This is a genomic window from Gottfriedia luciferensis (assembly GCF_002156865.1).
GTDB classification, from domain to species: domain Bacteria; phylum Bacillota; class Bacilli; order Bacillales; family Bacillaceae_G; genus Gottfriedia; species Gottfriedia luciferensis.
In genome coordinates this window covers 115,344-173,014 of sequence record NZ_NCTA01000005.1, presented here as the reverse complement: position 1 = coordinate 173,014, position 57,671 = coordinate 115,344, and the positions used below count along the sequence as shown (strand labels likewise).

The 57,671-nt window shown below is 33.3% G+C and carries 49 protein-coding genes and 3 other annotated features (2 of these 52 cut by a window edge); of the genes, 39 read left to right on the top strand and 10 right to left on the bottom strand.

Translation table 11 applies throughout. The features are described from left to right. Both B7R67_RS06260 and B7R67_RS06255 read right to left on the bottom strand, forming a co-directional pair. Nucleotides 1-976, bottom strand: the 5' portion of a protein-coding gene (locus B7R67_RS06260; protein ID WP_088068598.1) for a hypothetical protein. The gene continues 38 nt to the left of window position 1, outside the view; the window shows 976 of its 1,014 coding nt (coding positions 1-976); its start codon is at nucleotides 974-976; its stop codon lies beyond the left edge, outside the window. 32 nt (nucleotides 977-1,008) lie between these two features. Further along, nucleotides 1,009-1,299: a YtpI family protein gene (locus tag B7R67_RS06255; protein WP_088068595.1), complete on the bottom strand. Its 291-nt coding sequence runs from the start codon at nucleotides 1,297-1,299 to the stop codon at nucleotides 1,009-1,011. A 93-nt stretch (nucleotides 1,300-1,392) separates the two neighbouring features. Here B7R67_RS06255 and B7R67_RS06250 point away from each other — a divergent pair, with 93 nt between their 5' ends. Beyond that, nucleotides 1,393-2,331, top strand: coding sequence for a DHH family phosphoesterase (locus tag B7R67_RS06250; protein ID WP_088068593.1), 939 nt, complete (start codon nucleotides 1,393-1,395; stop codon nucleotides 2,329-2,331). Between the two features lie 52 nt (nucleotides 2,332-2,383). On the opposite strand, the gene ytrI is transcribed toward B7R67_RS06250, so the two are convergent. Further along, complete coding sequence (gene ytrI / locus B7R67_RS06245; protein WP_088068591.1) at nucleotides 2,384-2,887, bottom strand: sporulation membrane protein YtrI; 504 nt, start codon at nucleotides 2,885-2,887, stop codon at nucleotides 2,384-2,386. Next, nucleotides 2,887-3,222, bottom strand: a complete 336-nt coding sequence (locus tag B7R67_RS06240; protein ID WP_088068589.1) for a YtrH family sporulation protein — start codon at nucleotides 3,220-3,222, stop codon at nucleotides 2,887-2,889. Before B7R67_RS06240 ends, ytrI begins: the two co-directional genes overlap by 1 nt. A gap of 172 nt (nucleotides 3,223-3,394) precedes the next feature. Between B7R67_RS06240 and dnaE the strand changes: the two genes are divergently transcribed. The 7 genes from dnaE to B7R67_RS06205 all read left to right on the top strand — a co-directional run bounded on the left by dnaE (nucleotide 3,395) and on the right by B7R67_RS06205 (nucleotide 13,735). Continuing rightward, the gene (dnaE, locus tag B7R67_RS06235; protein ID WP_088068587.1) at nucleotides 3,395-6,739 is read left to right on the top strand and encodes a DNA polymerase III subunit alpha; all 3,345 of its coding nucleotides are present in this window, start codon (nucleotides 3,395-3,397) and stop codon (nucleotides 6,737-6,739) included. A gap of 142 nt (nucleotides 6,740-6,881) precedes the next feature. After that, nucleotides 6,882-8,114, top strand: coding sequence for an NAD(P)-dependent malic enzyme (locus B7R67_RS06230; RefSeq protein ID WP_088068585.1), 1,233 nt, complete (start codon nucleotides 6,882-6,884; stop codon nucleotides 8,112-8,114). A gap of 359 nt (nucleotides 8,115-8,473) precedes the next feature. Further along, on the top strand, nucleotides 8,474-9,274 hold the full coding sequence (accD, locus tag B7R67_RS06225) for an acetyl-CoA carboxylase, carboxyltransferase subunit beta (RefSeq protein WP_088068763.1): 801 nt from the start codon (nucleotides 8,474-8,476) through the stop codon (nucleotides 9,272-9,274). Continuing rightward, nucleotides 9,274-10,236, top strand: coding sequence for an acetyl-CoA carboxylase carboxyl transferase subunit alpha (gene accA / locus B7R67_RS06220; protein ID WP_407920380.1), 963 nt, complete (start codon nucleotides 9,274-9,276; stop codon nucleotides 10,234-10,236). The genes accD and accA overlap by 1 nt, the downstream gene beginning before the upstream one ends. Nucleotides 10,237-10,474: 238 nt before the next feature. After that, on the top strand, nucleotides 10,475-11,434 hold the full coding sequence (gene pfkA / locus B7R67_RS06215; protein ID WP_088068581.1) for a 6-phosphofructokinase: 960 nt from the start codon (nucleotides 10,475-10,477) through the stop codon (nucleotides 11,432-11,434). Between the two features lie 81 nt (nucleotides 11,435-11,515). Beyond that, nucleotides 11,516-13,270, top strand: coding sequence for a pyruvate kinase (gene pyk, locus B7R67_RS06210; RefSeq protein ID WP_088068579.1), 1,755 nt, complete (start codon nucleotides 11,516-11,518; stop codon nucleotides 13,268-13,270). Nucleotides 13,271-13,339: 69 nt separating this feature from the next. Continuing rightward, complete coding sequence (locus B7R67_RS06205; protein WP_088068577.1) at nucleotides 13,340-13,735, top strand: FxsA family protein; 396 nt, start codon at nucleotides 13,340-13,342, stop codon at nucleotides 13,733-13,735. Nucleotides 13,736-14,009: 274 nt separating this feature from the next. On the opposite strand, the gene ytvI is transcribed toward B7R67_RS06205, so the two are convergent. Further along, nucleotides 14,010-15,122, bottom strand: coding sequence for a sporulation integral membrane protein YtvI (gene ytvI / locus B7R67_RS06200; protein WP_088068575.1), 1,113 nt, complete (start codon nucleotides 15,120-15,122; stop codon nucleotides 14,010-14,012). A gap of 124 nt (nucleotides 15,123-15,246) precedes the next feature. On the opposite strand from ytvI, the gene B7R67_RS06195 reads away from it, so the two are divergent. The 22 genes from B7R67_RS06195 (at nucleotide 15,247) to B7R67_RS06090 (ending at nucleotide 39,020) form a co-directional block, all read left to right on the top strand. Then, nucleotides 15,247-15,705: a DUF441 domain-containing protein gene (locus B7R67_RS06195; RefSeq protein ID WP_088068573.1), complete on the top strand. Its 459-nt coding sequence runs from the start codon at nucleotides 15,247-15,249 to the stop codon at nucleotides 15,703-15,705. Between the two features lie 176 nt (nucleotides 15,706-15,881). Next, complete coding sequence (gene citZ, locus B7R67_RS06190; protein ID WP_088068571.1) at nucleotides 15,882-17,000, top strand: citrate synthase; 1,119 nt, start codon at nucleotides 15,882-15,884, stop codon at nucleotides 16,998-17,000. Between the two features lie 123 nt (nucleotides 17,001-17,123). Next, nucleotides 17,124-18,404, top strand: a complete 1,281-nt coding sequence (gene icd, locus B7R67_RS06185; RefSeq protein WP_088068569.1) for an NADP-dependent isocitrate dehydrogenase — start codon at nucleotides 17,124-17,126, stop codon at nucleotides 18,402-18,404. 32 nt (nucleotides 18,405-18,436) lie between these two features. Then, the gene (gene mdh, locus B7R67_RS06180) at nucleotides 18,437-19,375 is read left to right on the top strand and encodes a malate dehydrogenase (protein ID WP_088068567.1); all 939 of its coding nucleotides are present in this window, start codon (nucleotides 18,437-18,439) and stop codon (nucleotides 19,373-19,375) included. 148 nt (nucleotides 19,376-19,523) lie between these two features. Continuing rightward, nucleotides 19,524-19,994 carry a MaoC/PaaZ C-terminal domain-containing protein gene (locus B7R67_RS06175; RefSeq protein WP_088068566.1) on the top strand — a complete coding sequence of 157 codons (471 nt, stop codon included), beginning with the start codon at nucleotides 19,524-19,526 and terminating at the stop codon, nucleotides 19,992-19,994. A 219-nt stretch (nucleotides 19,995-20,213) separates the two neighbouring features. Beyond that, a complete protein-coding gene (locus B7R67_RS06170) occupies nucleotides 20,214-20,933 on the top strand; it encodes a response regulator transcription factor (RefSeq protein ID WP_088068564.1) in 720 nt (239 codons plus the stop codon). Further along, nucleotides 20,926-22,701, top strand: a complete 1,776-nt coding sequence (pnpS, locus tag B7R67_RS06165) for a two-component system histidine kinase PnpS (RefSeq protein ID WP_088068562.1) — start codon at nucleotides 20,926-20,928, stop codon at nucleotides 22,699-22,701. Before B7R67_RS06170 ends, pnpS begins: the two co-directional genes overlap by 8 nt. A 656-nt stretch (nucleotides 22,702-23,357) precedes the next feature. Continuing rightward, complete coding sequence (locus tag B7R67_RS22830) at nucleotides 23,358-23,537, top strand: DUF4177 domain-containing protein (protein WP_088068561.1); 180 nt, start codon at nucleotides 23,358-23,360, stop codon at nucleotides 23,535-23,537. 247 nt (nucleotides 23,538-23,784) lie between these two features. After that, entirely contained in the window at nucleotides 23,785-26,409 is a 2,625-nt protein-coding gene (polA, locus tag B7R67_RS06155; protein ID WP_088068559.1) for a DNA polymerase I, read from the top strand. Nucleotides 26,410-26,428: 19 nt separating this feature from the next. Next, a complete protein-coding gene (gene mutM, locus B7R67_RS06150; protein WP_088068557.1) occupies nucleotides 26,429-27,262 on the top strand; it encodes a DNA-formamidopyrimidine glycosylase in 834 nt (277 codons plus the stop codon). A gap of 58 nt (nucleotides 27,263-27,320) precedes the next feature. Next, nucleotides 27,321-27,971 (top strand): sporulation membrane protein YtaF, encoded by a 651-nt coding sequence (ytaF, locus tag B7R67_RS06145; RefSeq protein WP_088068555.1) that lies wholly within the window; start codon nucleotides 27,321-27,323, stop codon nucleotides 27,969-27,971. Nucleotides 27,972-28,051: 80 nt separating this feature from the next. Further along, complete coding sequence (coaE, locus tag B7R67_RS06140) at nucleotides 28,052-28,648, top strand: dephospho-CoA kinase (RefSeq protein ID WP_088068553.1); 597 nt, start codon at nucleotides 28,052-28,054, stop codon at nucleotides 28,646-28,648. 92 nt (nucleotides 28,649-28,740) lie between these two features. Continuing rightward, nucleotides 28,741-29,760: a glyceraldehyde-3-phosphate dehydrogenase gene (locus B7R67_RS06135; RefSeq protein WP_088068551.1), complete on the top strand. Its 1,020-nt coding sequence runs from the start codon at nucleotides 28,741-28,743 to the stop codon at nucleotides 29,758-29,760. A gap of 662 nt (nucleotides 29,761-30,422) precedes the next feature. Beyond that, nucleotides 30,423-30,809, top strand: coding sequence for an adenosylmethionine decarboxylase (speD, locus tag B7R67_RS06130; RefSeq protein ID WP_088068549.1), 387 nt, complete (start codon nucleotides 30,423-30,425; stop codon nucleotides 30,807-30,809). Between the two features lie 273 nt (nucleotides 30,810-31,082). After that, nucleotides 31,083-31,553 carry a transcriptional regulator NrdR gene (gene nrdR, locus B7R67_RS06125; RefSeq protein WP_088068547.1) on the top strand — a complete coding sequence of 157 codons (471 nt, stop codon included), beginning with the start codon at nucleotides 31,083-31,085 and terminating at the stop codon, nucleotides 31,551-31,553. Nucleotides 31,554-31,590: 37 nt separating this feature from the next. Beyond that, a complete protein-coding gene (locus B7R67_RS06120) occupies nucleotides 31,591-33,021 on the top strand; it encodes a replication initiation and membrane attachment family protein (protein ID WP_088068546.1) in 1,431 nt (476 codons plus the stop codon). A 14-nt stretch (nucleotides 33,022-33,035) separates the two neighbouring features. Then, nucleotides 33,036-33,971 carry a primosomal protein DnaI gene (gene dnaI, locus B7R67_RS06115; protein WP_088068544.1) on the top strand — a complete coding sequence of 312 codons (936 nt, stop codon included), beginning with the start codon at nucleotides 33,036-33,038 and terminating at the stop codon, nucleotides 33,969-33,971. A gap of 111 nt (nucleotides 33,972-34,082) precedes the next feature. Continuing rightward, nucleotides 34,083-34,916, top strand: coding sequence for a sporulation protein YtxC (ytxC, locus tag B7R67_RS06110; RefSeq protein WP_088068542.1), 834 nt, complete (start codon nucleotides 34,083-34,085; stop codon nucleotides 34,914-34,916). A 132-nt stretch (nucleotides 34,917-35,048) separates the two neighbouring features. After that, nucleotides 35,049-35,175, top strand: a sequence feature (ribosomal protein L20 leader region). 77 nt (nucleotides 35,176-35,252) lie between these two features. After that, the gene (gene infC / locus B7R67_RS06105; protein ID WP_142289526.1) at nucleotides 35,253-35,753 is read left to right on the top strand and encodes a translation initiation factor IF-3; all 501 of its coding nucleotides are present in this window, start codon (nucleotides 35,253-35,255) and stop codon (nucleotides 35,751-35,753) included. A gap of 26 nt (nucleotides 35,754-35,779) precedes the next feature. Further along, nucleotides 35,780-35,980: a 50S ribosomal protein L35 gene (gene rpmI / locus B7R67_RS06100; RefSeq protein ID WP_025568429.1), complete on the top strand. Its 201-nt coding sequence runs from the start codon at nucleotides 35,780-35,782 to the stop codon at nucleotides 35,978-35,980. Nucleotides 35,981-36,021: 41 nt separating this feature from the next. Beyond that, nucleotides 36,022-36,378, top strand: coding sequence for a 50S ribosomal protein L20 (gene rplT / locus B7R67_RS06095; RefSeq protein ID WP_025568430.1), 357 nt, complete (start codon nucleotides 36,022-36,024; stop codon nucleotides 36,376-36,378). Nucleotides 36,379-36,707: 329 nt separating this feature from the next. Further along, nucleotides 36,708-39,020, top strand: a complete 2,313-nt coding sequence (locus B7R67_RS06090) for an L-type lectin-domain containing protein (protein WP_088068539.1) — start codon at nucleotides 36,708-36,710, stop codon at nucleotides 39,018-39,020. A 181-nt stretch (nucleotides 39,021-39,201) separates the two neighbouring features. Here B7R67_RS06090 and B7R67_RS06085 read toward each other — a convergent pair whose 3' ends face one another. Both B7R67_RS06085 and B7R67_RS06080 read right to left on the bottom strand, forming a co-directional pair. Continuing rightward, nucleotides 39,202-40,017: an MBL fold metallo-hydrolase gene (locus tag B7R67_RS06085; RefSeq protein WP_088068537.1), complete on the bottom strand. Its 816-nt coding sequence runs from the start codon at nucleotides 40,015-40,017 to the stop codon at nucleotides 39,202-39,204. Nucleotides 40,018-40,140: 123 nt separating this feature from the next. Continuing rightward, the gene (locus B7R67_RS06080) at nucleotides 40,141-41,211 is read right to left on the bottom strand and encodes a nitric oxide synthase oxygenase (RefSeq protein WP_088068536.1); all 1,071 of its coding nucleotides are present in this window, start codon (nucleotides 41,209-41,211) and stop codon (nucleotides 40,141-40,143) included. A 206-nt stretch (nucleotides 41,212-41,417) separates the two neighbouring features. Here B7R67_RS06080 and B7R67_RS06075 point away from each other — a divergent pair, with 206 nt between their 5' ends. The 3 genes from B7R67_RS06075 (at nucleotide 41,418) to B7R67_RS22730 (ending at nucleotide 45,837) form a co-directional block, all read left to right on the top strand. Beyond that, nucleotides 41,418-42,509 carry a M42 family metallopeptidase gene (locus B7R67_RS06075; protein WP_407920379.1) on the top strand — a complete coding sequence of 364 codons (1,092 nt, stop codon included), beginning with the start codon at nucleotides 41,418-41,420 and terminating at the stop codon, nucleotides 42,507-42,509. 393 nt (nucleotides 42,510-42,902) lie between these two features. Then, nucleotides 42,903-44,105: a quaternary amine ABC transporter ATP-binding protein gene (locus B7R67_RS06070; protein WP_088068532.1), complete on the top strand. Its 1,203-nt coding sequence runs from the start codon at nucleotides 42,903-42,905 to the stop codon at nucleotides 44,103-44,105. Between the two features lie 4 nt (nucleotides 44,106-44,109). Next, on the top strand, nucleotides 44,110-45,837 hold the full coding sequence (locus tag B7R67_RS22730) for a glycine betaine ABC transporter substrate-binding protein (RefSeq protein WP_088068530.1): 1,728 nt from the start codon (nucleotides 44,110-44,112) through the stop codon (nucleotides 45,835-45,837). 87 nt (nucleotides 45,838-45,924) lie between these two features. On the opposite strand, the gene sspI is transcribed toward B7R67_RS22730, so the two are convergent. Next, nucleotides 45,925-46,134 carry a small acid-soluble spore protein SspI gene (sspI, locus tag B7R67_RS06060; protein WP_088068527.1) on the bottom strand — a complete coding sequence of 70 codons (210 nt, stop codon included), beginning with the start codon at nucleotides 46,132-46,134 and terminating at the stop codon, nucleotides 45,925-45,927. Nucleotides 46,135-46,238: 104 nt separating this feature from the next. On the opposite strand from sspI, the gene B7R67_RS06055 reads away from it, so the two are divergent. From B7R67_RS06055 to B7R67_RS06035, 5 genes are all read left to right on the top strand, one after another. After that, the gene (locus B7R67_RS06055) at nucleotides 46,239-46,988 is read left to right on the top strand and encodes a TrmH family RNA methyltransferase (RefSeq protein WP_088068525.1); all 750 of its coding nucleotides are present in this window, start codon (nucleotides 46,239-46,241) and stop codon (nucleotides 46,986-46,988) included. Nucleotides 46,989-47,160: 172 nt separating this feature from the next. Further along, nucleotides 47,161-47,407: a binding site (T-box leader), on the top strand. 61 nt (nucleotides 47,408-47,468) lie between these two features. Next, nucleotides 47,469-48,503, top strand: a complete 1,035-nt coding sequence (gene pheS, locus B7R67_RS06050) for a phenylalanine--tRNA ligase subunit alpha (RefSeq protein ID WP_088068523.1) — start codon at nucleotides 47,469-47,471, stop codon at nucleotides 48,501-48,503. A gap of 18 nt (nucleotides 48,504-48,521) precedes the next feature. Beyond that, nucleotides 48,522-50,936, top strand: coding sequence for a phenylalanine--tRNA ligase subunit beta (gene pheT / locus B7R67_RS06045; RefSeq protein WP_088068521.1), 2,415 nt, complete (start codon nucleotides 48,522-48,524; stop codon nucleotides 50,934-50,936). A gap of 450 nt (nucleotides 50,937-51,386) precedes the next feature. Further along, nucleotides 51,387-52,286, top strand: a complete 900-nt coding sequence (locus B7R67_RS06040; protein WP_213084057.1) for a collagen-like domain-containing protein — start codon at nucleotides 51,387-51,389, stop codon at nucleotides 52,284-52,286. Between the two features lie 316 nt (nucleotides 52,287-52,602). Beyond that, on the top strand, nucleotides 52,603-53,979 hold the full coding sequence (locus B7R67_RS06035) for a glycosyltransferase (protein ID WP_088068519.1): 1,377 nt from the start codon (nucleotides 52,603-52,605) through the stop codon (nucleotides 53,977-53,979). 20 nt (nucleotides 53,980-53,999) lie between these two features. Here the strand turns inward: B7R67_RS06035 and B7R67_RS06030 are convergent, their stop codons facing one another. Both B7R67_RS06030 and B7R67_RS06025 read right to left on the bottom strand, forming a co-directional pair. Continuing rightward, on the bottom strand, nucleotides 54,000-55,064 hold the full coding sequence (locus tag B7R67_RS06030; protein ID WP_088068517.1) for a glycosyltransferase: 1,065 nt from the start codon (nucleotides 55,062-55,064) through the stop codon (nucleotides 54,000-54,002). 81 nt (nucleotides 55,065-55,145) lie between these two features. Further along, nucleotides 55,146-56,228: a tetratricopeptide repeat-containing glycosyltransferase family 2 protein gene (locus B7R67_RS06025; RefSeq protein WP_235822102.1), complete on the bottom strand. Its 1,083-nt coding sequence runs from the start codon at nucleotides 56,226-56,228 to the stop codon at nucleotides 55,146-55,148. 117 nt (nucleotides 56,229-56,345) lie between these two features. Continuing rightward, nucleotides 56,346-56,565: a binding site (T-box leader), on the top strand. 54 nt (nucleotides 56,566-56,619) lie between these two features. Here B7R67_RS06025 and argS point away from each other — a divergent pair. Then, on the top strand, nucleotides 56,620-57,671 hold the 5' portion of the coding sequence (gene argS, locus B7R67_RS06020; RefSeq protein ID WP_088068515.1) for an arginine--tRNA ligase. 637 nt of this gene lie beyond the right edge of the window; 1,052 of the gene's 1,689 nt are visible here — the first part of the coding sequence; its start codon is at nucleotides 56,620-56,622; its stop codon lies beyond the right edge, outside the window.

The following is a 57,671-nucleotide window of genomic DNA, read 5'->3' as shown; positions in this document are numbered from 1 at the left end:
CAGTATTTTCGTTTCGAGAGTCAAAATCATTCGCTAAATCATACACAATTTTCTCTAGTTTTTTAAGATCATAAATAAAATCATGCTCATTTATTTCTAATTTTTTTGCCATAAACAATGCAGCCAACCAGTAGTCAAACTTATATGATAGATTAGAAAAATTATCACATAAATCCACATGCTTATAAAACAATTCGAGTGCTCTATCCTGATCTACAAAAGTTAAAAAGATTATTTGCTCAGCTAATTCTGGAATGTATTTTGTTCGATCATACGTAACAAAATAAGCTTTTTGTTGAATGATTAAAGCATTCTCTATTTTACCATCTTCGTATAGTGGAAGAAGTAATTTTGAGTAGGATTTATGAATGGCATCATCGCATTCAATCGAACTACTAATAATTTCGTTTTGAATTGTTAGTGCTTGTTTTAGATTATTTAACTTTAAGAAAAAATTCATTTCATCGTACATTTCACACTTTTCACAATTACTAAAGTCATCTCTTGGAGAGTCTTTAAATAATTGATAGTTCTGTTTCGCATGCTCTAGTTTATTTAAATACAACTCATTTACAAATAGTGCTTGATAATATGGCCTTAAAGAATAGTTCGCTAGCAATAAACGATTCTTAAAATCCTCAAAATAGCCATAGATGTCCTCTAATGTAAATCGTAAAGATTGTGGTATTATTTCTAATAACCACTTGTATTGCCATAAAAGATTGTCTAATTCTAGCCTATCTTTATTTTGGTCATATAAATCTAAGCACCAAAAAAAAGTATCGATAAACAAATCTGCTTCGCCGATCGAACAAGCAGTTTCTGCTAATTCCATATTGACGTAATATAAATAGCTCCATTCCTCTTGATTCTCTAATTCTTCTGCAAAAGTTAGAAGTTTTTCAAGTTTATTACTAGAATGTGATAATTCTATCAGTTCATCAAATTTTGATGAGAATAGCTCTTCTGTCATCATGTTGTTTTCTCACCTTCTAGAATGATAATTTATTAAACTGTTTGTTTACTTTCGATTGCTTTGTAATGTTTATTTTGTAAGTATCCACGGTAAAGATTTGCAATACCAAATATGATGAATACGATTCCAACACAAATTGTTAATAATTCAACGTTTGCGACAATCTGATTTACACCATATAACAATAAAAATAGACCAAAAGTTAATCTAGCACGAGAGCCTGCAATTTTTTTTGTTAAAAGTTCGCTTGTAAAGAAAAATTTGGTAACATAAAATAAGAAGAATAGAAAAGATATAATGACAATAGTTGCAATGCTATTCACTTAGCTTCCACCTTTCAAGTACTAATACATACTTCTATTTTAACGTGATAGAAACTATATTTCAAAAGTTTTCATTTAAAGGAGAGTTTAATGATGAAGGAACAAATTTTAAAAGATATACATATGTTTGAAACGATTATTATCCATCGTCATGTTCGTCCAGATCCAGATGCAATTGGTTCTCAATGTGGTTTAGCGGAAATGATAAAAGCTAGTTATCCCGGTAAAAGTGTATATGTAGTTGGTCATTTACCACAGTCACTAGAGTATTTATATAAAATGGATGAGATTGCGGATGAGGTATATAAAGAAGCTCTAGTGATTGTATGTGACACTGCAAATACAGAGCGTGTGGATGATGCTAGATATACTACTGGTAAAAAAATAATTAAAATTGATCACCATCCGAATGTTGATCCATACGGAGATATTATGCACGTAGATACAACTGCTAGCTCAACAAGCGAATTGATTTTTGAGCTTGCAGAAAGCAGTAACGAACAATTAATTCTTACTGATCAAGCCGCAAGATTAATTTACGCAGGGATTATTGGAGATACTGGAAGATTTTTATTCCCAAGTACAACTGAAAGAACGTTCCATGCAGCTAGTAAATTAATTAAAAAAGATTTTTCAATTAATGAAATTTATGACAATATGTATGAAACATCAATTGAAATGGCTCATTTAAATGGATATGTTCTTCAAAATTTTAAACTTACTGAAGAAGGAGTCGGTCATATAAACATGACAAAGGCTCTAATGGAACAATATAATGTGAACTCTGAGCAAGCTTCATTGGCAGTAAGCTCACTTGGTCATATTAAAGGTGTAAAAGCATGGGTAATATTTTTAGAAGAAGATGATTTAATTCGAGTTCGTCTGCGCTCAAAGGGGCCAGTTATTAATGGGGTAGCTGCTATGTTTAACGGTGGCGGCCATCCACTTGCATCTGGTGCTAAAATCTTCTCATGGGAAGAAGCGGATCAAGTTGTTGAAGAGTTAAAAAAGGTGTGTAGAGAAGAAGCATAAGTTTTTAATCATAAGTAAGAGAGGCTTTTATTTACTAGAAAAAGCCTCTCATTTATTTTGTGCTTTTAATTTTTAATGTTATTTCTAATACCGTATCGAAGTATATTGTATCGATTTCAAGTTTAAAGCGTCGATCATCTTTTATATAAACCTTGTTTTCAACGGCTCTTCTTAATAATTCACGATTTTGAGATACACTTTTTATATCTTGTGTTAATAAATGGCTTAAGTCATTCTTTACATCACTAATAAGCTGATGCGTAGTGAATACGTTTAAATTATATTGTTTGGAATTCAATATAGTAACTCTAATTTCTTGTACAGTTAAATTTCGTTTATTTTCCTTGTTTAATCGTTCAGTACTTTCAATTAAAATATTTTTATCTCTTATTAAATCTTTATTGATCATTTGTAATTCAGATATTTGTTTTACTTGCTCTTCTTCTGTTACACCATACATATAAATAAATACGAGCCAGCTAATAACAAAACCAAAAAAAATACCTACAAAAAACTTTGCCCAACCTTGTGAAAGTCGTTCTGGAGGAGCCTTCATTAGACATGTTCTCCTGTAAACCATTGGATGATAATCGTGCCAGTATGTGTACCTCCCATAGCGGCGATTATCATAAAAATTTGTTTTATAAATTCAATGGTTTCACCTTCAAATAACCCTTTTTCAAAACTATAAAAAGTATCAAAGGTACCACCAATTGCTCCGACAATTGCCCATATTCGCAGCTTCATTGATAAATCATACATGCTACTAAGAGGTGGTTGGCCAATTACATAGTAGCCGATTGAACCAATGATTGAACCACCAATCATAATGCCGAGGGATATAAAGTACATTGAAATTAATGCCGGTATAAATGGTAATTTAAGCTCCATACGCGCTCACTCCTTCATTTTATATATATGGACAAAGTGAATTGTGTATGATGAGTATTAAAGTAAGTTCATAATTATTGCTTTGATTTTATATTTACGAACAAAAATAGAATGTAAGTTCGTATTTTGTGATAGAATAGATTATATAAAAAAGATGGTAAGGAGGATGTAGATGAGTTTTGTTCATTTGCAAGTTCAAAGTTCTTATAGTTTATTGCAAAGCGCATGTAAAATAGATGAATTAATAAACGCTGCTGTTAAGCAAGGACATCCTGCGCTTGCAATTGCAGATGAAAATGTCATGTACGGAGTAATACCTTTTTATCATGCGTGTAAGAAAGCGGGTATAAAGCCTATTATAGGAGTGAAACTATCCATTTTAATGGATGACCAACATGCATATCCAATGGTATTACTAGCGAAAGATTTAACTGGATATCAAAATTTGTTAAAGCTTACAAGTATCATAGGCACAAAATCTCCTCAAGGAATTCCTAAAAAATGGTTAACTGCATATAGTAGAGGCGTTATAGCAATTACTCCTGGAATTGATGGAGAAATTGAATACTTACTTTTGAACGGAGAATTCGAAAGAGCGAAAGAGCATGTAATAGAGTATCAATCAATTTTTGAAGAGTTTTTTGTCAGTATTCAAGATCATGGTTTATCTGAGGATCGTTCTTTAAATCCACTAATAAAGGAATTACAAAATGAAACAGCAATAAGCTTAGTTATCACAAATGATGTTCGGTATATTGAAAAAGAAGATGCATTGATTCAAGATGCATTATTCTCAGTAAAGAATGGAACTAAATTATCGGATGAATCTAGACCAAGATTACATTCGAATGAGTATTATTATAAGTCAAAAACAGAATTATTGAATTTATTTTCTGATGAAGAAGAAGCATTTCAAAATACAATACATATTGCGGATATATGTGATGTAACGATACCTTTTCATCAAACGTTATTACCGAAATACCCTGTACCCGAGGAATATTCAACTATTGAATATTTAAGGCTAGTTTGCGAACAAGGAATGGTAGAGCGTTATGGGACAATAAATGATGAACTTAAACAAAGATTGGAATATGAGTTAAAGACAATTCACAAAATGGGATTTAATGATTATTTCCTTATTGTTTGGGATTTTATTAAATATGCACATGAACAAGGCATAACTGTAGGGCCAGGTCGTGGTTCTGCAGCAGGTTCATTAGTTGCCTATGTTTTAAAAATCACAAATGTTGATCCAATTCATTATAATTTGCTTTTCGAGCGATTCTTAAACGAAGAAAGAATTACAATGCCTGATATAGATATTGATTTCCCGGATCATCGTCGTGATGAAATGATTGACTATGTAGCTTCTAAATATGGAGATGTACATGTTGCACAAATTATTACATTCGGAACTTTAGGAGCAAAAGCTGCCATACGTGATATTGCTAGGGTAATGGGTTTAACACCAACTGAAATTGATCGATACTCTAAGTTAATTCCTTCAACGATAGGAATTACATTGAAAGACGTATATGAACAATCAAAAGCATTCAGTAGCCATGTTGAACATTCTGGAATTCATAAACGGATTTTTGAAGTAGCTTGTAAAGTTGAAGGGTTACCACGTCACACAAGCATCCATGCTGCAGGTGTTATTATATCTGAACTTCCATTAACAAATGTTGTTCCATTACAGGAAGGAAATCATGGTGTGTTTTTAACACAATATCCTGCAGAAATCCTTGAAGAACTGGGATTAGTAAAAATGGACTTTTTAGGTCTAAGAAATTTAAGTTTGTTGGAAGATGTTTGTCGATTAATTTATGAAACAAACGGCGATGAAATTATATTAGAAGAGATTCCATTAACAGATAAAAAAACATTCGAGGTCCTAAGTAAGGGAGACACTTCGGGTGTATTTCAGTTAGAATCTTCAGGAATGAGAAGAGTATTACAACAACTACAACCTAACCAGTTTGAAGATATAGTAGCTGTTAATGCTTTGTACCGCCCAGGACCAATGGAACAAATCCCTAAATTTATACAATATAAACATGGGTTGGATACCGTTACTTATCCTCATCCTGACTTAGAAAAAATATTAGAACCAACATATGGCGTTATTATTTATCAAGAGCAAATTATGCAAATTGCCTCGACGCTTGCAGGCTTTTCTTTAAGTGAAGCAGATTTACTTCGCCGTGCGGTAAGTAAAAAGAAAAAGGAAGTTTTAGACGAAGAACGAATTCATTTTGTACAAGGTGCAATTTCAAAGGGGTACGATGAAATTGTTGCAAACGAGGTTTATGATTTAATTGTACAATTTGCAAATTACGGTTTTAACCGAAGCCATGCTGTAGCCTACAGTATGATTGCCTATCAATTAGCTTTCTTAAAAGCAAATTATCCTTTACAATTTTACGCAGCACTTTTATCTAGTTTTATTGGAAGTGAAGAAAAAATATCAAACTATATTGGTGAAGCAAAGCTTAGGGGGATACCAATTTATCCGCCTTCAATTAATAAAAGCCATTATGCGTTTGTGGTAGAAGGGAAAGCAATTCGCTATAGTTTGTTGGCAATTAAAAATATCGGTATGGCTACAGTGAGAGAAATTTTACAAAAGCGTCCTTATAAAGATTTTTTTGATGTGTGTATAAAAATATCACCAAAGGCATTAAACCGTAAAAGCATAGAAAATTTAATTTATGCTGGTTGTTTTGATGAGTTTAATCTCGATCGTGCGACTTTGCTTGCAAATATCGATACAATTTTTGATTATGTCGATATTGTTCGACCTGAAAACGAGGATCAATTTGATTTATTTCTTGATGAAGACTTTGTTCCAAAACCAGAAATAGTGAAAGTTGATCCAATGAAAATGTCCATAAAGCTAGAACTCGAGAAGCAAGCTTTAGGAACTTATTTAACGGGTCATCCAATAAGCCAGTATGAGAAACTGCAAAATGAGAGTGGTACTTCTACGATTTCATCAGCTATGCTAAAAAAAGAGAAAGAGCATTTTTTATTCGTTTACATTAAAGATTTAAGAATTACCAAAACAAAGAAACAACAGCAGATGGCTTTTTTACAAGTTGAAGATTTAAGTACTACTATTGATGCAGTTATTTTTCCGACTACTTATGAAAAATATCGCCACAAATTAAAGGAAAAAGAAGTCGTTGTAGTTAAAGCGAAGATTGATGAACGAGAAGAAAGAAAACAATTAATTATTAATGAAGTTCTAACGGTTGAAGAAATGGAAGAAAGAAATGAGCAAAAAGAGTATACTTTATTTATTAAAATAACGGGGCATACTAATAAAAATATTTCTTATACGATACAGCAAACAATCTCTAATTTTAAAGGACATACGAAGGTAGTTCTTTATTATGAAGAAGATAAAAAAGCAGTTCAATTATCTGAACAATATTATGTAAATCCCTCTGTAGAATGTCTTACATTGTTAAAAAAAATAGTAGGGGATGTAAATGTTGTATTAAAGAAATAGACAACTTTCTTCAAAATCATTTATTATAAACATGGGATCTTATTCTAAAGAATAATTTTACATTACCTTTAAAGAGAAAATCACCGAGAAATATACAGTTGAAAAAAGTCAACTCGTCGTAATAATAGGGAGAGTGAATAGTTTGTCATTATTAAGTGAAGAAGCATTACATATGCATAGAGTTCACCAAGGAAAATTGGAAACAGTTTCAAAGGTACCAGTTACAAATGCAAAAGAGTTAAGTTTAGCATACTCGCCGGGTGTAGCAGAACCTTGTAAAGAAATTTATGAAGAAAAAAGCAGAGTCTATGAATACACAATGAAGGGCAACATGGTTGGTGTTGTTTCTGATGGATCTGCTGTTCTTGGACTTGGAAATATTGGTCCAGAAGCTGCACTACCTGTTATGGAAGGTAAGGCTGCATTATTTAAAAGCTTTGCTGGAGTGGACGCGTTTCCAATTTGTTTAAATACACAAGATGTAGAGCAAATTATCCAAACTGTTAAATTGTTAGAGCCAACTTTTGGTGGGATTAATTTAGAAGATATTGCAGCTCCAAACTGCTTTATTATAGAGGAGCGCTTAAAGCGCGAAACAAATATTCCTATTTTCCATGATGATCAACATGGAACAGCTATTGTTACACTTGCTGGTTTAGTTAACGCTTTAAAATTAGTTAACAAAAATATGGCAGATATTAAAGTTGTTTTAAACGGTGCAGGTGCAGCGGGTATTGCAATTTTAAAATTATTATACCGATTTGGTGTACGACAAATTATTATGTGTGATACAAAAGGCGCAATTTACGCAGGACGTCCTACTGGAATGAATAGCGTAAAAGATGAAGTAGCTAAGTATACAAATAAAGATAAAATTCAAGGTAGCCTTAAAGAGGTAATCGAAGGCGCAGACGTTTTTATAGGTGTATCAGTAAAAGGAGCAGTAACAAAAGAAATGGTTCGCTCTATGAATGAAAATCCAATTATTTTTGCGATGGCTAATCCTGATCCAGAAATTATGCCAGAAGATGCAAAAGAAGCTGGTGCATTAGTAATCGGTACTGGTCGTAGTGATTATCCTAACCAAGTTAATAATGTACTTGCATTTCCAGGTATTTTCCGTGGAGCATTAGATGTACGTGCAACACATATTAATGAAGAAATGAAAATTGCTGCTGTTAATGCAATTGCAAGCTTAGTAGATGAAAATGAACTATCACCTGATTTTATAATTCCAGCACCATTTGATCCACGAGTTGCTCCTAAAGTAGCAGCTAGCGTTGCCAAAGCTGCGATGGAAACAGGGGTTGCTAGATTAAATGTTGACCCGAAAGAAATCGAAGAAAAAACAAAAAAACTTGCATTAATTAAATAATTCTTATCACCAGATAATAATATTTTGAGGGGATAGTATTACAATACTCAAATAAAGTAATGTAGTACTATCCTTTTTTATCTGCTATAATACTTAAATGCGATAAAATGTTGAATTTAAAGGAATTTTAATAATTTTGACTATGCTTTTTTTTGCTTTTATTTTGCATAAAACAAGGCTGATAAATCATTAGAATGACGAAATATAGCTGAATATTATCGACAAATGTTAACAAAAAGTGTATAACATTTATAGTATCCTATTAGTATTTAGTACTAAAAAAGTTAGGAGGAATTAGGTTGCAAATCAAAGACTTATTTTCCAAAAAGAAAAAATATGCATCTATACCTTCAGAAGTAATGAGACAAGATTTACCTGACGGTGTTATGACAAAATGTCCTAAATGTAAAAAAATAAGTATTACAAAAGAATTAATAAAAAATGTAAAAGTATGTAATAGTTGTGGTTATCATCATCAAATGACAGCATTCGAAAGAATTGAAAGTTTACTTGATGAAGATACTTTTGAAGAATTTGATAAAGAAATGATTTCTGCGAATCCATTACAGTTTCCAGATTATATAGAAAAGCTTGAGAGTGACCGTAAAAAAACGGAACTGAATGAAGCGATTGTTACTGGAAAAGGGGCAATTGAAGGAATTCCTGTCGTGATTGCAGTAATGGATGCTAGATTTAGAATGGGTAGCATGGGATCTGTTGTAGGAGAGAAAATCACTCGTGCAGTTGAACGTGCTTCAGCGGATGGCTTACCATTCATTATATTTACTGCATCTGGGGGAGCTCGTATGCAGGAAGGTATTTTAAGCTTAATGCAAATGGCAAAAACAAGTGCAGCACTTAAAAAGCATAGTGAACTAGGATTTTTATCAATTTCAATTATGACTAATCCAACTACTGGTGGAGTATCAGCAAGCTTTGCATCTTTAGGTGATTTTAATTTTGCAGAGCCAGGTGCATTAATTGGTTTTGCAGGTAGACGTATTATCGAGCAAACGATACGTGAAGAATTACCAGAAGACTTCCAAACTGCTGAATTCCTTTTAAATCATGGACAGCTTGATGCTGTAATACCACGTACTGAACTACGTTCGAAGTTATTTACAATTCTTAATTTACATCAAGGAGGTGTTCTGCAATAGTGGTAATGTTAGAATTTGAAAAACCGATTCATGAGCTAAAGACGAAAATAAACGAACTAAAAGTTTATACTAGTCAACATGACGTAGATTTTTCTGAGGAAATTAGACGTTTAGAAGAGCGTTTAAAAACGTTAGAAAATGAAATTTACGGTAACATGGGAGTTTGGGATCGCGTACAAGTTGCTAGACATCCTGAGCGACCAACAACTTTAGATTATGTAAATAGATTGTTTACAGATTTCTTTGAGTGTCATGGAGATCGTTTATTTGGTGATGATGCTGCGATCGTATCTGGTATAGCTTCTTATCGTGGTTTACCAGTTACTGTTGTTGGACATCAACGCGGTAAAGACACAAAAGAAAATATTCGACGTAACTTTGGTATGCCACATCCTGAAGGGTACCGAAAAGCACTTAGATTAATGAAGCAAGCTGAGAAATTTAACAGACCTATTATTGCATTTATTGATACAAAAGGTGCTTATCCTGGTAAAGCCGCAGAAGAGCGTGGACAAAGCGAAGCAATTGCACGCAATATTTTTGAAATGGCTGGGTTAAAAGTACCTACTATTTGTATTGTAATTGGTGAAGGCGGAAGTGGTGGAGCACTAGCGTTAGGAATTGGTAACAAATTACTGATGTTAGAAAACTCAACTTACTCTGTTATATCACCAGAAGGTGCAGCAGCATTATTGTGGAAAGACTCTTCACAAGCACGTAGAGCTGCTGAAACAATGAAAATTACAGCTCCAGACTTATTAGAATTAGGGGTAGTTGATCAAATTATTCCCGAAGTAAAAGGTGGAGCACAAAATGATGTTGAACAGCAAGCGAAATATATCGATAAATATTTATATGAGACATTAAAGTCTCTGTTATCTATGGATCAAGAAGAACTAGTTCAACAACGATATGATAAACACGCAAAGTTAGGAAAAATTTCTTTTACAAATAATATTTAGTTTAACTTCTAGAGTGTGTGAAACAATATGTTAGCATGCTCTTTTTTGTATTTTTTTAAGAAATTAGTAAAAAATAACATATATGTGTAAAATAGCGTCACATTTTTTGACAATGTTTCATTTCTTTAAAAAAGTTTATGAAAAAGTTCACATTATTTCTATTGTTTAAAAATGTATTACATGGTAATTTATTTAAATGAATAAATGCATAAGGTAAAATCATTGAGGTGAATACATAATGAAGAGAATTGGCGTATTAACAAGTGGAGGAGATTCTCCGGGAATGAATGCTGCAGTACGTGCAGTAGTCAGAAAAGCGATTTTTCATGGGCTAGAAGTATATGGGGTGTACCAAGGGTATTCAGGTCTTATTAATGGAAATATTGAAAAATTAGAGTTAGGTTCTGTAGGTGATATTATTCACCGCGGTGGTACAAAATTACTTAGTGCTCGTTGTCCGGAATTTAAAACATTAGAAGGACAAATGAAAGGAATCGAACAACTTAAAAAGTTTGGAATAGAAGGATTAGTTGTAATAGGTGGAGATGGTTCATATCAAGGGGCTAAAAAACTAACTGAACATGGCTATCCTTGCGTAGGAGTTCCAGGCACAATTGATAATGATATTCCAGGAACTGACTTTACAATTGGTTTCGATACAGCATTAAATACTGTAATCGATGCGATCGATAAAATTCGCGATACAGCTACATCACATGAGCGTACTTATGTAATCGAAGTGATGGGTCGTAATGCAGGTGATATAGCATTATGGGCAGGTTTAGCAGATGGAGCAGAAACGATTCTAATCCCTGAAGAAAACTATGATATGGACGATATAATAAGTAAGTTAAACCGCGGTAGTGAACGTGGTAAAAAACACAGTATTATCGTAGTAGCAGAAGGCGTTGGAAGTGCAATTGATATAGGTAAAGTGATTGAAGAACGAACAAGTTTTGATACGCGTGTCACAGTATTAGGACATGTTCAACGTGGTGGATCACCAAGTGCTGCTGATAGAGTACTTGCAAGTCGTTTAGGTGCGCGTGCAGTAGAACTTCTTATGGCGGGTAAAGGTGGCCGTTGCGTAGGAATTCAAAATAATAAATTGGTTGACCATGATATTATCGAAGCATTATCAAGAAAACATGAAATTGATCGAGATATGTATCAATTGTCGCAAGAGTTATCAATCTAAACAGTCACGTAAGATTGAGCAATCGATTTCATAAACTTAGCCTTAAGAGATAAAGTTCTTATAAAATTTGGAGGGTAAAAAATGCGTAAAACAAAAATAGTTTGTACGATTGGTCCTGCTAGTGAATCGGTAGAAAAGTTAGTTGAATTAATTAATGCAGGAATGAACGTAGCTCGTTTAAACTTCTCTCATGGCTCTCATGAAGAGCATGCAGCAAGAATTAAAAGTATTCGTGAAGCTTCAAAGGAAACAGGAAGAACAGTAGCGATCCTTTTAGATACTAAAGGTCCGGAAATTCGTACTTTAGATTTTGAAGGTGGTCAAGCTGAATTAAAAACTGGAAATGAAGTAATTATCACAACTGAGCCGGTAATGGGAACAGCAGAGAAATTTGCAGTTTCATATGCAGGGTTAATTGACGATGTACACGTTGGATCTAGAATTTTAATCGATGATGGATTAATTGGATTAGAAGTAATTGGTATTGAAGGCAAAGATATTCGTACGAAAATTTTAAACAGTGGTCTAGTAAAAAATAAAAAAGGCGTAAACGTACCAAATGTACGCGTTAACTTACCGGGTATTACAGAAAAAGACATCAGTGATATCGAGTTTGGTATTGAGCAAGGCGTTGATTTTATTGCTGCATCATTCGTTCGAAAAGCTTCTGACGTATTAGAAATTCGTGAGCTATTAGGAAAACACGGCGCTGATTACATTCAAATTATCCCGAAAATCGAGAACCAAGAAGGAATTGATAATATCGATGAAATTCTTGAAGTATCAGACGGTTTAATGGTTGCACGTGGCGATATGGGTGTAGAAATTCCACCTGAAGAAGTACCAATCGTTCAAAAATTATTAATTAAAAAATGTAATAATTTAGGAAAACCAGTTATTACTGCTACGCAAATGTTAGACTCAATGCAACGTAATCCTCGCCCTACACGTGCGGAAGCTAGTGACGTTGCAAATGCAATTCTTGATGGAACTGATGCAATCATGTTATCAGGTGAAACAGCAGCAGGTTCTTACCCAGTTGAATCAGTTTCAATGATGAACTCAATTGCACTTCGAATTGAAAAAAGCTTACAGTACGAAGAATTATTTAAAAAGCGCCAAAGAGAAAATAAAGGAACAATTACAGATGCAATTGGTCAATCAGTTGCTGCAACAGCACTTAACTTAAAAGTAGCTGCAATTATTGCTCCTACGGAAAGTGGACATACTGCGAAAATGATTTCAAAATATCGTCCAAAAGCTCCGATTTTAGCAATTACTTCTGATATTCGTATTTGCCGTCGTTTAACATTAGTTTGGGGTGTTCAAACGCAATTTAGAGAAAGAGCAAACTCTACAGACGAAATGTTAGAACATGCAATGGATGCTGCGCAAGAAGCGAAATTTGTTTCAAATGGAGATACTGTCATCATTACTGCAGGATTACCAGTTGGTGAAACAGGAATGACAAATATGATGAAAATCCATGTAGTAGGAGACGTTATCGCACAAGGTCAAGGAATTGGTCGAAAAACAGCAGCAGGTAAAGTTGTAATCGCAAAAACAGGTGAAGAAGCTGTTTCTAAAGTTACTTCTGGAAGTATTCTTGTAACGAATAGTACAGATAAAGATATGATGCCTGCTATCGAAAGAGCAGCTGCAATTATTACTGAAGAAGGTGGATTAACTAGCCATGCGGCAGTAGTTGGCGTGAGCTTAGGAATTCCTGTAATTGTTGGAGTTGAAAATGCAACAAATATTTTAGTAAATGGTCAAGCAGTCACTGTAGATGCGTCTAGAGGAATTGTTAGTACAGGACACAAGAGCATATTTTAATATATAATAAAGAGAAGGATGGAAATTCCTTCTCTTTATTTTTTAATCTAATGTAAGAGGTGAACTCTCATGAAAAAACTTGTCGGTTGGCTATTATTGATCCCGATAATTGATTTATTCTTTTTAACAATACTTGGTAGATTTATTGGTTCTTTATCAGTATTTCTATGGTTAATTGGTACGCTACTAATCGGCACTTATATCATGAGAACTGTTTGGGTCACCGTGAAGCAACAAGCCGGGGAACAGCTACGTGCCGGAAAAATGCCAGACTTAATCATGATTGAGGGATTGTCATTTTTTCTAATTGGTCTCTTATTTTTTATTCCAGGACCAATCACGGATCTCATTGCAATCGTCTTATTAATTAAACCAATTCGAATTAAATTAGTTCAACGTATTTTATATTTTGTCATGAAAAAACTTAAAGGAAATGTTGTTTGGACAGGTTATATAAAAAAATAAGCATTAATCCAAAGGTAGGGATTAGAATTCAACTTCTTCCCTATTTTTTTATTTCTCGATAAACGGAGAAAATGAAAGCATTCTAAGAAAAAAGGCCCTTGGAACGAATCGTTCTCAAGGGCTTTTTCTTGGACAGTAAGAAAGTATAATTTGGCAATGTAGAAAACTCGACGTAGTTGACGATTTTAGGGATTAACGATCAGTTCAACTAAGCATTCTTCGCCTAAAGCCTCGCCAATCGGCGATTTTCTTTATTTAGATTTAACAGCACTATTTAATGTGAGCCTTTTATATATGACCAAAGCTCGTGAAAGACTTTTGCTCGATACAAAGTTGATAAAACTACTAGCGTTACAGGACCGATGATTAATCCTAATAATCCAAAAAACTTAAATCCTACAAATAAAGCAATTAAAGTAGGAAGTGGATGTAATCCAATATTTGAAGATAAAATTTTAGGTTCAGCAAGTTGACGTTGTACGATTACAACACCATATAAGATTGCGAGTCCGATTGTTAACTTGTAATCACTAGATAGGAATGTGTAAAGAATCCATGGTACAAAGATTAATCCGGTTCCTAAGTAAGGGAGCAAGTCAATAAACCCAATTAGAATTGCGATTGTAATCGCAAAAGGGATTCTAAGAATTAATAATCCGATTAAGACAAGTACAGTTGTCATAGAAATAAGAGTTAGATGTGCTTTAATAAATCCAAAAAAAGCTTTACGTAAATCAATAAAGATTGTTTTGCTGTAATGTTGAATTCGATCTGGGGTATATTTTGCTAACAAATTTTTTATTTTGTACCAATCTTTACTAATAAAGAATGTTGCTAATAAAGAGACGAAAATTAATGTAGCAGTATTTGGTAGTAACGCTATGACTAATTTTATCCCTACAATAATTCCGTTTAATGCTTCTTTTCCTAAATTTATTGCAGAATCTCCAATCGATTGTATATTCATACGGATTGTTTGTTGTTGTCCAGCGCCAAGCTGACTATATTTACTCATGATTAAATCATATAAAGGGATAATCTTATCTGTAACCATGTTCTCAACGAAGAAAATTAGTCGTTCGAAACTTTCTGGCACAACTTGTATCAAATAAGTTGAACCTGAAATAATTTCAGTAATTAATAATGTAAATAAACCTGCAACAACAGATAATAATAAAATAATTGATAAGAATGCGGCTATACCTCTTGGTATTCTAGCCTTTTCATTTAATAAATTAACGAGTGGATTTAAAAGGTATGCAATAATTAGTGCAATGATGAAAGGATATGTAAGTTTTGAAATAAATAATGCAAGATAAAGACCTAATATGATGCATACAGTTACAAATAAAAAACGAATGATCTGAAAAACTAAAGTTCTATTCAAACCATTACCTCCTTTCAATGAGAAAAGAATCCTCTTAGTCTTATTTTATCAAGAATTATTTTTTTATAATAGTAAAGTTTGATAGTATTTATTAATAAATTATACATTAAGGGGATAAAAATAAATGAATGAATCTACAATATTTCTCTTGGTTTTATTATTAATTGGAATAGTCGCAAAAAATAACTCTTTAATTATTTCAATTATAGTATTGTTAATCCTAAAATATACTTTACTAGGTGATCGTGTATTTCCTTATTTACAATCAAAAGGGATTAATTTAGGAGTAACTATCATAACGATTGCTGTATTAGTTCCCATTGCAACAGGGGAAATCGGCTTTAAAAATTTAATTGATGCACTAAAAACACCTGTTGCATGGATTGCCTTACTTTCTGGAATCGCAGTAGCATTACTAGCAAAAGGAGGCGTGCATTTACTAGCAACAAGCCCACAAATTACAGCTGCTTTAGTACTCGGTACAGTATTATCTGTTGCCCTATTTAAAGGGGTTGCAGTAGGTCCATTAATTGGGGCTGGAATCGCATATCTATTCATTTGGATTGTAGAATTAATTAAGTAATTGAATAATAATTATATTTTAGTAAATTGTTTTCATTCACAAAAGTCAGATTATTGTTTATAATAAATGATAGTAGGGTTCCTTTCTATGTATACTCGGTTTTATTTTAGAATTATACCAGTATATATATGTTTAAAAATACTAGGGAAATTTTTGCGTAAAGGAGAGAGGGGAATATGACAGTTAAAAGTGGTTTAGAAGGTGTTGTAGCAGCTACGACTTCTATAAGTTCTATTATTGATGATACATTAACGTATGTAGGTATCGGTATTGACGAATTAGCAGAATTTGCGAGTTTTGAAGAAGTTGTATATTTATTATGGCATCGTAAATTACCAACTAAGGTTCAGCTTAAAGAGTTTTCTGCTCAATTAGCAGATCATGCTGAACTTCCAGTTGAGGTTATTAATTTCTTAAAAGCAACAGATTTTAAAAATGTACATCCTATGACAGTACTTCGCACATTTATTTCAATGCTTGCATTGTACGACAAAAATGCTGAGGCAATGGATTCAGATTCAAATTATCTTAAAGCAATCCAGCTTCAAGCAAAAGTATCGACATTTGTGGCAGCGTTTTCGCGAATTCGTCAGGGGCTTGAACCAGTCGCTCCTCGTAAAGATTTTTCATTTGCAGCCAACTTCTTATATATGCTGACAGGTGAAGAACCAAATGAAATTGCAGAAGAAGCAATCAATAAAGCATTAGTATTACATGCTGATCATGAATTAAACGCTTCGACTTTTACTGCACGCGTTTGCGTAGCTACATTATCTGATATTTATTCAGGTGTTACAGCTGCTATCGGTGCTTTAAAAGGCCCATTACACGGCGGTGCAAATGAAAGCGTTATGAAAATGTTAGCTGAAATCGGTGAGATTGATAATGTAGAATCTTACATCCAAGAAAAAATGGATCATAAAGCTAAAATCATGGGATTTGGACATCGCGTATACCGTGGTGGAGACCCTCGTGCAAAACATTTAAAAGAAATGTCTCGTCAATTAGGTGCAATTACTGGAGAGTTAAAATGGTATACAATGTCTGAAAAAATCGAAGAGATTGTTACTACTCAAAAGAACATTCCACCAAATGTTGATTTCTACTCTGCGTCTGTTTATCACAGTTTAGGAATTGAACATGATTTATTTACTCCAATCTTTGCTATTAGCCGTATGTCTGGTTGGACTGCTCACATTTTAGAACAATATGAAAATAATCGTATTATTCGTCCACGCGCAGATTATACAGGACCAGAGAAAAACTCTTACATTCCAATTGAAGAGCGTGCATAAAGAAGAGATTGAATACTTAAAATAGTATTTAATATTTGAATAATAATGGTATAGTAAAGAGAGGAAGAGGTATCTTCCTCTCAAAAGCATGTGTTTAACAATTTTTTTAAGGGAGAGAATGTAATGCAAGCTGAAAAAATTACATTAGTAAATGGCGAATTAAACGTGCCAAACAATCCAATTATTCCTTTTATTGAAGGTGATGGGACAGGTCCAGATATTTGGGCAGCAGCATCACGTGTTTTAGATGCAGCAGTTGAAAAAGCATATAACGGTACTCGTAAAATCGAATGGAAAGAAGTTCTTGCTGGTGAAAAAGCATTCAATATTACAGGTGAGTGGTTACCTCAAGAAACTTTAAATGTAATAGAAGAATACATGATCGCGATTAAAGGACCTTTAACTACACCAGTTGGTGGAGGAATTCGTTCTTTAAACGTTGCGTTACGCCAAGAATTAGATTTATTCGTGTGCTTACGCCCAGTACGTTACTTTGATGGAGTGCCTTCACCAGTAAAACGTCCTGAAGATACAGATATGGTAATCTTCCGTGAAAATACTGAAGATATTTATGCTGGTATCGAATATGAAAAAGGATCTGAAGCAGTTCAAAAAGTTTTAGCATTCTTACAAAAAGAAATGGGTGTTAATAAAATTCGTTTCCCAGAAACTTCTGGTATCGGTATTAAACCAATTTCTGAAGAAGGTACTAAACGTCTTGTACGTGCTGCAATTAATTACGCAATCCAAGAAAACCGTAAATCTTTAACTTTAGTTCATAAAGGTAATATCATGAAATTCACTGAAGGTGCATTTAAGAACTGGGGTTATGAAGTTGCTGAGCAAGAGTTCGGTGATAAAGTATTTACTTGGTCAGAATACGATCGCATTGTAGAAACAAGCGGTAAAGATGCTGCTAATAAAGCGATGGATGAAGCTGAAAAAGCTGGTAAAATCCTAGTTAAAGACAGCATTGCTGATATTTTCTTACAACAAATTTTAACTAGACCACGTGAGTTTGATGTAGTAGCTACAATGAACTTAAATGGTGATTACATTTCAGATGCACTTGCAGCTCAAGTTGGTGGAATTGGTATCGCTCCTGGAGCAAACATCAACTATGAAACTGGACATGCAATTTTTGAAGCTACTCACGGTACAGCACCTAAATATGCTGGATTAGATAAAGTAAATCCATCTTCAGTTGTTCTTTCAGGTGTATTAATGCTTGAGCATATGGGATGGAATGAAGCAGCTTCTATGATTCTTAAATCAATGGAAAAAACAATTGCTTCTAAAGTTGTAACATATGACTTCGCTCGTCTAATGGATGGAGCTACTGAAGTAAAATGTTCAGAATTTGCTAACGAATTAATTTCAAATATGGAGTCTGTTCTTGTATAATTAAGCTGTAAACGAAAGGGGAGGAATTTATCATGTCAATTCGTAGACGTAAAATTTCTGTAGTAGGTGCTGGATTTACTGGAGCAACAACAGCTTTCTTGCTTGCACAAAAAGAATTAGGTGATGTTGTAATTGTTGATATTCCACAACTAGAAAACCCTACAAAAGGTAAAGCTTTAGACATGCTTGAAGCAAGTCCAGTACAAGGTTTTGATGCAAATATTATCGGTACTAGTGATTATGCTGATACAGCAAACTCTGATATTGTAGTGATTACAGCAGGGATTGCTCGTAAACCGGGAATGAGTCGTGATGATTTAGTATCAACAAACTCAAACATAATGAAAGCAGTTACTCGTGAAATCGTCAAACACTCTCCTAATTGTACAATCGTTGTTTTAACAAACCCGGTTGATGCAATGACTTATACAGTATACAAAGAATCAGGTTTCCCTAAGCACCGTGTTATCGGACAATCAGGTGTTCTTGACACTGCACGTTTCAGAACTTTCGTAGCACAAGAATTAAATTTATCTGTAAAAGATATTTCTGGCTTTGTTTTAGGTGGACACGGAGATGAAATGGTACCTTTAGTCCGTTTCTCTTATGCTGGTGGAATCCCATTAGAAAAATTAATTCCAAAAGACCGTTTAGACGCAATAGTTGAACGAACTCGTAAGGGTGGCGGTGAAATCGTAAATCTATTAGGAAACGGTAGTGCGTACTATGCACCTGCTGCTTCACTAGTAGAAATGGTTGAAGCAATACTTAAGGATCAACGTCGTGTATTACCTACAATCGCTTATTTAGAAGGTGAATATGGTTATAGCGGCATCTACTTAGGAGTTCCGACAATTATCGGTGGTAACGGGATTGAACAAATCATTGAATTGGATTTAACTGCTGATGAAAAAGCGGCATTAGATCGTTCTGTTGAAGCTGTTAAAAACGTAATGAACGTATTAGCATAATTAAAAAGAAACCAGACGCTTCTCTATAGTGTCTGGTTTTTTTATTCCTTTTTCCCTATCTTGTGATTAATTTTTTTTGCCGATTAAGGAGGAATTTTGGAACTGTTTATCGAATTTTTAAAATATTAAGATAAACAGGGGGTTTAATATGTTAACAAAAAAAGCAAAAATCGGACGAAAACTTGAAGACATTTCAATTGGTGAAAAGTTAATTGTGACAGAACATATCGAAGAAAAACATATTTACTTATACCTGGCATTAACGGGCGATACAAATCCTTTATATACTCAATATAATTATGCTTCTCAAACAAAATATAAAAAACCAATCGTACCTAGTATTATAATAAGTGGTTTAGTTGCAGCAGCAGTTACGAAACATTTACCAGGACCAGGTAGTCATATCGTTAAAAAAGAGATTCAATTTGATCAACATATTCACCATAACGAAACAATATCAATTCATTTCGAAGTAGCTGATATCAATGTGGAGAAAAATGAAGTAAGTATAAATGTAAGCGTTTTAAATAAATCTCAAAAAGTAATTGCTTCTGGAAATCTTATCGTAATTCCACCAAAAGTAAATGAATCGAATGCTTTACTATATGAAAATTTTTAATGTGAAGAATGTCTAATTGACATTCTTTTTTATTGCGATTTTATATGGATGTCTTCAAGACTTCCTCCTCCTTTCCTTGGAAGTGCAATTTAAGGAAAAGATTTTAAACACAATTAATCGTTTTACGTCTGAAAGAATTTCTAGTATGATAAAAAAGTAAAATAGAGATAAATAAAGTTAAATGGATGAGGGTTTAAATTTAACCTGGAGGAATATGTAATGAACAATAAAATTCTTGTAGTAGATGATGAAGAACATATCTTAACTTTAATTAAATTCAACTTAGAACAAGCTGGCTTTCAAGTTGTTACAGCTATTGATGGGGATGAAGCTTTGCAAAAAGCAGTAGATGAAAAGCCGGAATTAATTGTTTTAGACTTAATGTTACCAAAAAAAGATGGTATGGAAGTATGTAAAGAGCTTAGATTACAAAGAAATACAACTCCAATTTTAATGGTAACGGCAAAAGACGATGAATTTGATAAAGTATTAGGACTTGAACTTGGTGCAGATGATTATATGACAAAACCATTTAGTCCAAGAGAAGTCGTAGCAAGAGTTAAAGCAATTTTACGAAGATCTAAAATTACTGAAACTCCAGTACAAACAAGTGAAGATACGACGGATACTTTAATCATCGCAGATTTAAAAATATTACCGGAATATTATGAAGCATATTTCCAAGGGGAAAAACTAGAATTAACACCTAAGGAATTTGAGCTATTATTATATCTAACAAAAAATAAAGGTCGAGTTTTAACTCGAGACCAATTATTAAGTGCAGTATGGAATTATGATTTTGCGGGAGATACGCGAATCGTCGATGTTCATATTAGCCATTTAAGAGAAAAAATAGAACAGGATTCAAAAAAACCTGTTTATATTAAAACAATCCGAGGTTTAGGTTATAAATTAGAGGAACCTAGATTCAATGAGTAAACTGAATCGAAAATTGCTTTACGGATTTTCCGCAATCATTATACTAATTCTTGTATTTTTAGGAATCATCTTAGGGCAAATCTTTAAATCGTTTTATTTGACAAATTATGATCACAGAATAGAGCGAGAAACTAACTTAATTGCGTCTATTATGGAGTCGAATACACCATTAACGAAAAATATTTCAAATCAAACTTTGAAAAAAATTTCAAAGGATTTAGATATAGATATTATTTTAATTGATGATAACTATCATCTTATTGCTAAGTCTACTAATGAAAACGTTGCGTTAAATCTATCATCTCAAAACTTAAAAGAATACTTAGACCGACTTGATAAACTAAATCACGCTGCCAAGTATGAACCAGTTAAATCTGACCCATATCAATCTTCAGAAAAATATTATGGTAAGAAAATAACTGATCACCAAGGTAATAAGCAATTCTTAATTGTCGATTATTCAACCAAGTCGATTAAAGAAGTATATCGTAGTATATGGATACTATTATTTTCTTTATTAGGTTTTGTATTATTAACGATTATTGTTTTACTAATTCGATATTCACATCAGTTTTCTAAACCAATTGAAGATATAACCCAAGTAGCAATCGAATTGTCAAAAGGGAACTATAAAGCAAGAACGCTTACTGAAAGTAATGAGTCAACCTCAATGTTAAGTCAAGCGATGAATGTACTGGCAAAAAATCTACAAGAAATGACTACACAACAAGAAATGCAGCAGGATCGTTTGAATACTTTGATCCATAATATTGGTAGTGGTGTCGTATTAATTAATAGTAGAGGTCATGTTAATTTAATTAATAAAACATATCGAGAAACATTTAAAGTTGATTCAAGAAGTATTATTGGAGAACTTTATTATGATGCATTTAAACATAAAGAAGTCATCGAAATAGTTGAACAAATCTTTTTAAAAGAAATAAAAGTTAGAAAACAAGTCATTTTGCCCTTATCGATTGAGAGAAAACATTTTGAAATTTATGGTGCTCCAATTATTGGAATTAACCACGAATGGAAAGGGATTGTTCTTGTTTTCCATGATATAAGTGAATTAAAGAAACTCGAGCAAGTTCGAAAAGATTTCTTTGCTAATGTTTCTCATGAGCTTAAAACACCGATTACGTCTATAAAAGGTTTTACTGAAACACTTTTAGATGGTGCAATGGAAAATGATGAATTATGTAAAAACTTCTTATCGATTATATTAACGGAAAGTGATCGAATGCAAACACTTATTCAAGATTTATTAGACCTGTCTAAAATGGAACAACAGAATTTTAAGTTAGACCGTTCAGAAGTGTCTGTAAAACAAATCATTGAAGACGTGCAGCAAATGATTAGCCAAAAAGCTGAAGAGAAAAATATCGATTTCAAACTATTTTTAAATAGTCCTTTGGTCATTAATGCTGATGCTATGAGACTAAAACAAGTATTTATAAACCTTGTGGACAATGCGATTCACTATACTCCAGCAGGAGGTAAGGTATTTGTTACGGCGTCTGAAACAGACAACAAAATTGTTGTAAAGGTTAATGATACAGGAGTAGGAATTGGAAAAGAAGAGATTTCTCGTATTTTTGAACGCTTTTACCGAGTAGATAAAGCAAGAAGTAGAAACTCTGGAGGAACTGGTTTAGGACTTGCTATTGTGAAGCATCTCGTAGAAGCTCATAAAGGTAAAGTTGAAGTCGAAAGTAAACTAGGACATGGGACATCATTTATTGTAACTTTAAATAAAAATGTTTAAATGTAAACACTTTACATTCATTTAACACTAGATTTATTATTATTTAATAAAAAGTTGTTATAGTTATGATGAAAACCCCTTCATCCAAGGAGTTGTCTTGAAACCGGAAGTATTTATGCTTCCGGGATTTTTTTGTGGTTTGAACTTGAATAGAAATAATTAGCTTTGTTTTAATTTACCATTTAGGTGTCCATACTAGAGGATACCTTTTTTTTGTGCGTTAAAAAATTGGCTTTGTTAATGTTAATTGTTGATTTTTTACAAAACACATATTTGAAAAAGATGTTATGCAATTTAAAGACATTGATTGGAGTGGAAGGTGGGAGAACTAAATAGCAGGAAGAGCAGGCAAGGCAGGTAAAGAAGGGGAAAACAGATTGATATGAAAAATGAATAGAATTCTCTAAAGTCATTTAATCTCTTTTCCTTTCACTTTGATCCTGCCTTTCCTTGTTCCTGCTCTTTAGAGCATCCTGTAACGGAAATCGTCAACATTCTTTTTTTACAGAGCCAAAATATTAAAAATTGACAGCTAAGAACCATTTTTGTGACTTAAGGATAAAAGTTATCGTTAACAATGAGCGAGTTAGTCATATTACTTTTAAAATTATTGGGGAAATTATGAGTATCATAATTAAAGTGGAGGGAGCTTGTCGATGTACGAATACGAATTTGTAAAAGTAAACACGAAATCCTCAAATCGTCATTACTACGACGTGGTAGGGAATTATGCTAAAAGTGGTTGGCGGCTTCACCAGGTTTTAAATAATCAACAAGCATTAGAAGGTTCCTGCGTAGAACTAATATTTGAGCGAGAAATACACGACTTCGATTAATTTTTAGAGGTAGTCTTTCGATTCATTCTTAAAAGTCATAAATTATTCAGCTTTCAATTTTAGTGGATAAATACTTTTAATAGTTGAATCAAAAGGCGACCTCTTTTTCTTTTATGATTAGTTCATGGTAAAATGTTAGGAGCAGGAAGAGCAGGAGATAACAGGTAGAGATTAAGATTGGGAAATTCTATAAATTATACATAAAAAAGTTAAATAATAAGATTTGTAATTAGAAAGGGGATCTATTTTGAAGAAGAAATTGATTTTAATTGATGGGAATAGTATTGCCTATAGGGCTTTTTTTGCATTACCACTTTTAAGTAATGATAAAGGTGTTCATACGAATGCAATTTATGGATTTACTATGATGTTGATGAAAATTTTAGAAGAAGAAAAGCCGAGTCATCTACTTGTTGCGTTTGATGCAGGCAAAACTACATTTAGACATAGTACATTTAAGGAATATAAAGGTGGAAGGCAGAAGACTCCGCCGGAATTAAGTGAGCAATTTCCTCTAGTTCGTCAGTTATTAGACACGTATGGTATTTCGCGTTATGAATTAGAAAATTACGAAGCGGATGATATTATTGGAACGCTTGCAGGACAAGCGTCTAAAGAAGATTTTGAAGTAAAGGTGATTTCAGGAGATCGAGATTTATTACAGTTAGTTGATGATCGTATAACGGTTAGTATGACGAAAAAGGGTATTACTGAAGTGGAAGAGTTTACTCCAACAGCAATATTTGAAAAGTACGAAATTACGCCTGAACAAATTATTGACATGAAGGGATTAATGGGTGATAAGTCAGATAATATCCCTGGTGTTCCTGGAATTGGTGAAAAGACTGCTATTAAGCTTTTAAAACAGTTTGAAACTGTAGAGGGGCTTTATGAACATTTAGACGAAGTAAGCGGTGCAAAGCTTCTTCAAAATTTAAGTGAAAATAAAGAACAGGCATTAATGAGCAAGCAATTGGCTACAATCAATACAAATTCACCTATTGAATTAACCGTAAATGACACAATTCTTCCTGAAGCGGACATGAAAAAGATAGCGGAATTTTATAAATCACTTGGATTTACTTCATTGTTAGCAAAATTGGATGTAGCAGAATTAACTGAAGAACTTGAAGAAATTAGCTATGAAATAATTGACTCAATTGAGGAAAAACATTTAGTTGATCAATCAAGCTTAATCATTGAAATGATTGGTGAAAATTATCATACAGAAGCTATTCAAGGATTTGGACTTTCAAATGAAAATGGTCATTTCTTTATTCCAACAACTATTGGATTAGAATCAGATTTATTTAAAAATTGGCTTGAGAATGAGCGTGCAACTAAGAATGTTTATGATGCAAAAGGTGCATACGTTGCTTTGAAATGGAAAGGGATTAGTTTACGAGGGGTGAATTTTGATCCTTTACTTGCTTCCTATATTTATGACCCTGCACAATCTAATAAAGAGTTTGCAGATTTAGTAAATGGTAAAATTGATTTTTCCATTCAAACAGCAGAGTCAATTTACGGGAAAGGTGCAAAGCAAACTCAGCCATCTACCGAAGTACTTGCAGAATATATAGTTCGTAAAGCAATTGCAATTAGCAAATTAAAAGATATTCTTGAAGAATCATTACGAAAAAATAGTCAGTATGAACTTTTAACAGAGCTAGAATTACCTTTAACATTCATTTTAGGTGATATGGAATTTGAAGGGGTTACTGTTCGTGAAGAGACTCTTCGTAAAATGGGTTCTGAACTTGCAAATACTTTAAAAGATCTTGAAGAGAAAATTTATGATTTGGCAGGCGAGAAATTTAATATTAACTCACCAAAGCAATTAGGTGTAATATTGTTTGAAAAATTGAATTTACCTTCTGGTAAAAAAACAAAAACAGGTTATTCAACTTCTGCTGATGTCCTTGAAAGGCTAGAATCAGAACATGAAATTATCCGTTTGATTTTACATTACCGTCAAGTTGGAAAATTAAATTCAACTTATGTAGAAGGTTTATTAAAAGTTATCAATGAATCAGATTCAAAGGTACATACTCGTTTCAATCAAGTATTAGCGCAAACAGGTCGATTAAGCTCAATTGATCCAAACCTTCAAAACATTCCTATTCGTTTGGAGGAAGGAAGAAAAATTAGAAAGGCATTTGTTGCTTCGAAAAAGGATTGGGTAATCTTCGCTGCAGACTATTCTCAAATTGAATTAAGGGTATTAGCTCATATAGCTCAAGACGATAATTTAATGGATGCGTTTAAAAATGATTTTGACGTTCATACAAAAACTGCTATGGATGTTTTCCATGTAAGTGCAGAAGAAGTTACAAGTAATATGCGAAGACAAGCAAAAGCTGTAAATTTTGGAATTGTTTATGGTATAAGTGATTACGGTTTATCACAAAGCTTAGGGATCACAAGAAAAGAAGCAGCGAATTTTATTGAAAAATACTTTGCTAGTTTCCCAAAAGTAAAAGATTATATGACTGATATCGTACAAAAAGCCAAAATAGATGGGTTTGTTAGTACGATCTTAAATAGACGTCGATACATTCCTGAGATTACTAGCTCTAACTTTAATATTCGAGGATTTGCTGAAAGAACAGCGATGAATACGCCAATCCAAGGGAGTGCAGCGGATATTATTAAAAAAGCAATGATTTTATTGGATGAACGTCTAAAAGCAGAAAAGCTACAAGCAAAATTAATTTTACAAGTACACGATGAATTAATATTAGAAGCTCCACAAGAAGAATTAGCGATATTAGAAAAATTAGTTCCAGAAGTAATGGAACATGCAGTTGAGTTATTAGTACCTTTAAAAGTGGATTATAATTCTGGAGAATCTTGGTTTGAAGCAAAATAAATAGATAGGATGACTTAGTATGCCTGAATTACCTGAAGTTGAAACGGTTAGACGAACATTATTGGATTTAGTAGTAGGGAAAAAAATCTCAAGTGTTATCGTTTCATGGGGGAAAATAATTAAGAAACCAAGTGAAATAGAAGAATTTCAACTATTACTTATAGGCCAAACAGTTGAAGACATCAATCGCCGTGGGAAATTCTTGCTTTTTCATTTAAGTGACTTTACGCTCGTTTCGCATTTAAGAATGGAAGGGAAGTTTCGTGTGTTCCCAACTGAAGAACCTGTCGCTCCTCATACACATGTACGGTTTTTATTTGAAGATGGGACAGAACTTCGTTATCAAGATGTTCGTAAATTTGGGACTATGCACTTATTTAATAAAGGTGAAGAAAATGAAGGACCTCCTCTTGCAAAATTAGGTCCGGAGCCTTTCTCTGATGAATTTACACATGAATATTTAAGGAAAAAACTTAAAAATACAAGTCGGAAAATAAAAGTTGTCTTATTAGATCAAGAATTAGTAGTTGGTTTAGGGAATATTTATGTAGATGAAGTTTTATTTAGGGCGAAAATTCATCCAGAAACTCCTGCTTCATCGTTGAAACCAAAACAAATAAAACTCCTTGCTGAGACAATTACGTCTACTTTACAAGAAGCTGTAGAATTAGGCGGAAGCACTATTCGTTCTTATGTCAATTCTCAAGGGAAAATAGGAACTTTTCAAGATATTATTAAAGTGTATGGTCGCAAGGGGTTAGAATGCCAGAATTGTGGTCAACCAATTGAAAAAATAACAGTTGGTGGAAGAGGAACATCGTACTGTCCAATATGTCAGCCTAAAAAAAATTAACATACGGTTCCTTTCTTTCATACTATAACATGAGTACGAAAGAGAGGAGCCTATTTTTATGGTAAATATGCTATCATTATTACTACTAGCGTGCGCATTAAGCTTAGATAGCTGTAGTGTTGGATTTACTTATGGACTTCGAAAAGTTAGAATTCCTTTAAAATCAATTATTACAATTGCATCTTGTTCAGGAATTATATTAATGACATCTATGGGGATTGGGCATGCAATTACAGCCTTTTTTTCTCCAATAATAGCAAAAAGAATCGGTGGATTTGTACTTGTTTGTATTGGGTTATGGGTACTTTTTCAATTCTATCGTTCAAATAAAGCATCAAATTCAGTAACAGAAGAAAAGAATGAAATCGAAGAGAAAATGATTGACTGGGAATTTGAAATTTTAGGAGTTGTTGTAAAAATTCTAAGAAAGCCAACAACTGCGGACGTAGATCGTTCAGGTAGTATTAATGGTTTGGAAGCATTGTTACTTGGCTTTGCACTATCACTTGATGCCTTTGGAGCGGGGATAGGAGCATCATTACTTGGATTTTCACCATTATTGACTGCATTAGTAACATCAACTGCAAGTGCTTTATTCTTATTATTTGGAATGAAGTTAGGGAATGTTTTATCGAAAACAGTTTGGCTACAAAAATTAACTTTTTTACCGGGTGTATTTTTAATTTTAATTGGATTAATGAAAATGTAATAATAATTATAAAAGATAGAGTGTATCCGAATGGATTTAATTCCGTTTGGACCTCTTTATTTTTGTGAGGAGTAATAACTATGGGCAAAATTTTTGGACTAACAGGTAGTATCGCAAGTGGAAAGAGTACAGTATCGAATTTTTTGAAGGAATTACATATACCAATCGTTGATGCGGACGTTATTGCAAAAGAAGTAGTTGAAATTGGACAAACTGCTTATAAAATGATTGTTGAAGCTTTCGGAAGTGAAATTTTATTAGATTCTGGAGAAATTAACAGACCACTTCTTGGAAGTATTATTTTTAACGATAAAGAAAAGCGCTTACAATTAAATTCAATCGTACATCCAGAAGTAAGACGAGTGATGAAAGAACAAGCTGATACCTATTTAAAAAAAGGCGAACCACTCGTTATTTTAGATATTCCTCTTTTATATGAAGGTGACTCGATTGAATTAGTTGAAAAAGTCATCGTAGTCACAGTTTCAGAAGAAACTCAGCTAGAACGTCTAATGAATCGAAATGGATTATCTAAAGAAGATGCGTTATTACGAATAGCTTCTCAAATACCAGTAAAAGAAAAAGCGGCAAGAGCAGACTATGTTATTGATAACAATGGAAGCCTTGAGGATACAAAAATACAAGTTATTAACCTAATAAATAAAATAATTTCATAAATAATGTAAATAGTTTAACCAAAAATCAACTTATGTGTTATACTAATTGAGGGGAGTTAATAAAACAGTATAACTTAATTGGGGGTTTACTTATGGTAAATGTAGCAATAAATGGATTTGGTCGAATCGGACGCATGGTTTTCCGTCAAGCAATTAAAAATGGTGATTATAATATCGTTGCGATTAATGCAAGCTATCCTTCTGAAACTCTAGCACACTTAATTAAATATGATACGGTTCATGGTAAGTTTGATGGTGAAGTGATTGCAAATGCAGATCATTTAATTGTAGATGGTAAACGTGTTGAATTAATCAGTGAGAGAAATCCTGAGTTACTTCCATGGAATGAACTAAATGTTGATATCGTTATTGAAGCAACTGGTAAATTTAATGATGCTGAAAAAGCAAAAGCGCACATTACTGCTGGAGCACAAAAAGTAATTTTAACAGCACCAGGTAAAAACGAAGATATTACAGTAGTAATCGGAGTAAATGATGATAAATTAGATTTAGAAAACCATCATATTATTTCAAATGCATCATGTACTACAAACTGTCTAGCACCAGTTGTAAAAGTTTTAGATGAGCAATTTGGTATTGTTAATGGATTAATGACAACAGTACATTCATTTACGAATGATCAAAAAAATATCGACAATCCACATAAAGATTTACGTCGTGCACGTGCTTGTAGTCAATCAATTATTCCAACAACTACAGGTGCTGCAAAAGCACTTTCAAAAGTACTTCCACATTTAAATGGTAAGTTACATGGTATGGCATTACGTGTTCCTACACCAAACGTATCACTTGTTGACTTAGTTGTTGACTTAAAACGTGAAGTAACTGTTGAAGAAATTAATGAAGTATTTGAAACAGCATCAAAAGGTTCAATGAACGGTATTATCGAATACTGTAACGAGCCACTAGTTTCAATTGACTTTAACACAAATACACACTCTGCAATTATTGATTCTTTATCTACTATGGTAATTGACGGTACAAAAGTTAAAGTTTTAGCTTGGTATGATAACGAGTGGGGTTACTCAAGACGTGTTGTTGACTTAGTTTCAATCGTGGCTTCTAAAATAAAAAAGCTTGAAACAGTCTGAAAATAGAAAGATCGTATTTATTTAAATTTGAAAACGAATACAGAAGGCTAACTGGACACCAGTTAGCCTTTTTGAAGTTGCATTAAAGGCAGGAAAAGCAGGAAGAGCAGGAAGTGTAGGAAGTGTAGGAAAGAACAGGGAAAGTACTATGGGCGAGAATTACATAGAGGAAATAAAATACTTTAAAGTCTTTTAATATCTTTTCCTGTTTCCTTGATCCTGCTCTTCCTTTGTTCCTGCTCTTAGTCTGTCTCCTTGATCCTGCTCTTAAGGCGAGCATCCTGGAACGGAGATCAACCTTCTTTTTTAATAGAGCATAAAACCTTCTTTTTTAATAGAGCCTACACTGAAAGAGGTTGTTTTTTTTTTCTGCTCTTATTAGGCATGTCTCTTCCTTTTTTACCTTGATATAATTGAAGTCCTACTGGCAATACCATTATTTTCCGCCCCATATTTTTCACATTTAAACCATTTAATTACAAAAAAATAAGAATTTATCTTGCAATTCAAATTTAAAAAAAGTATACTAACTTTCGTGAACTTCTAAAAGTATAACTAACTACTTAAAGGGTTAGGACCTCTTTGGACTAACTTTCCCCCGTGGTAGTTGATCATACTTTCGCAATAGGAGTCATGACAAATTATTTAAGGGGGAAATGAATATGGATACTATGGGTCGTCACGTCATTTCAGAACTATGGGGTTGTAATACAGAAAAATTAAATGATATGAAATTTATTGAGGAGACTTTTGTCGATGCTGCATTACGCTCTGGCGCAGAAGTTCGTGAAGTTGCTTTTCACAAGTTCGCTCCTCATGGCGTTAGTGGTGTCGTAATCATTTCAGAATCACACTTAACTATTCACAGTTTTCCTGAGCATGGTTATGCAAGTATTGATGTTTACACTTGCGGTGATAGAATTGATCCGAATGTAGCTGCAAACTTTATCGCTGAGGCACTAGAAGCTGATACTCGCGAAAATGTTGAGTTACCTAGAGGAATGGGTCCCATTCAAGTTAATAATGTAAAAGTTGTAAATGGTAACTAAAAAAACTGAGAGAGATGATTATTCATCTCTCTTTTTTGTACGTTAAGAAAGTACAAATTGGTAACGGAAAAAATTAACGTAGTTGCGTGGAGTAAATCGTGACAATAAACTTTAAAATAATGAATAGTGTACGTTTAAGCTGGCTTATTTAGCAATAAAATTTACTACATCAGTCTTTTTGAAATTAACTTTTGTTTATTTTGAATTTGTTATAGTATAGAGTTATAATAATACGTTTAAACAATATAGTGTGTTTGGAGTTGAACTATAACGATGAGATGTCCAACATGTAATTTTAATGGGACAAGAGTACTTGATAGTAGACCAGTAGATGAAGGGCGTTCAATTAGAAGAAGACGTGAATGTGAAGAGTGTCAACATCGTTTTACAACTTTTGAACGAGTTGAAGATAATCCTATTTTAGTTGTTAAAAAAGAGGGAGCTCGTGAGGAGTTTAGTAAAGATAAGATGTTAAGAGGGCTTATTAAGGCATGTGAAAAACGTCCTGTATCTTTATCACAGCTAGAAGAAATTATAAGTAGCATCGAAAGAGAATTGAAAAATAGCGGTACATCTGAAGTTCCTAGTGAGGTATTAGGTGAAATGGTCATGGAGCATTTATCAAAGATTGATGAAGTCGCTTATGTTCGATTTGCATCAGTGTATCGTCAATTTAAAGATATAAATGTGTTCATTGATGAATTAAAAGATTTAATTAACAAAGAGCGAGGTAAAGACGAATAAATACTTCGCTCTTTTGATACAAGAAAGGAATGTTTGAATGTCTATTGATAAGCAACATTGGATGGATGTTCTACCTGCGGATCCATATACTGTAATGGCAGCGGGCTATTTACATGATTTTCATAGACAAGTGTTGACGATGTTGTATCAACCAATAATTGGTAGCCAAGCTTTAAGTTTGTATATGACACTATGGAGTGAATGTGAGCAAACAGACCTCAATCCGAATACATTAACACATCATTCTTTAATGCTTGGAATGAAATGTAATTTAAAAATGATTTATGAACAAAGATTAATTCTTGAAGGAATTGGTTTACTGAAAGTCTATGAAGGATTTGTAGATAGTAATAAAAAGCTTCTATATGAGCTTCAATCTCCGCTAGATCCTCATTCTTTTTTCGAAGATCCTATTCTAAATATCTTTCTTTTTAAAACCATTGGGAAAACTCAATATCAACGAACTAAAAACTTTTTTAGCAGAAATGCATTTTCAAAAGAAGGATTTCGAGAAATTTCTCGTTCGTTTGATTCGGTTTTTCAAACGATTACAATAGATCAATTGCATGAAATTCAACAAAGTAATGATCTTTCTAATTCGAATGATTCTAGAATATTACAAGAAAGCCAGCCACTTAAAATTTCAGTCCAAATGGAAAATTTTGATTATGACTTGTTTTTAGAAGGACTATCTGATTCCTTTGTACCAAAACGCTCATTTACGTCAGAAGTGAGAGAAACAATTTTAAAGCTTGCTTTTTTATATGGAATAAATCCAATTCAAATGAAAACAATTGTAATGCGTTCGTTAAATGAAGAAAATAAAATCAACATTGAGACTCTTCGCCTTGAAGCAAGAGATTGGTATCAATTCCAACATCACGAAGCACTTCCTACAATTGTAGAAAAAGTTCAGCCGATTCAGCATAGGGAAATGGTAAATGATAAACCAACAACTCAAGAAGAAAAGTTAATTCAATGCTTTGAAACGATATCACCTCGTCAATACTTAAAAGAGATATCTGGTGGTGCTGAACCAAGCGAAGCAGATTTGAAAATCATCGAAGAAATTATGGTCGATCAAAAGCTTTTACCTGGTGTCGCAAATGTATTGATCGATTACGTGATGATTCGTTTAGATAAAAAGCTTTCTAGAAATTATGTTATAAAGATTGCTAGTCATTGGGCACGAAAAGGTGTGACAACTGTTAAACAAGCGATGGATCTTGCTCGTAAAGAGTTTGAAGAAACAAAACAAAGTTCAGTGGCTTCAAAAGCTCGAACTGGTAACAGACGAAATAAAGCAATCCGTACTGAAATAGTTCCGGATTGGCTTCAATCAAATGCAACAAATGAAACACAAAATACTACTCCAGATAGCAGTAGTCAAAGTAATTCTTCGATTGATGAAGAAAGAAAAAGATTAGAAAAAGAACTAGAAATGTTTAAAAATAAGAAGAAACGTTAACCGGGAGGACTAAAGTGGAACCAATTCAAAACGCATTTACTGCATTAATGAAAAATAAACAATTTCAAGATACATTTCGAAAAATGCGACAAGAAGTTCGTAGTCACCCAAAAATTGCCTCATTTTTAACTGAACATAAAAATGAAATTACTGAACAAATGATTGATAATAGCTTAGGGAAGCTTTATGAATATATTGGGCAAAGTGTAAATTGTGATGATTGTCCTGCATTTAGTGAGTGTAAGAATATGGTACAAGGGTATCATCCTCATTTGGTTATCCAAGGAAAGCGAATCGATGTTCAATATGATCGTTGTCCAAATGGGATGAAAAATGATAAACGTAAGAAACATGAATCATTAATAAAATGCTTGTATTTGCCTAAAGATGTTCTACAAGCTTCAATGTCAAATTTATCTCTAGATGATTCAGGTCGATTTGAAGCAATTTCGGCAGCGAAGCAATTTATTACAAGTTATGAAAAAGGAAAGCCGAGTCAAGGTCTTTACTTGCATGGACCTTTTGGAGTTGGAAAAACGTATATTCTTGGAGCAATCGCTAATGAGTTAGCAGAAGAAGAAGTCAATTCAATGATTGTCTATTTACCTGAATTTTTACGAGAACTTAAAAGTTCAATTAGCGAGGGAACTTTAGAAGAAAAGATAGAAGCAGTAAAAAAAGTAGAAGTTCTAATGTTAGATGATATCGGTGCAGAACAAATGTCAAGTTGGGCAAGGGATGAAATATTGGGGACTATTCTTCAATATCGAATGCTAGAAAAATTACCAACATTCTTCACTTCTAATGCTGATTTAAGTCAATTAGAACATCATTTAACTTATTCACAACGTGGTGAAGAAGAAAGAGTAAAAGCAGCTCGAGTTGTAGATCGAGTTAAATATTTAGCAAAACCAGTAAAAGTTTCTGGGTCAAATCGTAGATATACTTAAAAAATCCAAAAAATGGCGTGAAATCACAAATAACATAGTGATTTTGCGTCATTTTTTAATTATTTCCTTAATATATATAGGACTAGGTGGTGCTAGAAAGGGGGGAACAGGGTGATTGAAATTTTTTTCAATGAACCCATTGATGCAGCTTATGTCTACGAACGATTACAAAAACACTTAAAAAAGCAATCGAGACCATACTTTTTAAGAAGACACAAAATCAATACAATTTTAATCACATTTCCTCAAAACACTGAAGATTTAATAAAAAGTATTTTAGTTCCGACACTAGTACAATTTATTTTACTTCAAAAAGAAGATAAATGGATTCAATCCATTTTACATACATCTTTTTTCTATGAGGAAGACGAACAAAATCAAATCATACCGATCGCCCAATCAATTTTAAGAGGAACTAGAAGAAGTATACCAAATCAGAAAAAAATTCGTAGGAGTAAACATTTAGTTTCACACGCCATTGCAGGATATTTAAAAGACGGAGTAAGCTTTAGCTTTGATTCATTTATTACATTCCGTTTAAAAGAATATTATAAACAGCTAGCCTATGTTTGTGAAATTGCAATAGATGAATACAAATTAGAAAATGAATATCAAAACCTTATTGAAAATTTTAGGCAACAAGTACTTAAGACAGAAGCTCTTATTCCAGATGTGCATATCGTGTATGATGGTAAATTTAATGTGTATGATCATTTACTGCTTCCCATTTCAAAAGATGTACTAAAAGAATATGGAAAGTTTGTAGAAAACAGGGAATATATTGATAATGAATTAATTGTGCCTTTAACAGCAATTGCTCCTAAAAACATTCATTTATACACATCAACCGTCGATTTAGCGTTAATTGTAACATTGCAAAACATATTTCAGGAAAGAGTTCTAATACATACATTACAAGAGTTTTCACACGAAAAATTGAAATGAAAATATTGAACAAAAAAAAGCATTGTCATAAATAAGTTTCTTTGATATAATAAATTTCGTTGCGAACAAAGCAAGCGAATATTGACAACATCATGTCGCTATGTTATAGTAACGTAAGAAAAGAATACTTATTTGTTGAAGTAGAAGCACCCGCTTCTCACCTGGATGACGCGTAAAGTTGTTATCAGGTAACAGAATCATTAATTACTTTGATACTGTCAGTGTGGGTGTATTTATATACCCACACTTTTTTGTTGAGTTAGGATTGCTTCAACAAAACAAATTAAGATTATTCTTATAATACCCTGGAGGTGTTTTACTATTAGCAAAGACATGATGGTAAACGAAGGAATTCGTGCACGTGAAGTTCGTTTAATTGGTCCTAACGGAGATCAACTTGGAATCAAGACTAAACAAGAGGCTCTTGAGTTAGCTTCAAACGTTAACCTTGATCTAGTAATGGTTGCACCAACGGCAAAACCACCTGTATGTCGTATTATGGACTACGGAAAATTCCGTTTTGAGCAACAAAAGAAAGACAAGGAAAGCCGTAAAAACCAAAAAATTATTAGCATGAAAGAAGTTCGTTTAAGTCCAACGATTGAAGAACACGACTTTAACACAAAACTTCGTAATGCAATTAAGTTCTTAGAAAAAGGCGATAAAGTTAAAGCGTCTATTCGTTTCAAAGGACGCGCTATTACGCATAAGGAAATCGGACAAAGAGTACTTGATCGTTTCTCAGCTGCTTGTGCAGAGGTTGCAACTGTTGAGACACACCCAAAAATGGATGGTCGTAGTATGTTCTTAGTCTTAGCACCTAAAAACGAAAAGTAATAATTTATTTGAGGAGGAAACACGATATGCCTAAAATGAAAACTCACCGTGGTTCAGCAAAACGTTTTAAAAAGACTGGATCTGGTAAATTAAAACGTGGTCGTGCATACACTAGCCACTTATTCGCTAACAAATCTACAAAAGCAAAACGTAAATTACGTAAAGCTTCATTAGTAAGCAAAGGGGATTTCAAACGTATCCGCTTTATGCTTACAAACATGAAATAAGAACGATAACGTATTAGATAGATATCTAGGAGGGAAACAATATGCCAAGAGTTAAAGGCGGTACAGTTACACGCGCTCGTCGTAAAAAGGTTATTAAATTAGCAAAAGGTTATTACGGTTCAAAACATACATTATTCAAAGTTGCAAACCAACAAGTAATGAAATCATTAATGTATGCATACCGTGACCGTCGTCAAAAGAAACGTGATTTCCGTAAATTATGGATCACTCGTATCAACGCGGCTGCTCGTATGAACGGTCTTTCTTACAGCCGTTTAATGCACGGTTTAAAATTAGCTGGTATCGAAGTTAACCGTAAAATGTTAGCTGACCTAGCTGTTGCTGACGAAAAAGCATTTGCTGAATTAGCAAACGCTGCAAAAGCAAACTTAAAATAATTAATAAGATAAAAATCCTTAACATTAACTTGTTAAGGATTTTTTTTTTGATTTGACTGTAATTATTTAGTTATAGAACAATCACCTCACTACCCTTCCAAAGAATTCATTTCAATCTAATTAAATTCAAAAAATAATTCACATTTTTTTTCTTCTTTTAAGGAATTTAAATCATTCAATCTCCAAAAAATGTTCACTCAAAGTTTTAAAATTATACATATGTTGAAAAATTAAAGAGATATTTTTCTGTTAATTTAAAGAAGTAGTAGTTTTTGTATATTTTTCCAACTAAATGCACTTTTTTAAAACAAAAAATAGAGGAGGTAGAAATGAAGAATAAAACATATTTTTCTCTTATTCTTTCGGGGATTATTCTTGTGACTTCAATTTTTCCAACTTACGGAAGTATGATGGTGCCAAAGGTAGATGCCGCCCTTGTTCAAGATAATCCTCCTTCAAAAATTGATTTAACGAATATTTTTACTACACCGATTGGTTCAAATAGTACAGTCATTAATAATAATATTGTTCAGTTAACACCTGCACTAGAAAATCAAAAGGGGGGTATTTGGTCTACTGTAGTAAATAAAATGGATTTAACGAAGGACTTTAGTTCAAGTATGTACTTGTATTTCGGTAACCAGGGTAGCAATGCTGCGGACGGTATAGCATTCGTTATGCATAATGACCCAAGAGGGACCCATGCTCTATCTCCTAATTTTGGTTCCGGGCTAGGCGTTTATGCTGGTGAGACGAATGGTTCCTCTAAAATAACTGGCATTCAAAACAGTTTTGCCGTTGAATTTGATACATATATTAACAATAAACCTTACGATGGTTATTTTGATACGAATGTTACGAGAGGTAATCACGTTGCTTGGAGTTATCCTGGGAAAGAATCAACTTATATTGATTACAACGTGTTATTATCCTTTAGAAGAACAATGAAACATAATAATATTGATGGAAATGTAGGCGTTCAATTTCCTGGTTTATTATCAAATGATACATGGCGTAAATTTACCGTTAAATGGGATTCGAAATCTAGTTCAATTACTTATCAATTACAAGGTCTATCACCAGTAACAGTCCCAATAAATGTAATTGATGTATTTGATGCTACTTCAGTTTATTGGGGGTTCACAGGTTCAACAGGAGGAAATTATCAGATGAACCGTGTTGCTTTTGATCAAGTACCAGGATTAGTAAATGGGGATGTAAATTTAACGATTAAAAAAGAAGATAATTCTTTCCTTAATGATCAGGAACAGGTTTTAGGTGGAAAAATCTTAACTTACAATCTTAATGCTACATATTACTCTGGATTACAAGATTGGACGAATATTACTGCAAATACTACATTAGACAATAATGTAACGTATATTCCTGGTTCAATGAAGATAACAAATAAAGATGGCACTCGAGAATTAAGTGACTCTTTATGGACAGATAAATCATTAAAAGTCAATATAGGGAATATGAATACAAAAAATAATGATGTTACGATTTCGTTTAAAGTTTTGGTCAATAAAGTAAATTTAACCACTCCTATAACACAAGATGCTTATTTTTATGGGAATAATGCAAACTACTATACCTTACCAATAAATTTTGACATAATAGCAAATCAGACACCAGAAACAACGATTAGTCAATTAAGTCCTATTCATCTTTTAGTAGGTGAAGAATTATTAATAAATGGAACTTGGTATGATCCTGATGATACAACGAATACCCTTATGTATGAATTAAATGGAAGCATACTTCATTCAGAGAAACTAAATAATCCAAAATTGAATGAGACAGCACCTTGGAGTTATTTAATTACATCAGATAAGTTGAAACTAGGGGAAAATAATTTTAAAGTTACAGCAGTAGATAATAGTGGATTATCAGAAACTTCATCCATAAAGGTTATTGTTGAAAGTCCTCCAAAAGTTTCATTAAACGATGCAAATAAAGATGTTTCTATAGAGAAGGATAAAGATTTTACCATTTCGGGAACGTGGAATGATTTGGATAGTGATTCAATTAATTTATATTATTCTTTAGATAATGGAATACCAATATTATTTGCTAATAATGTGCCTAATACGGTTATTAAAGGTGATGATATACTGTATTCACACACTATTCAAGCAAGTCAACTTCCTATAGGTACTCATCAATTAACAGTTTATGGGGTAGATGATACTGATAGAAAATCAAATATAGAGAAATTAACAATAAATGTAACCGGAAACTTAACCTTTACAAATGTACCTACAAATGTAAGTTTTGAAAATATGGAAATACCAAGTGAGCCAGTCTATGCTAAAAGAAATAATGAGTGGGATATTCGAGTTAAAGATACTCGTGGTACAGGTAGTTCTTGGCGCGTTACTGCTACTTTAGGAGAAAATTTATCTGATGGTCAAGGACACTATTTAAAAGGTGCTTTAAAATTTATTGATAGAAATGGAAATAGTTCAGATATGCCAATAGGCGTTCCGGTTAACGTTTATGAGCATAATTCAGTAAACACTGAAGAAGTAACATTAAATTGGCAAGACGATAAAGGAATTTTACTAAAAATTACCCCATCTATCTTTGCAGGTAATTACAATGGTACGATTAGCTGGTGTTTAGTTGATGGACCATAAGGGCAGGAAAGGGCAGGAAAAGCAGGGGAAGCATACGAGATTTACTTAAAGGAAATCAATACTCTTTTTAGCAGAGTTAGTATATGATTCTTAAATGTTGAAAGTTTGATTATAATATAGAAACTTAAAGTCATCACTTATGAAATTTACTCATGGTGATGACTTTTTGTTTTTCTAAAAGTTATACAAATTCTTTTTTCATAATTTTAACGTTTGATTCATGACAATATTTCGTAAAACCTGATGGGAATAAAAATTCATTTTCTAATGATCGAATCATTTTTTCATCTTCTTCTTGTACTGCTATTTGTAATCTTTGTAAATAATCTCTACCTAATTTTATTCGTTTCATTATTTCATTTTTATCTGTAGCGATTTGACCGTGGCCAGGTATCAGTAGGTGATTATCAAAGTTAGATAAAAGGTTTTCTGCTTTGTTTAAAGTATCGTAATAGCTTTTCACACTATCAAATACAATTGGTAATTCAAAATCAGATAAATAATCACCTGTAATCCAAACTCCTAATTCTTCAATATAGAGAAACAATCCATCTTTCGTATGGCCAGGTGCATGGGAAAATTGTAAAGTAGTTTGACCAATCTGTATTTTTTGACCATCTTCTTTAATGATTAAATCAATACTTGGAAAGACAATTGGTTCATCGTGTTTAATATAATTATCATTATAAAATTGGCGGATTTTTTCTACTTTAATTTCTTTTTCCGGATGATTGTGTAAATTTTCGCTTCCAATCGTCTGTGCGTCCGAAAATGCGTAGTAACCAATAATATGATCAAAATCACCGTGAGTGAAATAGAGATAAACCGGACGCTCTTTTTTTATTGCCTCTATGTATCTTTTTATTTCGTTAATTTCGTTAGGTAACCAAGTAGGATCTACCACGATTATACAATCATCAGTTTCGACAACAGTTGAATTCGTTTGATATAAGGCACTTTGAAATACAGTAACATGGTCATTTTGAAATAATATCATTTTGTTGCTCCTTTATTTTTAAGAATATTTAAAAATTAAATCGATATGTAATATTGTAACAAAAAAAACCTTAATGAGCTGACCAAATTTTTAGGTTTGTCAGTATTAAGGTTTTAGGAAATATTATCTTTGAAAGAAGTTTGGTTTCACGATTGTATCTTCGTATCGATTATGAAATACATGCGTCGTTGCTGGAGACATAGGCGGGATTAGCCATTTCCAGTTTCCAGTCAATTGTCGACCGCATTCTGTTTCTTGTTTTTCAAATTGGAGAAATTGTTGTGCAGCTGAGTGATGATCAACAATACTGACACCATTTTTTTTATAAGAATATAAAACGGCAATGTTTAATTCGACTAATGCACGATCTTTCCATAGAGTACTATTTCTTTTTGTATCTAAACCAATTATGTCTGCAACTTTAGGAAGCATATTGTATCGGAATTCATCAGCTAGATTTCTAGCTCCAATTTCAGTTCCCATATACCAGCCATTAAAAGGTGCAGCACTATATGATATTCCGCCAATTTCTAGAATCATATTAGAGATCATTGGAACAGCATACCATTTTGCGTTTAATGAAGAGAAATCGAATTCTGGATGTTCAATTGGGACTTCAAGGACAATTTCATTTGGGATGGTAAAATATTTTAGCTCGTTTCCGTTTAATGAATAGACTATAGGCAAAATATCAAAGTTAGTTTGACTACTTACCCAACCAAGAGTTTCACATTCTTTCGTGAAGTTAATAGAGATTGGATCTCCAATTATTCCATCGTTAGTTTCATAGCCAGCATATCGTAGAAGTTGATGATTGTGGATTTTAAGAGAATTACTTGGTCCAAGATTTGGTTTGAAAACGGTAATCGTTGGTAAAATTTTACCTGAATTTGTAGCATATTTTATGTGATGCAAGATTTCTTGCTCAATACTTTCTTCGTCATTTATATGGCGAGCATCTAAAACATGTAGCTTATCCCAAAATAGTCTACCGATACAACGGTTGCTATTGCGCCATGCCATTTTTGCACCATGCTCTATTTCTTCATAAGTATGAGTGTAAAAACCAGTTTCTTGAATCTCAGCCTCAATATTTTTTAAACGTTCGTTAATTTGTTCAGATTTATTCAGTTCCTTATAACACTGTGAAATAAATTGAATTGCTTCTTTAAATAAAGCAGAAGTAGTTATCATGTTAATCTCCAAATCGTTTTATTCTAATAAATGGTAGCTCATTTATTATACCCCACAAATATTTAGGAGAAAATTAATATAAAGAATATATGTTTAAATCATTTATTGCTATCAAGCAATTGTAGAAATTTCCATAAGATTTTGTCAAAAGGAATTCCTAAATGTATAATGTAAATTGTACATAATCTTAAATAAAAAAAGGATGGATGAGTTTGTCTACTTTAGATGCTAAGTTACAAATGTTAAAAGAACTAACGGATGCAAACGGTGTAGCTGGATTTGAGCATGAACCTCGTGAAGTTATGAAAAAATATATTGCTCCACTTGCTGATGAGGTTGTAACTGATAATTTAGGTAGTTTAATAGCTGTTAAAACTGGTGATCCAAATGGACCAAGAATTAAAATTGCTGGACATCTTGATGAAGTTGGATTTATGGTTACGCAAATTGATGATAAGGGATTTTTACGTTTTCAAACAATAGGTGGTTGGTGGTCACAAGTAATGCTTGCACAAAGAGTGACTATTTCTACTAAAGAAGGTAATATCACTGGTATCATTGGGTCAAAGCCCCCTCATATTATGAGTGCTGAAGCAAGAAGAAAAGTTGTAGATATTAAAGATATGTTTATCGATATTGGTGCATCTAGTAAAGAAGAGGCATTAGAATTCGGTGTCCGCCCTGGTGACCAAGTAGTTCCACATTTTGAATTTCAAACGATGAAAAACGAAAAATTATTACTTGCAAAAGCATGGGATAATCGTATCGGTTGTGCTATAGCAATTGATGTTTTAGAACAATTACAAGGACAATCACATCCTAATATTGTATTCGGAGTTGGAACTGTTCAAGAAGAAGTAGGACTTCGTGGTGCAAAAACAGCTACATATAAAATTGAGCCAGATATTGGTTTTGCATTAGATGTTGGTGTTGCAGGAGACATGCCTGGTGTATCTGAAAGAGAAGCTCAAGGTAAATTAGGTAAAGGTCCACAAATTGTTTTATATGATGCTTCGATGGTGTCTCATAAAGATTTACGTGAATTTGTTGTGAATGTAGCGGATGAAATCGGAATTCCTTATCAATATGAATCAATGCCTGGTGGAGGAACTGATGCTGGTGCAATGCATTTAACGATGAAAGGTGTTCCAGCTTTGGCAATTACAATTCCAACGAGATATATTCATTCTCATTCGGGTATTCTTCACCGTGATGACTATGAAAATACAGTTAAATTACTCGTAGAAGTAATTAAACGATTAGATCGCGAGACAGTAGACCGATTGACATATAACTAAGAAAAAAACCTCAAATTTGAGGTTTTTTTTGTTTTCTAGCTTTTTCTATTCCTTACCTTTTCTCAAGTCAAATGAAGCTTCTTTTATTTTCCTGCTTCATTGAATTGAAACAAATTGTATTGTTTCTATAACTTGATTGAAATAATTTTGTCATATCTTATTGTTAAGATAAATGCACGCTTTTCAAATAAGGATACTTGGAATTAATTGAAAAAGTTAATTCTATGAGCGCTTTAAAGCTAACATAAACGATTTTTATTTGTACCAAGATATAAACTTTTTATTTTAAAATATTAAGGAGCCAAGACTTTTTAAAGTACTTGGCTGATTTTATATACAGGAGTAACTTTATTTCGAAAAGTGAACTAAAAATTATTGTTTTGAGGTGAGTTGATGAAAGCGAAAGTTAAAGTGAAAAACGTAACAAAGGTTTTCGGGAAATCTCCAAAGAACGCTATAAAATTACTTGAGAAAGGGTACTCAAAAAAGCAGATACTAGAACAAACAAGTTCAACAATAGGAGTGAATAACGCAAGCTTTGAAATATACCCAGGTGAAATTTTTGTAGTGATGGGATTATCAGGGAGTGGTAAATCAACTCTGATTAGAATGCTTAATAGATTAATTGAACCGACTACAGGACAAATATTGATTGATGACGAGAATATCGTAAAAATGAATCCACAACAATTAAGAGAGGTTCGTCGTAAAAAAATTAGTATGGTCTTTCAGAATTTTGCCTTGTTCCCACATAAGACTATTCTTGAAAATACAGAATATGGTCTTGAAATACAAAATATTTCATCTGTTGAAAGAACAGAAAGGGCTCTGAAATCATTAGAAATAGTTGGGCTAAAAGGATATGAACATCAATTTCCATCCCAGTTAAGTGGTGGAATGCAACAACGTGTGGGCCTTGCAAGAGCACTAACGAGTGATACAGATATTTTATTAATGGATGAAGCCTTCAGCGCGCTAGATCCATTAATTCGTAAAGATATGCAGGATGAATTATTAGAGCTACAGGAGTCGATGAAAAAAACGATTATTTTTATTACGCATGATTTAGATGAAGCTTTACGAATTGGAGACAGAATTGCTCTAATGAAAGACGGTAATATAATGCAAATTGGTTCTCCTGAAGAGATTATGGTAAATCCAGCTAATGAATATGTTGAGCGATTTGTAGAAGATGTTAATCTATCAAAAGTATTAACGGCAGCTCATGTCCAGAAACGTGCTGAAAGAATTACTCCTGACCGTGGACCAAGAATAGCGCTACAAATAATGAGAGACCAAGGTTATTCCAGTATTTTTGTAGTTGATCGTCGACAAAAGCTACTTGGAGCAATTACTGCTGAAGATGCTTCAAATGCACTGAAAGAAAATAAATCGGTAGAAGAAGTTATGCAGAAAGATATTGTGTCTGTTTATGAAGATACTTTGTTAACTGATGTAATTGGAGCACTTGCAACTTCTGTTCTTCCATTAGCAGTCGTAGATAAAAATAATAGATTAAAAGGCGTAATTATCCGTGGAGCAGTTATTGGTGCATTAGCGGGTAAAACAGAGGATTTAAACATAAAGGGAGGTTAATTTTATGGGGATACCAAAAATTCCGTTGGCTGAATGGGTTGATAAACTAGTAGAATTGATTATCAAAACTTTTCATCCTCTATTCAATTCAATATCGAACGTTACAGAAACCCTTTTAAATAACCTAGTGAAAGTTTTAGGACTTGGACCATCAATTGTTTTAATTTTATTATTATCATTTCTTGCTTTCTATACAAGTAGGTGGACTGTTGGGCTGTTTACATTACTTGGATTGTTATTAATCGATAATCTAGGACTTTGGGATGCTACAGTAGAATCGTTGGCATTGATTTTATCAGCGATCGTAATAACGGTTGTTATTGGAATTCCATTAGGTATATGGGCTTCACAAAACAATCGGGTGAAACAGGTAATCACACCTATACTCGACTTTATGCAAACAATGCCAGCATTTGTGTATTTAATTCCTTCAATTCTCTTTTTTGGAATTGGGGTAGTACCCGGCATATTGGCATCTGTCATTTTTGCATTACCACCAACTATTCGATTAACGAATCTAGGTATTCGAGAAGTTCCAAATGATTTAATTGAAGCATCAAATGCGTTTGGATCAACAACTTGGCAAAGGCTATTTAAAGTGCAGCTACCTCTAGCAGCTCCTACAATTTTAGCGGGAATTAATCAAAGTATTATGCTTGCTTTATCGATGGTAGTTATTTCCTCATTAGTAGGTGCACCAGGTTTAGGTGCAGAAGTATATCGTGCTGTAACTCAGATTAAAGTAGGTGAAGGATTCGAGGCAGGAATATCGATTGTTATCGTTGCAATTATTCTCGATCGAATTTCCCAAAACCTACGTCAACCTGCTTATGAGAAAAAATTCGCCAAAAAATATGCTTATGGGCTAATCGCAGTAATCCTTTTCCTTTCTGCCTGTGCAGTTGGATTTGCAGGGTCTAAAGATGAGAAAGCGAAGTCAAATAATTTGGGTGCTCAAGTAAATTATGAGATTACCGGAATAGATCCAGGTGCTGGATTAATGAAGGCAACAGAAAAAGCGATGAAGGATTATGATTTAAAGGATTGGACATTAAAAGAAGGCTCTTCTGCAGCGATGACAGCTGAGTTGAAAAAAGCATACGAAAATAAAGAACCAATCATCGTTACAGGATGGACTCCTCATTGGATGTTTTCAAAATATAAATTAAAGTATCTAGAAGATCCAAAAGGATCATTCGGCAAAACTGAATCGATTCACACGGAGGTAAGGAAAGGTTTAAAAGAAGACCTTCCTGGTGCGTACACGATATTAGACAATTTTTATTGGACACCTTCCGATATGGAAGAAGTTATGAGGGATATACAAGATGGTATGAAACCTGAAAATGCAGCAAATAAATGGCTGGAAACGCACAAAAATCAAGTGAATAAATGGACAAAAGGTACTTCAAAAGGTAATGGTGAAAAAATTAATCTCGTGTATGTTGCGTGGGAATCTGAAGTTGCTAGTACAAATGTCATAGGAAAAGTATTAGAAAAACAAGGATATGATGTGACGTTAAAACAAGTCGAGGCAGGACCAATGTTTGCTGGTGTAGCAGATGGGAGTGCAGATGCAATGGTAGCAGCATGGCTTCCAACTACTCATAAAGATTACATCAATGAATATAAAAACAAATTGATCGATCTTGGTCCAAATTTAGAAGGAACTAAATTGGGCTTGGTAGTCCCGAAATATATGAAGATTAATTCGATCAATGATTTGAAATAGTTTAAATTCAAAAATAGTAATAATAAAAGGACTAACTAAGCTAATTGCTTAAGTTAGTCCTTTTATACGTTGTGAAAAGATACTTTATTAATGGCTTACTCCATTTTCTAAAACTGATAATAGTTCATGCTTTTGCGATTCATTAGCGTTATTCCAAAAAAGTTCTAAAAGGACACCTAAGCCTGGTAAAACTTTTTCCTCACCACTTTGAATAGCGTCTACAATTGTTGCCTCTAATTGGTCGCTTTTATTACCTGAAATATTGTGAAGAACTGCACCGCGAATATTAAAATTCATTTTGAATTCTCCTTTCATATTAAGCTTTATATAGTATTTGTAAACAGAAACGATTTTATGTATGATAAACGATATGATATACGAAGAAAGGTAAAGGAAATCTTATGAAACAAATTGATTCCATACAAAATAATTCTGTAAAAGCTTGGAAAAAATTACATACTAAAAAAGGAAGAGATAAAGCAAAACAATTTATCGTTGAAGGATTTCATTTAGTAGAAGAGGCAATCAAACACGATGCGCCAATCCTTCATTTACTAATTTGTGAAGAAGTTGATTTACCTTCTAATTTTTCAACAGGTTCTTTTGATATTACATATATTTCAAAGGAAGTTAGTAAAGAATTAAGTGAAACGGAAACAACACAAGGTATTTTTGCGATTATCGAATTTTCTTTTGTACGAATTGATTTTGAAAAAGTATCGAAATTATTATTAATTGATGAAGTTCAAGACCCAGGTAACGTTGGAACGATGATTCGAACAGCGGATGCAGCTGGATTCGATGGCGTTATTCTAGGTACTGGAACAAGTGATTTATATAATGCTAAAACAATTCGCTCAACACAAGGTTCAATCTTCCATTTACCGATATTACGCGGTGATTTATCGGAAACGATTATGAATCTAAAAGAAAAAGGATTAACTGTTTACGGTACATCTCTTCAAAATGCAAAACCGTTTAATGAAGTGAAAGTAACAAATCGTTTTGCAATTATTGTTGGAAATGAAGGGAAAGGTGTAAATTCCACACTTCTTTCACTGACTGACGAAAATTTATATATCCCAATATACGGTAAAGCTGAATCATTAAATGTTGGAATCGCAGCAGGAATTTTAATGTATAGCATGTAGGGCGGGGAGAGCAGGAAAAGCAGGAAAAGCAGGAAAAGCAGGAAAGAAGAAAAATCTTTTAGCTTTAAAATCTTTTCCTAATCCTTATCCTGCATTTCCTAAATCCTGCCCCTAATTCCAGTTGCATTAATTGAAAAATATCACTATAATTAATTAAGGAAATTTAATACATAAAAAAGCTTTGACAGAGAATAGTAAATTTGAATCACTATTAAGGGAAAAAGTGTCATAGACTGCAAGCACTTTTATAGTAGACCAAATTGAATTCACCTCTTGAGCTAGCGCCGGGACCATTTTTTAATGTAAAGGCGACTCGGTCTATCTTAGTAGATCGTTATATGAATGAAGTGAGCAGTTAGTTTGTGTTTTAATCATAACTGTTAATTAGGGTGGTACCGCGATCAATCCTCGTCCCTTTTTGGGAGCGAGGTTTTTTTATGTTTAAAAATGAAAAATTGATATTGATTAGGAGGAATATTCATGCAAGAGCGTTTAATTTCTTTACAAGCAGAAGCAATTAAGCAGATTGAAGAAGCACAAGATTTAAAAGCATTAAATGAAGTAAGAATTGCCTATCTTGGAAAAAAAGGTCCAATTACAGAGGCAATGAAAGCAATGAAGGATTTATCTCCTGAAGAGCGTCCAAAAATGGGAGCTGTAGCGAATGAAGTACGTGCAGCAATTCAAGAGAAGCTTGAAGCAAAACAAGTCTTATTAGAACAAAATGCAATCAATGAAAAATTAGAAAGTGAAAGTATTGACGTGACACTTCCTGGAAGACCAGTTCATGCAGGGGGAGCACATCCTTTAAGAGCTGTAATTCAAGAAATTGAAGATTTATTTATCGGAATGGGCTATGAAATCGCTGAAGGTCCAGAAGTTGAAAAAGACTATTATAATTTCGAAGCATTAAATTTACCAAAAGGTCACCCTGCTCGTGACATGCAAGATTCGTTCTATATTTCTGAAGAAACTTTAATGAGAACTCATACTTCACCAGTTCAAGCAAGAACAATGGAAGCGAATGTTGAAAAAGGACCAATCAAAATTATTTGTCCAGGTAAAGTTTATCGCCGTGACGATGATGATGCTACTCACTCACATCAATTTATGCAAATTGAAGGATTAGTGATTGGTGAAAACATTTCAATGAGTGATTTAAAAGGAACGTTACAACTTTTCGCTAAAAAGATGTTTGGTGAGGATCGTGAAATTCGCTTACGTCCAAGTTTCTTCCCATTCACTGAGCCATCAGTAGAGATGGATATTTCTTGTATGAAATGCGGAGGAAAAGGTTGTAATATGTGTAAGCATACAGGATGGATTGAAATTTTAGGAGCTGGAATGGTTCATCCAAATGTACTTGAGATGGCTGGATATAATCCAAAAGAAGTTCAAGGATTTGCATTCGGTATGGGTCCAGAGCGTATCGCATTATTGAAATATGGTATTGATGATATTCGTCATTTCTATACGAACGATATAAGATTTTTAAAACAATTCCAACAAATGTAAGGTAGGAGGGGACAAAACATGTTTGTATCGACTAAATGGTTACAAGAATACGTTGATTTAAGTGGTGTAACGCCAGATGAGCTTGCAAAGTTAATAACAAAAGCAGGTATTGAAGTTGAAGGTGTAAATCATCTTTCTGAAGGAATTAAAAATGTTGTTGTTGGTTATGTAATGGAACGTGAACAACATCCTGAAGCTGATAAATTATCAAAATGTACTGTGGATGTTGGAGAAGAACAACCAGTTCAAATTATATGTGGTGCACCAAATGTTGCAAAAGGTCAAAAAGTTATCGTTGCAAAGGTAGGCGCAGTATTACCAGGTAATTTTAAAATTAAAAAAGCAAAATTACGTGGAGAAGTTTCTGAAGGAATGATCTGTTCTCTTCAAGAATTAGGAATTGAAGGAAAAGTAGTAGCAAAAGAGTTCTCAAATGGAATTTTTGTATTACCAAGTGATGCTGAAGTAGGTGCTGATGCATTAGAAGTATTATTCCGTGATGATGCTGTATTAGAACTTGGGTTAACACCGAACCGTGCGGATTGCTTAAATATGATTGGTGTTGCTTACGAGGTAGCTGCAATTTTAGATCGTGACGTAAAACTTCCGTCTATTAATGCGGACACAGCTGCTACTGCTGATTATGTTTCAGTAACAATTGAATCAAAAGAAGATGCTCCATATTATAGTGCTAAATTAGTTAAAGGTGTAAAAATAGGACCTTCCCCATTATGGATGCAAGCTCGTTTAATGAGTGCTGGTATTCGTCCAATAAATAATGTTGTTGATATTACGAACTATATTTTAATTGAGTATGGTCAACCATTACACGCGTTCGATTTTAAAAAATTAAACAGTAATCAAATTATTGTTCGTCATGCAAAAGAAAATGAAAAAATCGTTACACTTGATGGTGAGGAGCGCACATTACAGCCACATAATTTAGTGATTGCAACAGAGAAAGAAGCAGTTGCAGTTGCAGGTGTAATGGGTGGTCAAAATACTGAAGTTGATGCAGAAACTGTAGACGTTTTAATTGAATCGGCTGTTTTCAGAGGCCAAAGTGTTCGTCAAACTTCAAAAGACTTAGGCTTACGTAGCGATTCTAGTGCTCGTTTTGAAAAAGGGATCGATGCTTCACGTACATTCCCTGCATCTGAACGTGCTGCTCAGTTAATGGCTGAACTTGCTGGTGGAACAATTGTAGAAGGTACTGTAATTGCCGACAATTTAGTTGACGATGCTATAACAGTATCAGTTACTGTAAGTAAGATTAATGGTGTATTAGGTACATCAATTGATGCTGAAACTGTAAAAGAGATATTCCGTCGTTTAAGATTAGAAGCTACACAAAATGGTGAAGTATTTACTGTTACTGTACCTAGTCGTCGTGGTGATATTTCAATTGAAGAAGATTTAGTTGAAGAAGTAGGACGTCTTTATGGTTACGATCATATTCCAGCTACATTACCAACTGGAGTTGCTAGCCGTGGACAATTAACACCTTATCAAGCACAACGTAGAAAAATTCGTAATTATTTACAACACGCAGGTCTTTACGAAGCTGTAACGTACTCTTTAACAAGTAATAATAAGGTAAAACGCTTTGCATTAGAAACTGTAGATGCGGAACCTGTACGTTTAGCATTACCTATGAGTGAAGAGCGCAGTGAGCTACGTTTCAGCTTAGTACCACATTTATTAGATGCTGTTTCATATAATGTTGCGCGAAAAGAAGAAAACGTTCAACTATTTGAAACAGGCTCTGTATTCTTAACGAAGGAAAAGAACGATCTTCCACACGAAGAAGAATATTTAGCTGGAGCGTTAACTGGTTTATGGTTGCAACATGCGTGGCAAGGTGAGAAAAAAGCTGTTGATTTCTACGTAGTAAAAGGTATTTTAGATGGTTTATTTAATGAGATAGGTTTATCAAATAAAATAACTTATACTGCTGCTAAAAAAGAAGAATTACATCCAGGACGTACTGCTAGTATTTTATTAAATGATGAAGAAATTGGTTTTATTGGTCAAGTTCATCCTGTTACACAAAAAGAGTGGGATATTAAAGAAACTTATGTTTTCCAATTATCTCTTGAAAAGTTATTAAACACTGAATTCGAAGATATTTTATACAATGCAATACCTCGTTTCCCATCAATGAACCGAGATATGGCATTAGTAGTTGATTCGAAAGTATTTGCTGGTGATATACTATCTACTATTCGTTCAGCAGGTGGAAAACTTCTAAAAGATGCTACAATATTTGATTTATATGAAGGTGACAAAATGGAAGCAGGCAAGAAATCTGTTGCCTTCTCATTAACTTACTTCGATCCTGAACGTACTTTAACGGATGAAGAAGTAACAAAAGCGCATTCTAAAGTATTGAAAGCAGTAGAAGAAACACATAACGCTCAATTAAGAGGCTAATTTAAAAAGACTTCTTTAATAAGTCTATAACGATCCTTTTAATGAAATTAGTTATGAAACCATTTTTGAGATAAGCTTGAAATGGATAAAAAACCAGAAATCATTCGATTTCTGGTTTTTTTGTATTGCAATATTCCATAAATCAGATAATCAGACTGATTGAAAAACGTTTGTCTTTCGAGGCGCGAAGCCTTATGAGGAGCGGAGTTACCCAAGACGGTAATGAGTACCGTAAGCAGTCGAAGCAACGAAGTAAGTGAGCGTTTGCCAACAGTATGGTACCAGAAATCATACTATTTCTGGTTTTTTATATGGGTGAGTATTCTATTAGAAAATTTTAATAGAATATTCACCTATTTTTTGTCCCATTTTTATAGTGTGAATGAACCAATTTGTCCTTTTTCTATACTATAAAATGTACAATTAAAAATTTTTGAGAGGTGTATATTTTTGCCACTACCACCATTACCACCACTACCACAACAACCATCAGAAGAACCAGAAAAAACAGGTATGGGACAATATTCAGATTCATTAAATTCACCACAACAGCAGAATTCTTCATTCCAGCTTCAAGGTCCAGTAGGCCCAATTGGCCCGATGGGTCCAGTAGGCCCAACTGGTCCAACTGGTCCAACAGGACCAAAAGGAGACAGAGGGAAAAGAGGAAAAGATGGTGATGACGGAGAGAGAGGGAAAAGAGGTCATATGGGACCGATGGGACCAATGGGTCCAATGGGTCCAGTAGGTCCGGCAGGAGCAACAGGCCCAGCAGGAGTAACTGGAGCAAACGGAGCGACAGGTCCACAAGGTCCAGCAGGCCCTTCAGGAGGACCTCCAGGCCCAGCGGGAGTAACAGGTCCACAAGGTCCAACAGGTCCAGCAGGAGCAACAGGTCCAGCGGGAGCAACAGGCACAATCGGAGCATTTGCACACATCTTTAACGTAGGAACTCAAACAATAGCAACAGGTAATCCTGTCTCTTTTGATACGAATGGAACCATTTCAGGGACGGATATTACTCATGTAGCAGGCTCACCAAATATTGTACTTGCTCAAGGTCACAATTATCAGGTTATATATACTTTTGTTGGTGATGCTTCTGTTTCAGAAGTTTCAGTTCATTTTACTTTAGCGAGTACAGATATTCCAGGAAGTGGATTCACTGATCCAAGTTCCGCAGCTTTAGTAACTGCTTCAGAAGGTTCAGGTGAATTTATTATTAGTACTGTTGGACAAGTTGCACCAACTAATTTAGTTATGATTGTTGACAGTACTACAGACATGACTTTCCCAGCTCAAGATGTTAATCATCCAAATGTTAGTATTGTGATAATTGAGCTGAGCTAATTAAGGGTTTAGAATCCGTTGTTAAAACGGATTCTTTTTTTTGAAAGATAAGAATGAAATATTTTTTTAATACTAGCAAAATATTCCATAGTTGAATAAGTTAATTAAGGCGGTGACAGAAATTTAGTAATTTTTTGAGGATGTTTTTTATAGGAATGGAAATATATTTCTTGTTTAAAAAGGAACAAAACACGAGCTCAAAATGAAATTGTGCAGGAATTTTCTGGTAAACACAAATAAATAGTCATGATTCTAAAATATTGATAAGAGGAATGGAGCGTCTACTTTTAAAGTGAGTTAAGAAGGTGATTAACAAATGAAAACTAGTATAATTATTTTGACTTATAATCAGCTTGAAGTATCCAAAAAATGCTTTGAAAGTCTTGCAAAGTATACAAAGGAAGAAGAAGTAGAGATTATCGTTGTGGATAATGGTTCGACAGATGGGACAAGAGAATATTTAAAGAGCAATTCATCATTTATTACAATATTAAATGATATAAATATGGGCTTTGCAAAAGGCTGTAACCAAGGAATTGAGGTCGCAACAGGAGACAACTTGTTATTTTTAAACAATGATACAATTGTAACCGAAAACTGGTTAGATGCAATGTTTGCCCTCTTGAATAGTAATGAAAAAATTGGAATGGTAGGCCCAGTTAGCAATTATGTAAGTGGTTTGCAAAGAATTAACGTGGATTACCATACCGATGAAGAAATAAATGAATTTTCATTACGTTATTGTGCAAAAGTAAAAGGGAAATCTAAACGGGTGATACGATTAGTAGGATTTTGTTTACTAGTAAGAAGGGAATTAATAGAGAAATTAGTTGGCTTCGATGAAAGATTTAAATTAGGATCTTTTGAAGATGATGATATTTGTTTAAGGACAGTTTTAGAAGGATATGAATTGCATATTGCATTAGATTCATTTGTTCATCATTATGGGCATGTAACATTTAATGGTAATAACGATATTAATATTAATCAACTTTATATTGAAAACAGAATGAAATATATAGAAAAGTGGGGCAATCATTTAATTGATAGTGCCTATCCAAAATTGGAAATTATTGAAATGGTACCACAAAATGTGGAAAATATATTAGAAATCGGCTGTTTAGCTGGTGCAACAGGCTTAGAAATTAAAAATCTTTATAAATGTGGTTTGTATGGTACCGAAGTAGATTCAAAACTTTCTTTTATATCATCCCAATTTTATAATAAAGTTGATAATCTAAGTATTAATGAAGTGCCTCAAGGGTACGCTAATGAATTTTTTGATTTAATTATACTTGATCAGATTGTTGATCAATTAATTGACCCTTGGAGTTTTGTACAAGAAGTTACGAAATTATTAAAACCATCTGGTTCAATTATATGTAGGGTTCCAAATGTATCTCACGGAGAAGTTGTTTTTCAGTTATTACAAGGTCAATGGAATTACATTCAAGCAGGTATATTGAATAAAGAACATATTCGGTTTTTTACGCCTCAAACGATAAATACACTATTCCCTTCTAATCAATTTGAAATTATCACAAAAAAATATGAAAATATCGACGTTGATTTAAATATTAAGTTGTTTTTTGAAGAAGTGATTCATTTAGCACATAGCTTTGGAATTGACCTTAATGGATTAAATACAAATCTGGAAATTTATCAAATGTGTTTACTTATAAAGAAAAAATAATAAAAAGGCAGTTGATTTACTCAACTGCCTTTACTATTTAATCTATAAGAAAAATATTCTCGATTTGAAAGAATGATAGGATGCGCAGGGGAGAATTGAAGTGCTTTTTCATTGTGTTCATTTGCAAGTTCATATTCACCGATTTTGTCATAGCAAACGGCTAGTTGTAAATGTGGTAGCCAAGTGGAACAAGAGGGATTGTGATCAAGTAATCTCGTATTTACTTTATTTAATATTGCTTCTTTATACCAATAGATTGCTGAATCCAAATTCATTTTCTCTAAATATAAATAACCAAGTCTACAACATGTTTCAGGGTGAGTTTTGCCGTATTGAAGAGCTTTTAATAACCAAATAGTTTCCAATTCTTTAAAATTTAGCTCGTGATAACAATTTGCTAAATAATTACATGCAAGGATATTATGTTCTTCAAATTGCTGATTAGTCCTCAAATAGTTTAAAAAATATTTAATCGCTTTTTCAAATTGAGTGTTTGAGCAAAGTTCTCTAGCGTAATAAAATAAATCTCTTGGTGAAAAATTAAGATTATGATTTAACATTTGATCAAACATCGAGAGATTATCTTCTATATTTTCGGTGAAAGGAAGGTCTGTGATTGTAAGATCAATGGATAGAAGAGTTTCTAAAGTATCTTCTTTATTTAAGGTTTCATTCACATTTCTAGTGTGGAGTCTATTAACTAATCTTGTGACTTTTCGTTTACTAGTTTCATTCCAGCCAAGCTGATAATCTAATGTAAAATGAATAGCATCTTTGTTCATTTCTTGTTTTAATTGAACAAATTTTTTACGATCGTTCTCTTGCAAGACTTCACTAGGGTTTAGAAATAAAATGAAGTCTTTAGTTGCCTTTGTTATTGAATAACTTAGAGCATCTTCTTTATTAGTGTTCTCTTCTAAACTGAATACTCGTTCTGAAAAATTCTTCACAAGCCCAACAGTTCGATCAGAAGAATCGAGATCTACAACTATGATTTCATCGACGATGCCTATAACGGAATTAAGGCATCTTTCTATTATTGCTTCGTTATTATGAACAACAATACATAAACTAACTGTAATCAAACTATCACTCCTGGTTTATTTCAATGAATTTTTTAGTTTTTTTGAGTTCAATTGTATATAAGTAAGTTTTAAGGGGAGTCATTAATCTTTAAAATAAGTGCGAAAATATTCTTGATTGTATAGTACAGAAGGATTATTTGGGACATAATTTGCTGCTAAATCATTATGCTTTTTTGCGGTCACTTGATCTCCTAAGCGACTATAGCATAGACATAACTGTAAATGGGGTAACCAAGTGTAACACGCCTGGTTGATAAATGGACTAGTTTCAGGAACACTTACTAATGTAGCAAGTTTGTACCAAGATATTGCTCGTGAATAATCACCTTGTTGAAGATAAATATAGCCTAAACGACAACAGTTTTCTCCTCGTGGGCCATCATAATAAAAAGATTTTAAACAACTGTTTATTGCTTTTTCCCAGTTTTGTAAATTGATAAAGCAATCTGCCATTTTTCCGCAAGCCTGAATACTATCTTCATACCAACCTTTTCCTTCTTTTAAAAATAATTCGTACCATTCGACGGCTTTCTCATATAATTGATTATCAACGCATTCATTTGCATAATAATATTTGTCACGAGGACTTAATTCTTTTCCTGAAGAAATAGCATTTTCATATATTTTTAAATTTCGATCTGAATATTCCTTGTCTTTTTGATGAATAATTGCGGCATCTGATTGAATAATTTCACCATAAACCTCTAAATATTCATGAACGAAACCAATCCATTTAAAGTTTCGTTCTCGTTTAACAATTCGATGTCTCACAGAACTAAAACTCGGATTTCCATTTTCATCAAATGAAAGATGATACTTCATCCCAACAGCATCAACTTTTTTATTAAGCGATTTTTTTAATGCAAGTAACTTATTTGCATTCTCTTCAGTTAGAATATCATCTGCATCTAACCAAATAATATAATCCTTAGTTGCTTTAGAAAATGCAAAGTTTCTTGCCGCTGAAAAATCGTTAATCCATTTAAAGTCATATATAAGACTATTAAAATTTTTAGCAATTTCTTTTGTTTTGTCGGTTGAACCAGTATCAACAATAATAATTTCGTCTACTATATTAGATATAGATGATAAGCATCTGGAAAGTACTGCTTCTTCGTTTTTGACAATCATACAAAGGCTTAAAGTAATCGCATTATTTTTCATATTATCCACCTCAATTTCTATGTTATTAAGGTTGTCAACAAATGGTGTCATTCTTAAAGGTTAAAAAGATTATTGTATTTCTACCTTGAATATGATTAAATAATTAAAATGAATATTACAAATTTTATGAAGAAGAGAGTAATCTTATTTTTATTTTTTAGCGAGTTAGGGATGGTGGAAGCCTAATAGAATGGATAAGGTGAAGCGCACTTCGGAATTGCGGTCTGAAATAATAGTAGGACTTTGCCGGGGAAGACCTCGTTAACAAATTTTAAAGTTGGTTCAATTTAGTTGAACAATTAGAGTGGTACCGCGGATTTTTAAACCCGTCTCTTAGTATAGAGACGGGTTTTTTATTTTGCTTCTTAAATGATTAGAAAGGAATGAGAAAATGAATTATTTAGAAATGTATAGCCAACAAATCGAAAAAGCGTTGAATGGAAAATTAACCTTAACCGAAATCATTTCACTTATTGAAAAACCGAATTATTCAGATCAAGGTGATTTGGCATTTCCATGTTTCCAATTAGCAAAAGCATTAAAAAAATCGCCTGTATTAATTGCCAAAGAAATTGCACCACAAATTGAACATGATTTGATAGAAAAAGTAGAAGCAAATGGACCGTATGTAAACTGTTTTTTGAATAAAAAGTTGGTAAGTAAGCAAGTAATAGATTTAGTTCTAAGTCAAGGGAATGAATATGGTAATCAAGAAGTTGGAATTGGAAAGACAATTGCAATTGATTGTTCTTCTCCAAATATTGCAAAACCATTTTCAATGGGACATTTACGATCTACGATGATTGGAAATTCGATTGCTAAAATAGGAGAAAAAAATGGTTATAAATCTGTAAAAATTAATCACCTTGGAGATTGGGGAACTCAATTCGGAAAATTAATTGTAGCTTATAAACTTTGGGGCAATGAAGAAGATGTAAAAGAGAACCCTATAAAAGAGTTATTAAAATTATATATTAAGTTTCATGAAGTCGTTGAAAATGAACCACATTTGGAAGAAGAAGCAAGAAGTTGGTTTAAGCAATTAGAAGAAAAAAATGAAGAAGCTCTACAATTATGGAAATGGTTCCGTGATGAGTCACTTAAAGAATTCATGTTAGTTTACGATTTATTGGGTGTTAATTTTGATAGTTTTAACGGTGAAGCTTTTTACAATGATAAAATGGATCGAGTTATTGAGCTACTAGAGCAAAAAAACTTATTAGTTGAATCTGACGGTGCTGACGTTGTTGAGTTGACAGAAAAAGAATTACCGCCATGTTTAATTCGAAAATCAGATGGTGCTACATTATATGCTACTAGAGATTTGGCAGCGGCACTTTACAGAAAAGAAACATACGATTTCGATAAAGCGGTTTATGTAGTTGGTGGTGAACAGGCGTTACATTTTGAGCAAGTGTTTACTGTCTTGGATAAAATGGGGTA

Bases quoted from the DNA above. Each gene is read 5' to 3' on its own strand.
- pnpS (WP_088068562.1), top strand. From the start codon at position 20,926: ATGAGTAAACTGAATCGAAAATTGCTTTACGGATTTTCCGCAATCATT.
- infC (WP_142289526.1), top strand. From the start codon at position 35,253: ATGGTAAACGAAGGAATTCGTGCACGTGAAGTTCGTTTAATTGGTCCT.
- nrdR (WP_088068547.1), top strand. From the start codon at position 31,083: ATGAGATGTCCAACATGTAATTTTAATGGGACAAGAGTACTTGATAGT.
- citZ (WP_088068571.1), top strand. From the start codon at position 15,882: ATGACAGTTAAAAGTGGTTTAGAAGGTGTTGTAGCAGCTACGACTTCT.
- B7R67_RS06205 (WP_088068577.1), top strand. From the start codon at position 13,340: ATGAAAAAACTTGTCGGTTGGCTATTATTGATCCCGATAATTGATTTA.
- B7R67_RS06025 (WP_235822102.1), bottom strand. From the start codon at position 56,228: ATGAAAAATAATGCGATTACTTTAAGCCTTTGTATGATTGTCAAAAAC.
- B7R67_RS06120 (WP_088068546.1), top strand. From the start codon at position 31,591: ATGTCTATTGATAAGCAACATTGGATGGATGTTCTACCTGCGGATCCA.
- icd (WP_088068569.1), top strand. From the start codon at position 17,124: ATGCAAGCTGAAAAAATTACATTAGTAAATGGCGAATTAAACGTGCCA.
- B7R67_RS22730 (WP_088068530.1), top strand. From the start codon at position 44,110: ATGGGGATACCAAAAATTCCGTTGGCTGAATGGGTTGATAAACTAGTA.
- B7R67_RS06085 (WP_088068537.1), bottom strand. From the start codon at position 40,017: ATGATATTATTTCAAAATGACCATGTTACTGTATTTCAAAGTGCCTTA.
- B7R67_RS06075 (WP_407920379.1), top strand. From the start codon at position 41,418: ATGAGTTTGTCTACTTTAGATGCTAAGTTACAAATGTTAAAAGAACTA.
- mutM (WP_088068557.1), top strand. From the start codon at position 26,429: ATGCCTGAATTACCTGAAGTTGAAACGGTTAGACGAACATTATTGGAT.
- pyk (WP_088068579.1), top strand. From the start codon at position 11,516: ATGCGTAAAACAAAAATAGTTTGTACGATTGGTCCTGCTAGTGAATCG.
- mdh (WP_088068567.1), top strand. From the start codon at position 18,437: ATGTCAATTCGTAGACGTAAAATTTCTGTAGTAGGTGCTGGATTTACT.
- dnaE (WP_088068587.1), top strand. From the start codon at position 3,395: ATGAGTTTTGTTCATTTGCAAGTTCAAAGTTCTTATAGTTTATTGCAA.
- B7R67_RS06240 (WP_088068589.1), bottom strand. From the start codon at position 3,222: ATGGAGCTTAAATTACCATTTATACCGGCATTAATTTCAATGTACTTT.
- ytrI (WP_088068591.1), bottom strand. From the start codon at position 2,887: ATGAAGGCTCCTCCAGAACGACTTTCACAAGGTTGGGCAAAGTTTTTT.
- B7R67_RS06195 (WP_088068573.1), top strand. From the start codon at position 15,247: ATGAATGAATCTACAATATTTCTCTTGGTTTTATTATTAATTGGAATA.
- coaE (WP_088068553.1), top strand. From the start codon at position 28,052: ATGGGCAAAATTTTTGGACTAACAGGTAGTATCGCAAGTGGAAAGAGT.
- B7R67_RS06080 (WP_088068536.1), bottom strand. From the start codon at position 41,211: ATGATAACTACTTCTGCTTTATTTAAAGAAGCAATTCAATTTATTTCA.
- accD (WP_088068763.1), top strand. From the start codon at position 8,474: ATGAGACAAGATTTACCTGACGGTGTTATGACAAAATGTCCTAAATGT.
- B7R67_RS06170 (WP_088068564.1), top strand. From the start codon at position 20,214: ATGAACAATAAAATTCTTGTAGTAGATGATGAAGAACATATCTTAACT.
- pfkA (WP_088068581.1), top strand. From the start codon at position 10,475: ATGAAGAGAATTGGCGTATTAACAAGTGGAGGAGATTCTCCGGGAATG.
- B7R67_RS06055 (WP_088068525.1), top strand. From the start codon at position 46,239: ATGAAACAAATTGATTCCATACAAAATAATTCTGTAAAAGCTTGGAAA.
- rplT (WP_025568430.1), top strand. From the start codon at position 36,022: ATGCCAAGAGTTAAAGGCGGTACAGTTACACGCGCTCGTCGTAAAAAG.
- B7R67_RS06175 (WP_088068566.1), top strand. From the start codon at position 19,524: ATGTTAACAAAAAAAGCAAAAATCGGACGAAAACTTGAAGACATTTCA.
- pheS (WP_088068523.1), top strand. From the start codon at position 47,469: ATGCAAGAGCGTTTAATTTCTTTACAAGCAGAAGCAATTAAGCAGATT.
- B7R67_RS06070 (WP_088068532.1), top strand. From the start codon at position 42,903: ATGAAAGCGAAAGTTAAAGTGAAAAACGTAACAAAGGTTTTCGGGAAA.
- rpmI (WP_025568429.1), top strand. From the start codon at position 35,780: ATGCCTAAAATGAAAACTCACCGTGGTTCAGCAAAACGTTTTAAAAAG.
- B7R67_RS06090 (WP_088068539.1), top strand. From the start codon at position 36,708: ATGAAGAATAAAACATATTTTTCTCTTATTCTTTCGGGGATTATTCTT.
- speD (WP_088068549.1), top strand. From the start codon at position 30,423: ATGGATACTATGGGTCGTCACGTCATTTCAGAACTATGGGGTTGTAAT.
- B7R67_RS06035 (WP_088068519.1), top strand. From the start codon at position 52,603: ATGAAAACTAGTATAATTATTTTGACTTATAATCAGCTTGAAGTATCC.
- sspI (WP_088068527.1), bottom strand. From the start codon at position 46,134: ATGAATTTTAATATTCGCGGTGCAGTTCTTCACAATATTTCAGGTAAT.
- B7R67_RS06250 (WP_088068593.1), top strand. From the start codon at position 1,393: ATGAAGGAACAAATTTTAAAAGATATACATATGTTTGAAACGATTATT.
- B7R67_RS06135 (WP_088068551.1), top strand. From the start codon at position 28,741: ATGGTAAATGTAGCAATAAATGGATTTGGTCGAATCGGACGCATGGTT.
- pheT (WP_088068521.1), top strand. From the start codon at position 48,522: ATGTTTGTATCGACTAAATGGTTACAAGAATACGTTGATTTAAGTGGT.
- B7R67_RS22830 (WP_088068561.1), top strand. From the start codon at position 23,358: ATGTACGAATACGAATTTGTAAAAGTAAACACGAAATCCTCAAATCGT.
- ytaF (WP_088068555.1), top strand. From the start codon at position 27,321: ATGGTAAATATGCTATCATTATTACTACTAGCGTGCGCATTAAGCTTA.